At 70.3% G+C, this 55,743-nt stretch carries 52 protein-coding genes and 6 tRNA genes (2 of these 58 running past the window's edge); 35 read left to right on the top strand and 23 right to left on the bottom strand.

Features of this window, described 5'->3' with window-relative positions:
* From LXM50_RS14860 to LXM50_RS14835, 6 genes are all read right to left on the bottom strand, one after another.
* On the bottom strand, window positions 1–770 hold the 5' end (the start) of the coding sequence (locus tag LXM50_RS14860; RefSeq protein ID WP_233312257.1) for an ATP-dependent endonuclease. The gene continues 796 nt to the left of window position 1, outside the view; the window shows 770 of its 1,566 coding nt (coding positions 1–770); the start codon lies at window positions 768–770; its stop codon lies beyond the left edge, outside the window.
* A 134-nt stretch (window positions 771–904) separates the two neighbouring features.
* Window positions 905–2,386 (bottom strand): SIR2 family protein, encoded by a 1,482-nt coding sequence (locus LXM50_RS14855; protein ID WP_233312256.1) that lies wholly within the window; start codon window positions 2,384–2,386, stop codon window positions 905–907.
* A 251-nt stretch (window positions 2,387–2,637) separates the two neighbouring features.
* Window positions 2,638–3,303 (bottom strand): hypothetical protein, encoded by a 666-nt coding sequence (locus LXM50_RS14850; RefSeq protein WP_233312255.1) that lies wholly within the window; start codon window positions 3,301–3,303, stop codon window positions 2,638–2,640.
* 228 nt (window positions 3,304–3,531) lie between these two features.
* A tRNA-Phe gene (locus tag LXM50_RS14845) sits at window positions 3,532–3,604 on the bottom strand.
* A 78-nt stretch (window positions 3,605–3,682) separates the two neighbouring features.
* Window positions 3,683–3,756 (bottom strand) — tRNA-Asp (locus LXM50_RS14840).
* 27 nt (window positions 3,757–3,783) lie between these two features.
* Window positions 3,784–3,856: transfer RNA gene (locus LXM50_RS14835), tRNA-Glu, on the bottom strand.
* Between the two features lie 254 nt (window positions 3,857–4,110).
* Between LXM50_RS14835 and LXM50_RS14830 the strand changes: the two genes are divergently transcribed.
* Window positions 4,111–5,496 carry a M23 family metallopeptidase gene (locus LXM50_RS14830; protein ID WP_233312254.1) on the top strand — a complete coding sequence of 462 codons (1,386 nt, stop codon included), beginning with the start codon at window positions 4,111–4,113 and terminating at the stop codon, window positions 5,494–5,496.
* A gap of 106 nt (window positions 5,497–5,602) precedes the next feature.
* Here LXM50_RS14830 and ppa read toward each other — a convergent pair whose 3' ends face one another.
* Window positions 5,603–6,094: an inorganic diphosphatase gene (ppa, locus tag LXM50_RS14825; protein ID WP_233312253.1), complete on the bottom strand. Its 492-nt coding sequence runs from the start codon at window positions 6,092–6,094 to the stop codon at window positions 5,603–5,605.
* 153 nt (window positions 6,095–6,247) lie between these two features.
* Here ppa and tilS point away from each other — a divergent pair, with 153 nt between their 5' ends.
* Entirely contained in the window at window positions 6,248–7,237 is a 990-nt protein-coding gene (gene tilS / locus LXM50_RS14820; RefSeq protein WP_233312252.1) for a tRNA lysidine(34) synthetase TilS, read from the top strand.
* Window positions 7,238–7,318: 81 nt separating this feature from the next.
* Here the strand turns inward: tilS and LXM50_RS14815 are convergent, their stop codons facing one another.
* Window positions 7,319–7,924 (bottom strand): DUF937 domain-containing protein, encoded by a 606-nt coding sequence (locus LXM50_RS14815; protein ID WP_233312251.1) that lies wholly within the window; start codon window positions 7,922–7,924, stop codon window positions 7,319–7,321.
* Window positions 7,925–8,044: 120 nt separating this feature from the next.
* Here LXM50_RS14815 and hpt point away from each other — a divergent pair, with 120 nt between their 5' ends.
* The 11 genes from hpt to lysS all read left to right on the top strand — a co-directional run bounded on the left by hpt (window position 8,045) and on the right by lysS (window position 18,860).
* Complete coding sequence (gene hpt / locus LXM50_RS14810; protein WP_233312250.1) at window positions 8,045–8,596, top strand: hypoxanthine phosphoribosyltransferase; 552 nt, start codon at window positions 8,045–8,047, stop codon at window positions 8,594–8,596.
* A gap of 154 nt (window positions 8,597–8,750) precedes the next feature.
* Window positions 8,751–10,754, top strand: coding sequence for an ATP-dependent zinc metalloprotease FtsH (gene ftsH / locus LXM50_RS14805; RefSeq protein ID WP_233312249.1), 2,004 nt, complete (start codon window positions 8,751–8,753; stop codon window positions 10,752–10,754).
* Between the two features lie 3 nt (window positions 10,755–10,757).
* Window positions 10,758–11,351, top strand: coding sequence for a GTP cyclohydrolase I (gene folE / locus LXM50_RS14800; protein ID WP_233312248.1), 594 nt, complete (start codon window positions 10,758–10,760; stop codon window positions 11,349–11,351).
* A complete protein-coding gene (gene folP / locus LXM50_RS14795) occupies window positions 11,348–12,139 on the top strand; it encodes a dihydropteroate synthase (protein ID WP_233312247.1) in 792 nt (263 codons plus the stop codon). The genes folE and folP overlap by 4 nt, the downstream gene beginning before the upstream one ends.
* A 26-nt stretch (window positions 12,140–12,165) precedes the next feature.
* On the top strand, window positions 12,166–12,558 hold the full coding sequence (gene folB / locus LXM50_RS14790; RefSeq protein WP_233312246.1) for a dihydroneopterin aldolase: 393 nt from the start codon (window positions 12,166–12,168) through the stop codon (window positions 12,556–12,558).
* Window positions 12,555–13,109: a 2-amino-4-hydroxy-6-hydroxymethyldihydropteridine diphosphokinase gene (gene folK / locus LXM50_RS14785; RefSeq protein ID WP_233312245.1), complete on the top strand. Its 555-nt coding sequence runs from the start codon at window positions 12,555–12,557 to the stop codon at window positions 13,107–13,109. Before folB ends, folK begins: the two co-directional genes overlap by 4 nt.
* The gene (locus tag LXM50_RS14780) at window positions 13,106–13,621 is read left to right on the top strand and encodes a DUF3180 domain-containing protein (protein ID WP_233312244.1); all 516 of its coding nucleotides are present in this window, start codon (window positions 13,106–13,108) and stop codon (window positions 13,619–13,621) included. The genes folK and LXM50_RS14780 overlap by 4 nt, the downstream gene beginning before the upstream one ends.
* A 274-nt stretch (window positions 13,622–13,895) precedes the next feature.
* Window positions 13,896–14,366 (top strand): PH domain-containing protein, encoded by a 471-nt coding sequence (locus LXM50_RS18820; RefSeq protein WP_374107839.1) that lies wholly within the window; start codon window positions 13,896–13,898, stop codon window positions 14,364–14,366.
* Window positions 14,363–16,375 (top strand): PH domain-containing protein, encoded by a 2,013-nt coding sequence (locus LXM50_RS14770; protein WP_233312243.1) that lies wholly within the window; start codon window positions 14,363–14,365, stop codon window positions 16,373–16,375. The genes LXM50_RS18820 and LXM50_RS14770 overlap by 4 nt, the downstream gene beginning before the upstream one ends.
* Window positions 16,372–17,079 (top strand): DUF2520 domain-containing protein, encoded by a 708-nt coding sequence (locus LXM50_RS14765; RefSeq protein WP_233312242.1) that lies wholly within the window; start codon window positions 16,372–16,374, stop codon window positions 17,077–17,079. The genes LXM50_RS14770 and LXM50_RS14765 overlap by 4 nt, the downstream gene beginning before the upstream one ends.
* 254 nt (window positions 17,080–17,333) lie before the next feature.
* Window positions 17,334–18,860: a lysine--tRNA ligase gene (gene lysS / locus LXM50_RS14760; RefSeq protein WP_233312241.1), complete on the top strand. Its 1,527-nt coding sequence runs from the start codon at window positions 17,334–17,336 to the stop codon at window positions 18,858–18,860.
* A gap of 27 nt (window positions 18,861–18,887) precedes the next feature.
* Here lysS and LXM50_RS14755 read toward each other — a convergent pair whose 3' ends face one another.
* Window positions 18,888–20,123 (bottom strand): DUF4192 family protein, encoded by a 1,236-nt coding sequence (locus LXM50_RS14755; RefSeq protein ID WP_233312240.1) that lies wholly within the window; start codon window positions 20,121–20,123, stop codon window positions 18,888–18,890.
* Window positions 20,124–20,285: 162 nt separating this feature from the next.
* Here LXM50_RS14755 and LXM50_RS14750 point away from each other — a divergent pair, with 162 nt between their 5' ends.
* From LXM50_RS14750 to LXM50_RS14740, 3 genes are all read left to right on the top strand, one after another.
* Entirely contained in the window at window positions 20,286–20,462 is a 177-nt protein-coding gene (locus tag LXM50_RS14750) for a hypothetical protein (RefSeq protein WP_233312239.1), read from the top strand.
* Window positions 20,463–20,632: 170 nt separating this feature from the next.
* Window positions 20,633–22,093, top strand: coding sequence for a cardiolipin synthase (gene cls, locus LXM50_RS14745; RefSeq protein WP_233312238.1), 1,461 nt, complete (start codon window positions 20,633–20,635; stop codon window positions 22,091–22,093).
* 81 nt (window positions 22,094–22,174) lie between these two features.
* Window positions 22,175–22,894 (top strand): hypothetical protein, encoded by a 720-nt coding sequence (locus LXM50_RS14740; protein ID WP_233312237.1) that lies wholly within the window; start codon window positions 22,175–22,177, stop codon window positions 22,892–22,894.
* Between the two features lie 7 nt (window positions 22,895–22,901).
* On the opposite strand, the gene LXM50_RS14735 is transcribed toward LXM50_RS14740, so the two are convergent.
* A complete protein-coding gene (locus LXM50_RS14735; RefSeq protein ID WP_233312236.1) occupies window positions 22,902–23,897 on the bottom strand; it encodes a diacylglycerol kinase family protein in 996 nt (331 codons plus the stop codon).
* A 181-nt stretch (window positions 23,898–24,078) separates the two neighbouring features.
* Here LXM50_RS14735 and serS point away from each other — a divergent pair, with 181 nt between their 5' ends.
* The 8 genes from serS (at window position 24,079) to LXM50_RS14695 (ending at window position 29,931) form a co-directional block, all read left to right on the top strand.
* Window positions 24,079–25,395: a serine--tRNA ligase gene (serS, locus tag LXM50_RS14730; RefSeq protein WP_233312235.1), complete on the top strand. Its 1,317-nt coding sequence runs from the start codon at window positions 24,079–24,081 to the stop codon at window positions 25,393–25,395.
* Window positions 25,392–26,258, top strand: coding sequence for an HAD family hydrolase (locus tag LXM50_RS14725; protein ID WP_233312234.1), 867 nt, complete (start codon window positions 25,392–25,394; stop codon window positions 26,256–26,258). The genes serS and LXM50_RS14725 overlap by 4 nt, the downstream gene beginning before the upstream one ends.
* 215 nt (window positions 26,259–26,473) lie before the next feature.
* A tRNA-Ser gene (locus tag LXM50_RS14720) sits at window positions 26,474–26,558 on the top strand.
* 59 nt (window positions 26,559–26,617) lie between these two features.
* Window positions 26,618–27,874 carry an LCP family protein gene (locus tag LXM50_RS14715; protein ID WP_308192533.1) on the top strand — a complete coding sequence of 419 codons (1,257 nt, stop codon included), beginning with the start codon at window positions 26,618–26,620 and terminating at the stop codon, window positions 27,872–27,874.
* A 342-nt stretch (window positions 27,875–28,216) separates the two neighbouring features.
* Window positions 28,217–28,308: transfer RNA gene (locus LXM50_RS14710), tRNA-Ser, on the top strand.
* A gap of 68 nt (window positions 28,309–28,376) precedes the next feature.
* Window positions 28,377–28,586: a DUF1653 domain-containing protein gene (locus tag LXM50_RS14705; RefSeq protein WP_233312232.1), complete on the top strand. Its 210-nt coding sequence runs from the start codon at window positions 28,377–28,379 to the stop codon at window positions 28,584–28,586.
* Window positions 28,587–28,645: 59 nt separating this feature from the next.
* Window positions 28,646–29,059 (top strand): DUF1801 domain-containing protein, encoded by a 414-nt coding sequence (locus LXM50_RS14700; protein WP_233312231.1) that lies wholly within the window; start codon window positions 28,646–28,648, stop codon window positions 29,057–29,059.
* Window positions 29,060–29,118: 59 nt separating this feature from the next.
* Window positions 29,119–29,931, top strand: a complete 813-nt coding sequence (locus LXM50_RS14695) for an isocitrate lyase/phosphoenolpyruvate mutase family protein (RefSeq protein ID WP_233312230.1) — start codon at window positions 29,119–29,121, stop codon at window positions 29,929–29,931.
* A gap of 16 nt (window positions 29,932–29,947) precedes the next feature.
* On the opposite strand, the gene LXM50_RS14690 is transcribed toward LXM50_RS14695, so the two are convergent.
* The 8 genes from LXM50_RS14690 to LXM50_RS14655 form a co-directional block, all read right to left on the bottom strand.
* Window positions 29,948–30,916 (bottom strand): aldo/keto reductase, encoded by a 969-nt coding sequence (locus LXM50_RS14690; RefSeq protein ID WP_233312229.1) that lies wholly within the window; start codon window positions 30,914–30,916, stop codon window positions 29,948–29,950.
* The gene (locus tag LXM50_RS14685) at window positions 30,913–31,290 is read right to left on the bottom strand and encodes a MerR family transcriptional regulator (RefSeq protein WP_233312228.1); all 378 of its coding nucleotides are present in this window, start codon (window positions 31,288–31,290) and stop codon (window positions 30,913–30,915) included. Before LXM50_RS14685 ends, LXM50_RS14690 begins: the two co-directional genes overlap by 4 nt.
* Window positions 31,291–31,341: 51 nt before the next feature.
* A complete protein-coding gene (locus tag LXM50_RS14680; protein ID WP_233312227.1) occupies window positions 31,342–31,737 on the bottom strand; it encodes a VOC family protein in 396 nt (131 codons plus the stop codon).
* A gap of 88 nt (window positions 31,738–31,825) precedes the next feature.
* Complete coding sequence (locus LXM50_RS14675) at window positions 31,826–32,542, bottom strand: YesL family protein (RefSeq protein ID WP_233312226.1); 717 nt, start codon at window positions 32,540–32,542, stop codon at window positions 31,826–31,828.
* Complete coding sequence (locus LXM50_RS14670) at window positions 32,539–33,333, bottom strand: carbohydrate ABC transporter permease (protein WP_374107838.1); 795 nt, start codon at window positions 33,331–33,333, stop codon at window positions 32,539–32,541. The genes LXM50_RS14675 and LXM50_RS14670 overlap by 4 nt, the downstream gene beginning before the upstream one ends.
* A gap of 113 nt (window positions 33,334–33,446) precedes the next feature.
* Entirely contained in the window at window positions 33,447–34,373 is a 927-nt protein-coding gene (locus LXM50_RS14665) for a carbohydrate ABC transporter permease (protein ID WP_233312224.1), read from the bottom strand.
* Window positions 34,374–34,502: 129 nt separating this feature from the next.
* Window positions 34,503–35,777: an ABC transporter substrate-binding protein gene (locus LXM50_RS14660; RefSeq protein WP_233312223.1), complete on the bottom strand. Its 1,275-nt coding sequence runs from the start codon at window positions 35,775–35,777 to the stop codon at window positions 34,503–34,505.
* 62 nt (window positions 35,778–35,839) lie between these two features.
* Window positions 35,840–36,859, bottom strand: a complete 1,020-nt coding sequence (locus LXM50_RS14655) for a hydroxyacid dehydrogenase (RefSeq protein ID WP_233312217.1) — start codon at window positions 36,857–36,859, stop codon at window positions 35,840–35,842.
* Window positions 36,860–37,001: 142 nt separating this feature from the next.
* On the opposite strand from LXM50_RS14655, the gene LXM50_RS14650 reads away from it, so the two are divergent.
* From LXM50_RS14650 to LXM50_RS14640, 3 genes are read left to right on the top strand one after another with little or no spacing between them, the layout of a single operon-like run.
* On the top strand, window positions 37,002–39,023 hold the full coding sequence (locus LXM50_RS14650) for a heparinase II/III family protein (RefSeq protein ID WP_233312210.1): 2,022 nt from the start codon (window positions 37,002–37,004) through the stop codon (window positions 39,021–39,023).
* Window positions 39,020–40,210 carry a substrate-binding domain-containing protein gene (locus LXM50_RS14645; protein ID WP_233312208.1) on the top strand — a complete coding sequence of 397 codons (1,191 nt, stop codon included), beginning with the start codon at window positions 39,020–39,022 and terminating at the stop codon, window positions 40,208–40,210. Before LXM50_RS14650 ends, LXM50_RS14645 begins: the two co-directional genes overlap by 4 nt.
* Window positions 40,207–42,192, top strand: a complete 1,986-nt coding sequence (locus tag LXM50_RS14640) for a DUF2264 domain-containing protein (RefSeq protein WP_233312206.1) — start codon at window positions 40,207–40,209, stop codon at window positions 42,190–42,192. Before LXM50_RS14645 ends, LXM50_RS14640 begins: the two co-directional genes overlap by 4 nt.
* Window positions 42,193–42,316: 124 nt before the next feature.
* On the opposite strand, the gene LXM50_RS14635 is transcribed toward LXM50_RS14640, so the two are convergent.
* The 3 genes from LXM50_RS14635 to LXM50_RS14625 all read right to left on the bottom strand — a co-directional run bounded on the left by LXM50_RS14635 (window position 42,317) and on the right by LXM50_RS14625 (window position 45,395).
* Window positions 42,317–43,192, bottom strand: coding sequence for a VOC family protein (locus LXM50_RS14635; protein ID WP_233312204.1), 876 nt, complete (start codon window positions 43,190–43,192; stop codon window positions 42,317–42,319).
* Between the two features lie 101 nt (window positions 43,193–43,293).
* Entirely contained in the window at window positions 43,294–44,571 is a 1,278-nt protein-coding gene (locus LXM50_RS14630; RefSeq protein WP_233312196.1) for an alpha/beta fold hydrolase, read from the bottom strand.
* A 101-nt stretch (window positions 44,572–44,672) separates the two neighbouring features.
* Window positions 44,673–45,395: a FadR/GntR family transcriptional regulator gene (locus LXM50_RS14625; RefSeq protein ID WP_233312194.1), complete on the bottom strand. Its 723-nt coding sequence runs from the start codon at window positions 45,393–45,395 to the stop codon at window positions 44,673–44,675.
* A 143-nt stretch (window positions 45,396–45,538) separates the two neighbouring features.
* On the opposite strand from LXM50_RS14625, the gene LXM50_RS14620 reads away from it, so the two are divergent.
* The 3 genes from LXM50_RS14620 (at window position 45,539) to LXM50_RS14610 (ending at window position 48,422) form a co-directional block, all read left to right on the top strand.
* Window positions 45,539–46,996 (top strand): GntP family permease, encoded by a 1,458-nt coding sequence (locus tag LXM50_RS14620; RefSeq protein ID WP_233312193.1) that lies wholly within the window; start codon window positions 45,539–45,541, stop codon window positions 46,994–46,996.
* A gap of 16 nt (window positions 46,997–47,012) precedes the next feature.
* Complete coding sequence (locus LXM50_RS14615; protein ID WP_233312192.1) at window positions 47,013–47,546, top strand: gluconokinase; 534 nt, start codon at window positions 47,013–47,015, stop codon at window positions 47,544–47,546.
* Between the two features lie 87 nt (window positions 47,547–47,633).
* Window positions 47,634–48,422, top strand: a complete 789-nt coding sequence (locus LXM50_RS14610) for a GntR family transcriptional regulator (protein WP_233312191.1) — start codon at window positions 47,634–47,636, stop codon at window positions 48,420–48,422.
* 5 nt (window positions 48,423–48,427) lie between these two features.
* On the opposite strand, the gene LXM50_RS14605 is transcribed toward LXM50_RS14610, so the two are convergent.
* Window positions 48,428–49,279, bottom strand: coding sequence for an SDR family oxidoreductase (locus LXM50_RS14605; RefSeq protein WP_233312190.1), 852 nt, complete (start codon window positions 49,277–49,279; stop codon window positions 48,428–48,430).
* 135 nt (window positions 49,280–49,414) lie between these two features.
* Here LXM50_RS14605 and LXM50_RS14600 point away from each other — a divergent pair, with 135 nt between their 5' ends.
* A complete protein-coding gene (locus LXM50_RS14600) occupies window positions 49,415–50,056 on the top strand; it encodes an asparagine synthase (protein WP_233312189.1) in 642 nt (213 codons plus the stop codon).
* A 114-nt stretch (window positions 50,057–50,170) separates the two neighbouring features.
* Window positions 50,171–50,243, top strand: a tRNA-Arg gene (locus LXM50_RS14595).
* Between the two features lie 92 nt (window positions 50,244–50,335).
* Here LXM50_RS14595 and LXM50_RS14590 read toward each other — a convergent pair.
* Entirely contained in the window at window positions 50,336–51,214 is an 879-nt protein-coding gene (locus LXM50_RS14590; RefSeq protein ID WP_233312188.1) for a LysR substrate-binding domain-containing protein, read from the bottom strand.
* Window positions 51,215–51,316: 102 nt separating this feature from the next.
* Between LXM50_RS14590 and LXM50_RS14585 the strand changes: the two genes are divergently transcribed.
* The 3 genes from LXM50_RS14585 to LXM50_RS14575 all read left to right on the top strand — a co-directional run.
* On the top strand, window positions 51,317–52,597 hold the full coding sequence (locus tag LXM50_RS14585; RefSeq protein ID WP_233312187.1) for an MFS transporter: 1,281 nt from the start codon (window positions 51,317–51,319) through the stop codon (window positions 52,595–52,597).
* Between the two features lie 73 nt (window positions 52,598–52,670).
* The gene (locus LXM50_RS14580) at window positions 52,671–53,948 is read left to right on the top strand and encodes a bifunctional glycosyltransferase family 2/GtrA family protein (RefSeq protein WP_233312186.1); all 1,278 of its coding nucleotides are present in this window, start codon (window positions 52,671–52,673) and stop codon (window positions 53,946–53,948) included.
* Window positions 53,945–55,743: the 5' portion of a glycosyltransferase family 39 protein gene (locus LXM50_RS14575; protein WP_233312185.1), read on the top strand. Its footprint extends 277 nt past the window's final position; 1,799 of the gene's 2,076 nt are visible here — the first part of the coding sequence; it begins with the start codon at window positions 53,945–53,947; the stop codon falls past the right edge of the window. Before LXM50_RS14580 ends, LXM50_RS14575 begins: the two co-directional genes overlap by 4 nt.

The raw sequence follows: 55,743 nt of genomic DNA, 5'->3' as shown, positions 1-55,743 counted from the left end.
AAATACTCGACGAGTCGTTGCGTAGCAATCGGGTGAAGTCCGTTTTCGACCTCTTCAATGAGCACAAGTGCCCCGTCATCGACCGCCTCAATCTCCCCAACGATTCGGATGATGCTGGCCTCGCCCGCACCGAAGTGAAACTCAGAGTATGCAGGGTCGCTACCGATTTCGGGGCGGCGCACCAAGATTGAATACTTGCCGCCGAGGTCGGCGGAAACCTCGAGATAGTGTGTCGCAGTCTTGCCTAGGATTCTCTCGACCGCTGTCACAACTTCTTCGGTGAATGCTGTCTCGGCAGCTCCGACAAAATCGCCCTTTGCGAATTTGTACACATCCGATCGCTCCGATACGGGAAGCGTACGGTTCACACCGATCACCTTGACCGGTCGCTGAACTGCCTTTCTGTTCCACTTGCTTCGTCTGACATCATCGACGCGATCTGTGTAGGACGCACTGCGCGTAGTCGTTGTGTTGTCGGCTGTAACGCTGTATTCGACACGCCAGCCACTCATCGACCGATCGTAGAGACCGCCCCGCGCGAAGAAGCGTCTTGGTTGGACCGCGTCATATAGAAGGCCTGCCGCGCCGAGTACGGTGGTCTTCCCTGCGCCATTGGGTCCAACGAGTGCGGTGACGGGAAAGTCGAAGCGAATAACGGCATCCTCGAACGATCGGATCTTCTTGAGTTCCATTTCGTAGAGGTAGTGCTTGTAGCCGCGTCTCCGCACTCGCTCCTGAAGGCCTTGGATTTCGGATGGGCTGATAGACATTGAATTCTCCTGGCGAGTGCGGCTCCGTTGAGCGGAACGACCATGTGTTGGACGTAGTCGATAGGTGGGTGCTCACTGGCCATCGACTACGGTCTGGCGCACCGGCAATTCCAGCGGGCGTGTAACTCTCGTGATCAGTGCGCCTGTCCCGGGGATGTGGGCGTAGCAAAGAGGTCGGGAAGATTTCGTGTGTGTTCGAAAACCATGTCGGGGCCAAGATTTGCCACGATGGATCGCGCAAGCGCGCGTTGCCGTGGCGCTCTCCTGCGGCTTGCCTCTAGTGCCGCCTGGAATTCGTCGGGTCCGTCCATCTCAAGATCTATTCCTGGCAGGTAGAAGTGAGGAAAAGACTCGTAGCAGTCGTCGTACGGGTCGAAGTCGTCCCCGTCGGTGGCCTCGTCGTCGTCAGTGCCGTCCTGCCCGGATAACGGATCAGCCCCGCCATCGGCAGCCGGCTCACCGTCGTTGTCTGCGGCGTTCACGCTCATCCACGGGCTGAGAAGTGCCACCATAACGTTGAAGTAGCCTTCCAGGTATGAGGCGTCGCCATAGTTTCCACGTTTGAAGGCTCGCTGTGCGGCAGCTGCGTAGCTATGAGCGAGCGCCTGAACGTGATGAGCGTCCGAGTACTCACCTGAGCCGCGACGGTGGAGCACCCTGAAACAAGCGTCAAGCACCGCGTCGCTGTAGAACCAGGTGTATACGACCGATGGATACTCTTTGTGGTCTACCTCTTTCGCGATTCGGTCCGCACGCTCTGCGCGACTCTGAATCCTCGCTATGAGATCGTAGGTCTCGTCCGGCAAAATGCAATGCCCTTGGAGCGATCTCTTGATCTCTTTGACGAACTTCATCCCGCTGGTACGCAGATGAGTTAGCCCGAGGGCGCTTGCTTCAGGTGCTTCAAACGGGCTTACCACGTACGCACGCGGCGCGAACTTCCCTAGATCCGCACGGAGCGATTCGTACAAACGACGGAAGTTCCAGTCCGTTAGGGAATATCCAACGAAAACCACAGTCTTTGTGGCCAACAACTGACGTAGATGCGCTCCGAGTGCGTTAGACCCCAACCTGGCTAGTGACTCCACGTAGTCGTCGCTCGTGGCGACTAGGGTCGCGAGGTTGCTTATTGATCCGTGAATTTTGAATACGCGCCGCTCATATTCGTCGTGGTAGGCGATGTCCTCACCGATCATGAAAGGCGTGGCGAGACACGCTTCTTCGAAGTATGTATCCCAGTTCGTGGTGATGATATCTCGAATCCCAGGAAGCGTTGCGAGCTCTTCGTGGAACTGTCGAGCCGCTCGGCGGGCCGTCGGAAAAGAGTCGGCATAGGTGAATCGCGCCCGAATTTCCTTCACAAGAGCGGCGCGCCCGAACTTCTCTTGGAAGGCTTGCATGACCTCGGGGAAAGTGTCAGCGTCGGAACCCGCGCGTTTCCGGGCTCGCTCGAAGAGCGTCTCCGAGAGGACAGTTGGGACTTCTGTACTGATGCCAGCGCCTGCAAAGATGACAAGCTTTCCTGCTGTGTACGCTTCAACCAAGTCCTGAGGCAGGTCAAAATCTAGATCGAGTGCGCACCACTTGCACTCTCCGTCGTGTACATGATTGGGCACAGGCTCATGTTAGCCGGGCGTCGCCGAGGACCGGACGCACCGCAGGCGGTGCAGCAGGCCGCTAGGCCGGCCTTGATTGAGTAAAGAAAGTTCTCACGGCTCGATCGCCGGCGGTGCGGGGCCGACCGTACGGCATCGGAGTCCCGGAGAGGTTCGAGGGCCAGCGGGGCCTCACGCGGGTACGGCCCTGCAGCAGTCTGAGCAGTTCGCGCATCGCCGCGTCGCAGGTTATGAGGAGTCGTGAGCAAGGCTCAGTCGACGTACTGCGTTCCGTCGAAGACGTACTGGTGCCGCTTCCTATTAGCGGTGCAGACCCACCACGTCTCGTTGTCGAAGTGCTGCAGAGTCATGATGCCTCGGGATGAACCAGCGGGGCACTGTGGGCACTTGAGCCGGGCATCGATCCATTCGAGTCGATGATTGTCTTCACGCTTCCGAACGACGCCGAGCACGAGCGATCCCAGTCGAACGACTGTCCAGCCGTTCATTCGGGCGGTGAGCAGCGGCACCGCAATCAGCGCGGCGCCCACGGTGAGAGCCGCAACAATCCCGACGACGATCAGCTTGCCGTCACCGTTCGGTGCGATCAGGATGCCCCCGAACGTCACTGCGAGGCCAATCACAGTGGCGAGGTTCGCCGCAACCTCCAGTCCGCGGCTGACGAAGCGCGTGCCGTGCTTTTCATGGTTTGCAGTCGGCCGGTTGTCCCACCCCCTGCCCTGGGTGATGTGAATGTCGCGCGTCTTCACAGCGATGGCGATGCCTTGCGCGGTCGATGCAACCGCCTGTGCCTGTGGTGTGAACTGCGCGGTGCCGCAGTGGTTGCAGTGCGCGAACGCGGCATCTATTGGCCGTTCGCACCCAGCGCATGGTCTCGTTGACTCGTACACGTCAGCCCCCTCGTTGTCGTCCTGCATTTAGACGGTAGGGAGGGGAGCCGACATTGCTAGCCGGCACAAGCCTCGGGAGTGGAGCGATTCGTCTCGCTCCGCTCGCTCAACGACCGGGGCTTCACTCGCATGACAGCGAGGCCAGATCGACCCAGGGGAGCGGCACGGAAACCTGGCCTCACCGGGAAAAGACGAAACCCCCGCGATGTAGAAGCTACGCGAGGGTTCCTGGGGTGATTGTAACGATCACCCGTGTGGCTCCGACCGGCATCGATCCGGTGACCTTTCGATTTTCAGTCGAACGCTCTACCAACTGAGCTACAGAGCCGCACAGATCGGAAGGTGGAAGCTTCTGACCTGCGTCCTAGACGACAGGCCTTTCCGAAGAAAGGCCTGTCGCATGGAGCGACCCTGACGGGACTTGAACCCGCGACCTCCGCCGTGACAGGGCGGCACGCTAACCAACTGCGCTACAGGGCCAGAACTATGAAATTGTATCGGAAAGAGTGACCCCAACGGGATTCGAACCCGTGCTACCGCCGTGAAAGGGCGGCGTCCTAGGCCACTAAACGATGGGGCCGGGGTGAGCCGCAGGGCTCACTTGCCGACGCTCAAGCATAAGGGGTTCCTGAGCGAAAACACCAATCGAGAGCGCGTCGCTCTGGATCCCGGGCGTGTCCGGGCGCAGAATGGAAGTTGGTCCCGTCCCGTCCCCGAACGCTCGACCAGCACCTGACGATTCGAAGAATTCCCGATCCTGAGCCGGATCCGAGGGTTGCGATTGAGGCTGATGTTGTTAGTGTGACATGAGTGAAACCGGCGAAAGGGAGCCGCGTGAACCATCTGAACATCGAAGACGCCCGCCGACCCGGACAGGCGTCGCTGGTTCGGCGTGCCCGCGCGGCGCGCCTCGGACGTCGCCGTGGCGGCGTCGCTCTCAGCATCGCCACCGTCGGTGCGCTGATCCTGGGCCTCCTTATGGGCGCTCCTGCTGCCTACGCCGACGACTACCCCAGCTGGGATGACGTGCAGGCGGCGAAGGCGAACGAGGCCACCGCCGCCGCCGAGGTCTCGCGCATCCAGGGGCTCATCGCCACCCTCACGCAGAACGTCGCCGACACCAAGGCCGCGGCCGAGGCAGCCGGTAACGAGTACTTCGCGGCGCAGCAGGCGCTCGATGCGCAGGCGCGCCGCCTCTCGGATCTGCAGACGCAGGCCGATGCGCAGAAGAAGGTCGCCGATGATTCGGCCAGCAAGGCCGGGCAGATCGCCGCGCAGCTCTCCCGCGACGGCGGCGACACCACCGCGCTTCAGCTGTTCTTCTCCAACTCCACGGCGAACAAGGACGAGCTGCTCCAGCGGCTCGGCCAGATGGACCGTGTGCTCTCCGGCACCCAGGCGATCTACGACAAGGCCCTCGAAGCGAAGAACACCGCGCAGGCGCTGACGGATCAGGCGAGTGCGGCGAAGACCGAGCGTGATCGGCTCGCCAAGATCGCCGAAGACAAGATGCAGAAGGCGCAGGCCGCTGCGGATGCCGCTGCGGCCGCACTCGCCAACCAGCAGGCCAATCTCGGCCAGCTTCAGGCGCAGCTCGCCGCGCTGCAGGACACCACGGCCAAGACGGTGGCCGGCTATCAGGCCGGTGAGGCGGCCAGGGCTGCGGCCGAGGCCGCACGTCAGGCCCAGCTCGCCGCCGAGCGCCAGGCCGCGATCGACGCCGCGGCCAACAACGGCGGCGGTGGCGGTGGCGGTGGTGGCTCCACCGGTGGTGGCACCGGCGGCGGCACCGGAGGCTGGGTGCGCCCGTTCGGCGGCTACCAGTCCTCGGGCTACGGATATCGCGTGCCCGACTGCGACTACTGGGGTTGCTCTTCCAGCTTCCACGCGGGCGTCGACCTCGCCGACGGCAGCTGCGGTTCGCCGATCTACGCCGGACACTCGGGAACGGTCGTGTACGCGGGCTGGAACGGCGGCTACGGCAACTACATCAAGATCGACAACGGCGACGGCAGCGGTCTCGCCACCGGCTACGGGCACATCCTCAACGGCGGCTTCAACGTCGGTTACGGGCAGTGGGTCAATGCGGGCGACGTAATCGCCTTCGCGGGCAACACCGGCGGATCCTTCGGCTGCCACCTGCACTACGAGGTCTATCAGTGGGGCAGCACGATCAACCCGATCAGCTTCATGGAGAGCCAGGGCGTCTACATGGGCTGATCCTCGGATCCTCACGGAGAAGACCCCCGGGCCGCTGAGCGGCACCGGGGGTCTTCTGTGTATCAGGCGTTTCGGGCCCCTTCGAGAATGTCGGGGCCCGAACGGGTCAGTGGCCTTCGTTGGCGAAGCGCTCGATGGCCTCGTCGAGGATCCGCTGCGCCTCGGCGGCGTCGCCCCAGGCGTCGACCTTGACCCACTTGTTGGGCTCGAGGTCCTTGTAGTGCTCGAAGAAGTGCGAGATCTCCTTCTTCGTGTACTCGGCCAGGTCGTCGACGTCCTGGATGTGCGACCAGCGCGGGTCCTTGCTCAGCACGGCGACGAGCTTGTCGTCACCACCGGCCTCGTCGCTCATCTTCAGCACGGCCACGGGACGCACGTTCACGACGACGCCGGGGAAGATGGCCTGGTCGAGAAGCACCAGCACGTCCAGCGGGTCGCCGTCCTCGCCGAGGGTGTTGTCGAAGTAGCCGTAGTCGGCCGGGTAGCCGAAGGTCGTGTAGAGCACGCGGTCGAGGTGCACTCGTCCGGTCTCGTGGTCGACCTCGTACTTCACGCGGCTGCCGCGCGGGATCTCGATGACGGCGTCGTGTGCGCCCATGCGTGTGCTCCTCAGAAAAGACGGTTGGATGCCGCGGACAAGCCTACTTCGCGCGCAGCCTCACGCGTGGGCCCGTGCTCGCCAGCATCGGAGCACGCGCCCGCCGGCGATGACGGACGGGCGGCGTCCAACCCGCCCGGGTAGCGTGAGAGCGTGCCCTCCCTCTCTCCCGCCGTCGCTGAGATCCGCCGTGCCGTGCGTGCCGCACTGGCGGCGCTGCCCGAACGACCGAGCGCCGTGATCGTGGCGCTCTCCGGGGGCGCCGACTCCCTGGCGCTCGCCGCGGCGACCGCCTTCGAGGCGCGCGCCGCGGGGATCCGCGTGCGGAGCCTGACGGTCGATCATGGGTTGCAGAGCGGATCCGACCGCGTCGCGGCCGAGGCGGCGGCGAAGGCCTCGGCGCTCGGCATCGAGGCGCTCGTGGAACGGGTCGTCGTGGCCGAGTCCGGGGAGGGGCCGGAGGCCGACGCCCGAGCGGCCCGTTACGCGGCGCTGCGCCTGGTCGCTCAGCGCGAGCAGGCCCCCGTGCTGCTCGGGCACACGCTCGACGACCAGGCGGAGACGGTGCTGCTGGGCCTGGCGAGGGGATCGGGCGCCGGCAGCCTGCAGGGCATGGCTCCCGTGCGCATCGACGAAGACGACACCACCTGGATCCGCCCGCTGCTCGCCGTGCGCCGTGAGACGACGCGCGCCGCCTGCACCGCTGAGGGGCTCGAGCCCTGGAACGATCCGCACAACACCGACCCCCGCTACCTGCGGGTGCGGGCACGCGAGCGCGTGCTGCCGGTGCTCGAGGCCGAGCTGGGGCCGGGCATCGCCGAGGCCCTCGCTCGCACGGCGGAGCAGCTGCGCGAGGACGCGGAGGCGTTCGACGAGATGATCCACGAGACCATCGAGGACATCGTGGAGCACGCCGAGGCGGGGATCTCCGTCAGTGCTGCGGCCCTCGCCGCCAACCCGGCCGCGCTGCGCAATCGCGTGATCCGCCTCGTCGTGCAGAGCGAGTTCGGGGTCGGCCTGACCCGGACTCAGACCGTCGAGGTGGCGCGTCTGGTGACCGACTGGTCGGGCCAGGGCCCGCTCGACCTGCCGGGCTGCACGGCTGCGCGGGTGGGCGGCCGCATCGTGTTCGCCGCGCGCTAGACGCGGAGACACGCTAGACGCGGAGACTCCGGAACGCGGCCCCCCATGGAGCCGCGTTCCGGAATCGCCGTGAGTCGGCTCCTACTTCTTGCCGCCGAGCAGGCCGCCGATCAGGCCACCGATGTCGATGCCGCCGCCGGCCGTGGAACCCTGCTGCTGGCCGCCGCCGAACAGGCCGCCGAGGCCGCCCAGGATGTCACCCAGGCCACCGCCGCCCGTCGACGAGCCCTGCTGCTGGCCGCCACCGCCGAGCAGGCCGCCCAGGATGTCGCCGAGGCCACCGCCACCGCCTGCCGACGAGCCCTTCTGGCCGTTCGCGATGAGACCCATAACGATCGGGGCGAGGATCGGGAGCAGCTTGCCGAAGTCGATGCCGGCCGTCTTCTGGTCGCTCGTCAGCGTCTGCGCGACCTGGTCTGCGTTGTCGCCGAACACGTGCGAGACGATCTTCTGGCCATCGGCCTCATCGACGTCGTCGACCGACGCCGCGCCCGAGAAGCCGTCGTGCTTGGCGAGAGCGGCCTCGATCGCGGAGGAGCCCTCCGGCGTCTCGGCGTTCTTCGCGAGGCCGCCGAGCAGGGCGGCCCCGCCCTCCTGCACCGCCTGCCGCGCGACGTCCTCGCTGACGCCGAGCTTCTGGGCGATGTCGCCGATCGGCACCTGGTTGAGGATCTCGTCGATGTCCATGGGACTCCTTCCGTCCGCGACGGGGGCTCGGTTCCCCCAAGCGCCACCCCGCCTCTCCGCTCACAGTAGCGGGCGCGGCACGCCTGCGGGAGAACGGATCCGGTCGCGTAAAATCGATCCATGCGCGCTGCGGACATCCCCGACGACCTGACCGAGATCCTCGTCACCGAGGAGGAGATCCGCGCGAAGCTCGATGAGCTCGCCGTGCGGGTGGCCGAAGACTATGCGGGCAAGGACCTGCTCCTGATCGGGGTGCTCAAGGGCGCCGTCATGGTCATGGCCGACTTCGCGCGGGCGCTGCCGTTCTCGGCGCCGATGGACTGGATGGCCGTGTCGAGCTACGGTGCGTCGACGAAGTCGAGCGGCGTCGTGCAGATCCGCAAGGACCTCGACACCGACCTGCACGGCAAGCACGTGCTCATCGTCGAGGACGTCATCGACTCGGGCCTCACCCTGAGCTGGCTCCTGGAGAACTTCGCCTCGCGCGGCGCCGAGTCGATCGAGGTGCTCGCACTGCTGCGCAAGCCCGAGGCGGCGAAGGTCGAGATCGACTGCAAGTACGTCGGCTTCGACATCCCGCCGGAGTTCGTCGTCGGCTACGGCCTCGACTACGCCGAGCGCTACCGCAACCTGCGCGACGTCGCCGTGCTGGCGCCGCACGTGTACGCCTGACGCCCTTCGGCTCGCCTGCGGGCTCGGCTCGCTCAGGAGCCGGCTGGGGCCTGCGACTCGCTCAGGAACCGGGTCCTCCCGGAGCCAACGCACGGTACGCCGTGGGCGAATCCCCAGGAGGGCCCCAAGTCTCTCGCGCTACGCTGATCGGATCATGGATGTCAAGAAGATCACGCGCAGTTGGCTGACCTATGTGGTGCTGATCGGCCTGTTCCTGGTCGGCGGCTTTCTGCTGATCAGCAACCTCGGATCCTCCTCGCAGGTCTCCACCGAAGAGGGGCTCGACCTGCTGAAGAAGGGGAGCGTCACGAAGGTCGTCAACACCGACGGCGACCAGCGCGTGGACATGACGCTGTCCGAGGAGTACAAGGGCTCCAAGACGGTGCAGTTCTACTACGTGCAGGCCCGCGCGGCCGATGTGGTGAAGGCGATCGACTCCGCCGCACCCAAGGACGGTTTCAACGACGCCGTGCCGAAGGCGAGCTGGTTCGACGGCTTCCTCTCGATCCTGATCCCCATGGTGCTGCTCGGCCTGCTGTTCTGGTGGCTGCTCTCCAGCGCACAGGGCGGCAACAGCAAGATCATGCAGTTCGGGAAGTCCCGAGCGAAGCTCGTGAACAAGGAGAACCCGACCGTCACGTTCGCTGATGTCGCGGGTGCCGACGAGGCCATCGAGGAGCTCCACGAGATCAAGGAGTTCCTGCAGGATCCGGGCAAGTTCCAGGCGATCGGCGCGCGGATCCCCAAGGGCGTGCTGCTGTACGGCCCTCCCGGAACCGGAAAGACCCTGCTCGCACGTGCCGTCGCCGGCGAGGCGGGCGCCCCGTTCTACTCGATCTCCGGATCCGACTTCGTCGAGATGTTCGTCGGCGTCGGCGCCTCTCGCGTGCGCGACCTGTTCACGCAGGCCAAGGAGAACGCCCCCGCGATCATCTTCATCGACGAGATCGACGCCGTCGGCCGGCACCGCGGTGCGGGCCTCGGCGGCGGAAACGACGAGCGCGAGCAGACGCTGAACCAGATGCTCGTCGAGATGGACGGCTTCGACCCGAACGCGAACGTCATCGTGATCGCAGCGACGAACCGCCCCGACATCCTCGACCCGGCGCTGCTGCGCCCCGGCCGCTTCGACCGGCAGATCGGCGTGGATGCGCCGGACCTCAAGGGTCGCCAGCACATCCTCGAGGTGCACGCGAAGGGCAAGCCGCTCGCGAACGGCGTCGACCTCGAGGTCGTCGCCCGCAAGACCCCGGGCTTCACCGGCGCCGACCTGGCCAACGTGCTCAACGAGGCCGCTCTGCTGACGGCGCGCTCGAATGCGCAGCTCATCGACAACCGCGCTCTCGACGAGGCGATCGACCGCGTCATCGCCGGTCCGCAGCGCCGCACCCGCGTGATGAAGGACAAGGAGAAGCTCATCACGGCGTACCACGAGGGCGGTCACGCGCTCGCGGCGGCGGCGATGAACTACACCGACCCCGTCACCAAGATCACGATCCTGCCGCGCGGCAAGGCCCTCGGCTACACGATGGTGCTGCCGCTGGACGACAAGTACTCGGTGACCCGCAACGAGCTGCAGGACCAGCTCACCTACGCGATGGGCGGCCGCGTGGCCGAGGAGATCGTGTTCCACGACCCCACCACGGGAGCCTCGAACGACATCGAGAAGGCGACCTCCATCGCCCGCAAGATGGTGCTGGAGTACGGCATGACGACCGAGCTCGGCCCGGTCAAGCTCGGCACCGAGGGCGGCGAGCCGTTCGCGGGCCGCGACATGGGCCGTGGCCGCGAGTACTCCGAGACCATCGCCGAGCGGGTGGACACGCAGGTGCGCGCGCTCATCGAGCAGGCGCACAACGAGGCGTACGAGGTGCTCAGCGCCAACCGCGACATCCTCGACAAGCTCGCGCGCGAGCTCCTCGAGAAGGAGACGCTGGACCACAACCAGATCGCGGAGATCTTCACCGAGATCCGCAAGCTCCCCGAGCGTCCGCAGTGGCTCTCGAGCGAGGACCGTCCGGTGTCGCTGCTGCCCCCGATCGAGATGCCGCAGCGCGGCGTCGAGGTCGGCACCGCGGCGACCGAGGCGGCGCAGCCGTCGACGGAGCGTCGGCCGGGCGCCGCGGGTGGCGGGAAGCCGCGCCCCGCGACGGCCTGAGCGATGGCCGTCGATCGGGACCGCGTCGCGAGCCTGACCCGTGAGCTGCTGCTCGCGATCGGCGAGGATCCGGAGCGTCCGGGGCTGAAGCAGACCCCGGCGCGCATGGCGGACCTGTACGCGGAGTTCTTCGCCGGCCTCGGCGAGGATCCCGCAGCTCCCCTCGCGCACACGATCAGCGTCTCGCACGGGCCCGCCCCCGACACGTTGCCCTCGGGTGCGGTGCTGCTGCGCGGCATCCGGTTCCGCTCGGTGTGCGAGCACCACCTGCTCCCGTTCGCCGGGCACGCGCACATCGCGTACCTGCCGGGGGAGCGCGTGGTGGGCCTCGGCGCGCTGGTGAAGGTGGTCGAGATCCTCGCGTCCCGTCCGCAGGTGCAGGAGCGACTCGGCGAGCAGGTGGCGGATGCCATCGCATCCCACCTCGACGCGCAGGGCGTGCTCGTGGTGATGGACGCGGTGCACGGCTGCGTCACCATGCGCGGGGGTCGCCAGACCGAGGCATCGACGCTCACGATCGCGGCCAGGGGCGTGTACACGGATCCGGTCGCGCGCGCCGAGCTGATCGCGCTGATCGGCTCGGGATCCGGCGCATGACCGCGATCTGGGGGATCGTCAACGCCACCCCCGACTCGTTCAGCGACGGCGGCCGCTACGCCGACCCCGACCGAGCCGTCGCGCACGGCGTGCTGCTGCGCGCTCAGGGCGCCGACGTGCTCGACATCGGCGGGGAGTCCACCCGCCCCGGTGCCGAGCGGGTCACCGCGGCAGAGGAGCAGCGCCGGGTGCTGCCGGTGATCGAGCGCCTCGCCGCGGAGGGCATCCCGGTGAGCGTGGATACCCTGAACGCCGCAACGGCGGCCGCCGCCGTCCGGGCGGGAGCGCGCATCGTCAACGACGTCTCGGGCGGCCTCGCGGATCCGGAGATGCTCGCGGCCGTGGCCGAGTCGGGCGCCGACATCGCGCTCGGGCACTGGCGGGGCCCGTCGTCGGACATGTACGCGCGCGCCGAGTACGCCCGGGTGGGCCGCGAGGTGGCCGCCGAGCTGCGTGAGCGCGTGGCCGCCGCGGCCGCTGCGGGGATCGCTCCGTCCCGCATCATCGTGGATCCGGGGGTGGGCTTCGCGAAGGCCGCGGGCCAGAACTGGGATCTGCTGCGCGAGCTCGCCGACGTCGTCGCGCTCGGACCGCGCGTGCTCGTGGGCACCTCGCGCAAGCGCTTCCTCGCCGACGCGCTGGGCGCGGACGCCGATGAGCGACGCAAGGATCTGGCGACCGCCGTGACGAGCGTGCTCGCGGCGCGCGCCGGGGCGTGGGCCGTGCGGGTGCACGACGTCGCCGCCACGCGCGACGCGCTCGCCGTGCTCGGCGCCTGGGACCGCTGACCGCCTCCCGCCGTAGGCTGGGGGACATGGACTTCCTCGACGCGATCACGCTGACCGGCCTGACGGTGTTCGGGCGGCACGGCGTGTTCGACCATGAGCGCGAGAACGGCCAGGACTTCATCGTCGATCTGCGGCTGCATCTGTCGGTGCGTCAGGCGGCGATCAGCGACGACGTCGCCGACACCGTGCACTACGGCGAACTCGCGGAACGGGTCGCCGCGGTCGTCGCCGGGGAACCGGTCAACCTGCTGGAGACGCTCGCCACCCGCATCGCGGACGTGGTGATGGAGGACGAGCGGATCCACGGCGTCGAGGTCACCGTGCACAAGCCGCACGCGCCGATCCCGCTGACCTTCGCCGACGTGTCGGTGACGGTTCAGCGCGTGAGCCAGGTGCAGCGCGAGTGGAGCGGGGCATGACGCCGGCGCGCCCGATCCCCCCGGTCCCGCGCAGCCGGAGGCTCCCGGCCATCGATCCGCGCCCCGAGGAGGAGCCGGTCGAGGCCGTCGTCGCCCTCGGGTCCAACCTCGGCGACACCGCCTCGACCATCGACGAGGCGGTACGGGCGATCAGGCGGCTGCCCCTCGTGGATGACGTGCGCGTCTCGAAGATCTTCCGCACGGTCGCGGTGCGGCTGGACGGGCCGGATCCGGATGCTCCGGAGTTCGCCAACGCCGTCGCGATCGTCACCACCCGCCTCGCCCCGCAGGTGCTGCTGGGCATGCTGCACGCGATCGAGGAGGAGCACGGCCGCATCCGCGCCGAGCGCTGGGGCGACCGCACCCTCGACCTCGATCTGATCGCGTACGACGACGTCCGCAGCGACGACGAGCACCTGCTGCTGCCGCACCCCCGAGCAGCCGAGCGCACGTTCGTGCTGGGGCCCTGGCTCGACGTGGATCCGGATGCCGTGCTGCCGGGACGCGGACGGGTCGCCGACCTGCTGGCCGCGCTCGAGGACGACTCATGAGACGGATCTCGCCTGTGGTGCTGTTCGTGCTGGCGCTCGCCGGCGCCGCGGCCGGGTTCCTGCTCGACCATGCGCTGACCACCGCGGGCAGGGCCACGTTCACCCCGTCGATCCTGCTGCCGATCTTCCTCGTGCTGCTGGCGATGGCGGTGCTCGCACTGGCATGGCCGATCCGGCGCAGCACCCGGTCGGCATCGCTGCCTCGTGTCAACCCGTTCCGCGCCGTGCGGATCGCGATGCTCGCGCGGGCCTCGAGCCTGGTCGGCGCGGGGATCACCGGCTTCGCGGTCGGCCTGGGGGCTTATCTGCTCTCGCGGCCGATCACCCCGCCGATAGGCTCGATCATCGCGACCGCGGTCGCCGCACTCGTGCTCACGATCGCCGCGGTGATCGCCGAGAGCTTCTGCCTGCTGCCCGGAAACGGGCCCCACGACCCCGACGGCCACGACGGGCCGCGCCTGGAGGACGACGATGACGACCATCCCCGAACCGCCGCAGAACCCGGGCACTGAGCCCGTCGTACCGCCGACACGCGCGCAGGCCCGCGCTCAGGCCGCGAACGGCGCTCAGCCCGCGCACGCCGCGGCGCCGGGCCAGCCGGTTCCCGTGCCCCAGACGCAGCACGGATCCGCTCCCGCCGCGGCCGAGATCCCCGTGCCTGCGGCACCCGCCGTCGCTCCGGCCGAGAGCCCGGTGCCTGTTCACGCGGCACCGGCCCTCGCTCCGGTCCTCGACGAGGGCACGTACCCCGCGCTTCGCACGCCGACGGCACGCGGTGCGCTCGCGCTGGACGGCACGTGGCACCAGATCTCTCCGAAGTTCGTGATCGCCGAGGTGATCCTGCGGGTGATCCTGCTCGTGGTGATCGCCGTCGGCGCGTACGCCGCCACGACCCTCCTCGCCCAGCCCTGGCCGTGGGCCTGGACGGTCGCGGGCGTGATCGCGCTCGGCATTCTGTTCGAACTCGTGATCCTGCCGCGACAGGCCAGGGCGATCGGCTACATGCTGCGCGCCGACGACATCGTCTTCCGGCGCGGGATCCTGTGGCAGCGCATGATCGCGGTGCCCTACGGCCGCATGCAGCTCGTCGACATCACCCGCGGGCCGGTCGACCGGGCGTTCGGGATCGCCAAGCTCAAGCTCGTCACCGCTGCCGCGACCACCGGTGTCGAGATCCCCGGCATGACCGAAGACGCTGCGGAGTCGCTGCGCGACACCCTGATCGACGTCGCCGAGATGCGCCGGACGGGCCTGTGAGCACGCCCGAGCAGTTGCCCTACGGCTCGCCGTCCGCACCGGAGCAGGGAGCCCCGTTCGGGACCGTGCCTGCCCGTCCGCTGGGAACGCCCTCGCTCGCCGACGGCGAGTGGCATCGGATGCACCCGCTCACGCCGCTCATGAAGGGCGGCCTGGTCCTGGTGATCGTGATCGGCTATCTGATCGCGAACCTGCGCGAGAAGATCGTGTACTGGCTCATCTCGCTGTTCACTCCGGCGCGCGTGCCGGAGTTCGGGGGCGATCCCGTCGACTGGGTCCTAAACAACAACCTCGTGCTCGTGGTGCTGCTGGGCGTGCTCGCCGTGGCGGTGCTGCTCGTGGCGATGTTCTGGCTGATGTGGCGCTTCCATGATTTCCGCATCACCGAGGCGCACGTCGAGGTGCGCAAGGGCGTGATCTTCCGTTCGCACCGTCGCGCTCCGCTCGACCGGGTGCAGGGCGTGAACCTCACCCGCCCGTTCCCCGCGCGCCTGATCGGGCTGGCGAAGCTCGAGGTCGACGGCGCGGGCAACGACGCCAACGTGCCGCTGGAGTACCTATCCACGGCGAAGGCCGAGTCGGTGCGCGCCGACATCCTGCGCCTCGCCTCCGGGGCGCGGCACGCCCGTGAGGCGACGCGCGGCGGCGATCCGGGAGCCGCGCGCACGATGCGCGCGCAGCTCGCGGCCTCGATGGATGCCGGTGTCACCGGGCTGATCGCCGGGGTGGATCTGGACGACATCGCCCCCGAGCACGTGCTGCGGATCCCCACGGGGCGCCTCGTCGGGTCGCACGTGCTGTCCGGGCTCACCTGGCTCGCGCTGTTCGCCGTGATCTTCGTGGGGGGCATGATCGGCACGCTGCCTGCTGTGCTCGCCGATGCCGGGCCGGCCGGAGGCGCGGTCGCGATCGGCATCGCCCTCGCGATGGGCATCCCGCTGCTGCTCGCGGCGATCGCGGTCACCTGGGGCCGGATCGCGCGTGCGCTGCGCTACTCGATCGCGCCGACCCCTGACGGGGTGCGAATCACGTTCGGGCTCTTCACGACCGTGACGGAGACGATTCCACCCGGGCGCATCTTCGCCGTCGAGGTCATGCAGCCGCTGCTGTGGCGGCCGTTCGGCTGGTGGTCCGTGCGGATCAACCGGATGAGCGGCAAGGCCGCGTCCCAGCAGCAGTCCAGCCAGGCACAGCAGTTCAACATCGTGCTGCCTGTGGGCGCTCGGGCAGACGTGGAGCGCGTGCTGGGGCTGATCCTGCCCGACGTCCCCGCCGACGTGCTGCCCCTGATCTGGGAGCAGGGCGTGCTCGGCCCGGTCGCCGACGACCCGTACACGACGATCCCGCCGCGGGCGTGGTGGCGGCGCCCGCTGTCGTGGCGCCGCCACGGCGCCGCGCTCACCGACTTCGCGCTCCTGCTGCGGCGCGGCCGGATCTGGCGGCAGCTGGCGGTGTTCCCACTCGCGCGTCTGCAGGGCTTCTCCCTGCACCAGGGGCCGATCGACCGGGCGCAGGGCGTCGCCAAGGCGCAGGCGCACTCCGCCGTCGGCCCGGTGCGGGGCGAGGTCTCGGGGCTGGACAGCCAGGTGCTGCTCGGCATGCTGAACACGCTGTCGGTGTCGGCCGCGCGCGCGGCCGCCGCGGATCGTGCGCATCGCTGGGCCGAGGACCATGACCCGGCGCCCGCAACTCCCGGCTTCCGCGCGGGTGACGATCTCCCCGCTGGGCACGGCGTCCCCGCCGGGCTGGGCGGACCTGCGGGGCATGGTCTTCCCGCCGGGATGGGCGGATCCACCGGGTTGGGCCTACCTGCCGGGCTGGGCGGACCCGCCGGTGGCGGCCACCCTGCCGGGCCGGGCGGACCTGCCGGGCTGGGCGGACCTGCCGGGCTGGGCGGATCCGCCGGGCTGGGCGGATCCGCCGGGCTGGGCGGATCCGCCGGTGGCGGCCTCCCTGCGGGTCACGGTCTCCCCGCCGGACTGGGCGGACCTGCGGACGGTGCCGCGTGAGCCGAGCGGGGCGTCTGAACGTCGGCATCATCGGCGCGGGCCATGTGGGGCCGGTGATCGGCGCGGCGCTCGGCGGAGCGGGTCACGCCCTCGTCGGCATCACCGCGGGATCCGACCCGGACCGGGCGGCTGCGGTGCTGCCGGGCGTGACCGTGATGGGCGCGCCAGAACTCGTGCGCGCTTCGCAGCTCGTCGTGATCGCGGTGCCGCACGACCAGCTGCCCGGACTGGTCGCGGGCCTCGCCGAGGTGGGAGCCTGGCAGCCGGGTCAACTCGTGCTGCACACCGATCCCGCCTACGGCACGGATGTGCTCGAGCCGGCGGTCCGCGGCGGCGCGATCCCCCTCGCGGTGCATCCGGCGATCTCGTTCACCGGCACCACGCTCGACCTGCGCCAGCTGCACGCGTCGTACGCCGCGGTGACCGCACCCGCGATGGTGCTGCCGATCGCCCAGGCGCTCGCGGTCGAGCTCGGGTGCGAGCCGGTCGTCATCGAGGAGGCGGATCGTCCCGCCTATGCGGAGGCCATCTCGACGGCCTCGGAGTTCGCTCGCTCGATCGTCGGCCAGGCGACCGGGATCCTGCGCGGGATCGGCGTGGAGAACCCCGGCGGATACCTGTCCGCGCTGGTCTCGTCGACCTTCGACCGGGCGCTGCGCGAGGCGTCCCCGCCGGATCCGCTCTCGCCCTCCGGAGTCTTCTGACCGCTCCGTCCTGACCGCTCCGGTTCTGACGACTCCGTCCTGACCGCTCCGGTGCCGTTCGACCGCGAGACCGAACCTGCCTCCCGAGACCGACGTTCTCATCGGCGGTTTCGAGACGCAAGTTCGGTCTCACGGTCAGGATCGGGTCCTCCAGCCTCCGGCGGGGTCGCACGGGGCGCGCCCCCGACCCGTGCCCGGCGGGCGCGAAGGTGCGCGCCGGTAGACTTGACGGCGACTTCCGAGGAGCCCTGCACATGACCGACGCGCCCGTCACCGCGCCCACCGACGACACCGCCGAGGCGGACGACACCTTCGAGCAGCGCGAGGTGCGCCTCGCCAAGCGCGAGCGGCTGATCGCCGATCGTGCGGACGCGTCGGGCGGGGCCTTCCCGGTGGCCGTGCCGGTCTCGCACACCATCCCGCAGCTGCGCGCCGAATACGGCGAGCTCGAGCCGGGCGCCGAGACCGGGGTGCTCGTCGGCGTCGCCGGGCGTGTGGTGTTCAGCCGCAACACCGGCAAGCTCTGCTTCGCCACGCTGCAGGCCGGCGACGGGTCCCGGATCCAGGCGATGATCTCGCTCGCCAACGTGGGGGAGGAGTCCCTCGCGCAGTGGAAGGAACTCGTCGACCTCGGCGACCACGTGTTCGTGCACGGCGAGGTGATCTCCAGCCGCCGCGGTGAGCTGTCGATCATGGCCGACAGCTGGACGATCGCATCCAAGGCGATCCTGCCGCTGCCCAACGCCTATGGCGAGCTCAGCGAAGAGGGCCGCGTGCGCAGCCGCTTCCTCGACCTGATCCTGCGCGACCAGGCCCGCAGCACTGTGCGCGCCCGCGCAGCGGTCAACGCCAGCCTGCGCCAGACCTTCACGAGCCACGACTTCCTCGAGGTCGAGACCCCGATGCTGCAGGTGCAGCACGGCGGCGCCTCGGCCCGCCCGTTCATCACGCACTCGAACGCGTTCGACACCGAGCTCTACCTGCGCATCGCGCCGGAGCTGTACCTGAAGCGTGCCGTCGTCGGCGGCATCGAGCGGGTGTACGAGATCAACCGGAACTTCCGCAACGAGGGGGCCGACTCCACGCACAGCCCGGAGTTCGCCATGCTCGAGGCGTACCAGGCGTACTCCGACTACAACGGCATCGCCGACCTCACGCAGGAGCTGATCCAGAACGCCGCGATCGCAGTCGCCGGATCCACCCTCGTGACCTGGGCCGACGGCACCGAGTACGACCTCGGCGGGCAGTGGGCGCGCATCTCGATGTACGACTCCCTGTCCGAGGCGGCGGGGCGCACCTTCACCCCGTCCGACCCGGTGTCCGAGCTCATCGCGTTCGCCGAGGCGAACGGCGTCGACATCCCGCCGCACGCGACCCACGGCAAACTCATCGAGGAGCTGTGGGAGCACTTCGTCAAGGGCGGACTCGAGCGGCCGACCTTCGTCATGGACTTCCCCGTCGACACCTCCCCGCTCGTGCGCGAGCACCGCTCGATCCCGGGCGTCGTGGAGAAGTGGGACCTGTACGTGCGCGGTTTCGAGCTCGCCACGGGCTATTCCGAGCTCGTCGACCCCGTCATCCAGCGCGAGCGGTTCGTCGAACAGGCGAAGCTCGCCGCGGGCGGCGACCTCGAGGCGATGCGCGTGGACGACGAGTTCCTGCGCGCGCTCGAGCACGGCATGCCGCCGACCGGTGGAATGGGCATGGGCATCGACCGCCTGCTCATGGCCGTGACGGGCCTGGGCATCCGCGAGACGATCCTGTTCCCGTTGGTGAAGTAGTCGTCCACAGCCCGATTCCCGCCGGCGTCACGCCGCGGCGGCGCGAAAGGACCACTCCGGCAGCATGCCGGCGTCGACCACGGCGCGCAGCAGCTGCACGAAGGTGAGCCCGGGGTCGATCTCCTGCGCCTGATCGAGGAACCGCGCGGCATGCGTCGAGCGCCCGACCGCCCACGACAGCCACGCGGCGGCCGCGAGCGGTCCACTCCGCGCCTGGCGCGGCGCGAGCGTGATCGTGCGGCGGACGAGGGTCAGCGCCACGCCCAGGCGATCGCGGTCCGGGCGCGGGCCGTGCCCGATCAGGATGCCGCCGATGTCCGGAGGAACCGCGGATCCGCTCAGGCTGTGGCCCAGCTGCGCGACGAGCGCCCGATCGCCGCGGTCGATGCTGCTCGCCCACTGCACGAGTGCGACGTCGCGCAGCGCCGGACGGTTCAGGATCCACACGAGTGCGGCCGTCGCGAACGGTGACAGCGCCTCGGGCGAATCCAGCACCTCCTCCAGGAACGAGGGCAGATCGTCCAGCAGCAGCGCGGTCTCCTGCGCCCTCGGATCCGTCCGCACCTCCGCGGCGGGAGGTGTGCGCCCGGCCGAGGCGGGGCCGAGCACGCGTTCGACGGCGAGGAGCGCACGGCCGACCGATTCCGCGGCGAACAGTCCGGGCGAGGGCAGCTCGGTGCCGCTGAACTGATCCGGCGCGGGCCCTGCGAAGCCCGGGACGGAGGGCGGGGGCGGCACCTCCTCGAGCGGACGCGGCGGGGCCTGCGGATCCCGGTAGTCGGCCCAGGATCCGGCTCCGACGAACAGCGCCTCGACGACGTGCAGGCCGCACGCCTCGGCACGACGGATCAGCGCCTCGACCAGTGACGCCGCGGGAAGCCCCGCGTGGGGCGGCCGCCCGGGCGTCGCGGACCGCGCCGTGCCGGCGTCGGGCGTCACCGCGGAAACACCGCCGTCTGCATACACCGCGATCGCGAGCGCATCCGTGTCCGGGACGCGGCAGGCCAGCCCGATCGCCGTCGCGGCGAACTCCTCGGCGGTGGGGGCGGCGGACTCGCGAAGAGGGGAGGGCGGCGGCGGTGCGTCCGGCGGCGCGGATGCGACGGAGACGGATCCCGGAGGAAGGTCGAAGCGGAGCGCCCCGGCGGTGCGCGATCCGCGGAACGGCAGCAGCACCACGGAGTCGCGCGGAGTGAAGCCGGTGAGCACGGGGATGGCGGCGAGCAGCTCTGCGGCTCCCGCGGCGTGAACGATGGTGGTCATGGACCCACGATCGTGAGCGCGCCGGATCGCCTTCCCCGTCAGGAACGGAACGGTGCGGAGGAATCTTGCGGATCCCGGATGTGCGGATCGATTGCGCCCGAGGCCCGGCACGGTTCCGGGCGCTCCCAGCGGGCGCACCGGAGCCCCGGGTAGGATCGGAGCATGGACGAATTCTGGGTGGCCGCCGCGTGGTCGGTGATCCCCACGATCGTCGTCTGCGTCGTGTTCTGGTTCGTGCTCCGCGGGATCCTGCGCTTCGATCGCACCGAACGGCAGACGCACGCGCGCATCGAGGCCGAAGAGCGCGCAGCCCGCGGCATGCCGCCCCGCTCGTCCTGACGCACGGGTCCTCGTCACGCGAGGCTCGTCCTGACATGAGGCTCGTCGTGGCCTGAGGCGGGGCCGCCTCATCGCATCGCCCAAGGTCGCCTCCGGGCGTTGTCCGCTCCAGCCGCTACTGTGGGACGAAGTCGCCGATCGGGCGACCCTTCCCGGATCAGGAGTGGCGCATGGACCCCAGTGTGTGGTCCCTGATCATCGCGGTGGCGGCTGTTCTGATCGACCTCACGATCCGCATCATCGCGATCATCGTCGTGCCGAGAAACCGCCGCCCCACGGCCGCGACCGCGTGGCTGCTGGCGATCTACTTCATCCCATACATCGGGGTGCTGCTGTTCCTGCTGATCGGGAACCCGCGGCTGCCCCGTGCGCGGCGCAAGAAGCAGGATCTCATCAACGAGACGATCGCCGAGGTCACGAAGGACCTGCATCTGGGCAGTTCCGGCACGGAGATGCCGGAGAGCCTCGCCTCACTCGTGCGCATGAACCAGCGGCTCGGGGCCCTGCCGCTGTTCGGCGACAACGGCGCGCACCTGATCTCCGACTACCAGGCCTCGCTCGACGCGATGGCGGACGCGATCCGGAACGCCACGGAGTTCGTGCACGTCGAGTTCTACATCCTGCAGTCCGACGCCGCGACCGACAACTTCTTCCGCGCGATGGAGGAGACGGCCGCCCGCGGCGTGCCCGTGCGCGTGCTGCTGGACCACTGGGCGAACCGGTGGAAGCCGCGGTACCGGCAGACCATCGCCCGGCTGGACGCTATGGGCGCCGACTGGCACCTGATGCTGCCGGTGCAGCCGCTCAAGGGGCGCACCCAGCGCCCCGATCTGCGCAACCACCGCAAGCTGCTCGTGGTCGACAACGAAGTGGCGTTCCTCGGATCCCAGAACGTCACCGACTCGACCTACAACCTGCCGAAGAACATCAAGCGGGGCCTGCACTGGGTCGACCTGATGGTGCGCGTCGACGGCCCGGTGGTCGGGAGCGTGAACGCGGTCTTCCTGTCCGACTGGTACAGCGAGACCGACGACGTGCCCGACTCCGTCGCCTTCGCACCGACGGAGAGCGGCAGCGGCGACCTGGACTGCCAGATCGTGCCGTCCGGGCCGGGTTTCGAGGCGGAGAACAACCTCCGGCTCTTCCTCGGCCTGTTGTACGCGGCCGAGCGCAAGATCATGATCGTGAGCCCCTATTTCGTGCCCGATGAGGCCCTGCTGCTCGCCGTCTCCACGGCCTGCGATCGCGGGGTCCAGGTCGAGCTGTTCGTCTCGGAGGAGGGCGATCAGGCGATCGTCTACCACGCGCAGCGCAGCTACTACGAGGCGCTGTTGAAGGCCGGCGTGCGGATCTGGATGTACCGAAAGCCCTACATCCTGCACACCAAGAGCCTCACGATCGACGACGACGTCGCGGTCATCGGATCCAGCAACATGGACATGCGCTCCTTCGGTCTGAACCTCGAGATCTCGATGTTCGTGCGCGGGGAGGAGTTCGTCCGGGAACTGCGCGAGGTCGAAGACCGCTACCGCTCGCTCAGCCGGGAGCTGACGCTCGAGGAGTGGATGCAGCAGCCGCTTCGCTCCACCGTGCTGGACAACCTCGCCCGGCTCACCTCGTCGCTGCAGTAGCGCGGCGCCGGACGGTGCCCCGGTCGCCGGACCGCCCCGCGGGCATGGTGGCCGGGCGCTCGCGCTGGATAGCATGAGCGCATGAGGATCCGGACCGCTCTGGCCATCGCGGCGCTCGCCGCGTCCGCAACGATCGCCCTGGCGGGCTGCGCCCAGCTGGAACCGGTGAGCGCGCCCATTCCGACGGCCGAGTCGACCGCATCCCCGGAGCCGTCCACGGATCCGGCGGCGGCCTGGCTGGACGGCGGGCGCGGGATCGGACTCGTCACCTACGGATCCTCCTCGCTCGCCTGCACCCCGGTCGCGGAGGACGTGAAGGCCGACGGGCAGACGATCACCGTGACGCTCGCCGAACCGGATCCGAAGGCCGTGTGCACGGCCGACTTCGCGCCCCGGGCGACCCTCATCGGCGTGCCGGAGGGCATCGACGCGACCAAGGACGTGACGGTGTCCTTCCAGGGCGGCGGTTTCCAGGGGCGGCTGCCTCTCTCGGGCAACAGCTCGCTCAGCGCCGGCGGCAGCAGCGACGGCAAGCCCAGCGCGGGATGGTTCTCGGAGAACGGGATCCTGCTTCTGACCTGGGGATCCTCGACGTGCCGGCCGGTCGTGACCGATCTGACCGAGAACCAGGACAAGACCGGCGCGACGGTGACGTTCCAGACCGACGCCACCCAGGCCTGCACCATGGACTTCGTCCCCCGGATCACGATGCTCGGCGTGAATGCGCCTGCCGATCCGGCCGGCTACACGCTGACGCTCAAGGGGGACAAGCTGGACGGCACCGTCGCCGTCATCGGCTGAGGTCTGCTCAGGCCGGGCTGATCACATGCCCGGCCGGTACGGCCACGAGCAGCGCGCCCGGGTCGATCCTGCAGTGGATCCGCACGGCCTCGCCGAACTCGTCGCCGTCCAGCTCGACCGGGGCCGGCTCCGTGGTGGCGGCGTCCGCGTCGCTGCCGCTGAGGTAGCGGATCGAGCCGCCGGATCCCGTGAGCTCGATCATGCGCCGGCCGGCCTTGCTGCGGCGCAGCACCGAGTTCTGCCACCACACCGTGCGCCACACCGCCAGCCAGCCGAACGGACCGCGTGCCTGGATGACCGCGACGTCGAGGGTGCCGTCGGTGATCGAGGCGTCGGGGATGAGGGCGATGCCCGCGGGCAGCGCGCCGCAGTTCGCGAACAGCATGCTGTGCACCTTGACCGAGTGCAGCTTGAGATCGTCGACGGCGTACATGATGCGGAACGGCTTCGCGCCGGGCAGGGAGCGCGCGGCGCCGTCGACATAGGCGACCCAGCCCACGGACTTCTTCAGACCGGGACGGGTGTTCGCGATCATGTGGGCGTCCAGTCCGATGCCGGCGAGGACGACGAAACCGTGTCTCTGCACGGCGCCGTCCGCGCGCGTCAGCTCGGCCCAGCCGATGTCGACCGGATGCCGGTCGCCGTGGAACACGGCGTCGATCACGGCCGACGGCATGTCCAGCGCGAGGCCCAGATTGCGGGCGAGCAGGTTGCCCGTGCCGCTGGGAACGATCGCCAGCGGAACGCCGGTTCCCGCCATCGTCTCGGACACCGCGCGGACGGTGCCGTCGCCGCCGGCGACCAGCACGGCGGCGACTCCGTCGGCGAGTGCGACGCGGGTGGCCTCCTGGCCCGGATCCTGCACGGAGGTCTCGATGATGAGCGGGGCGTCCCAGCCCGCTTCCGCCGACCGCGCGCGCAGCAGCTCGACGAGCTTCGGCGCATCGGCCTTGACCGGGTTGACGACGAGTGCGGCGCGCGGGCGTCCGGCATCGTCAGTCATGCGCTCAGCCTATTCCGGCGTCGACGGAATCGGATCCGCGACCGGGTGACACGGGCATGCACCGCGTCGGGGAGGCGGTGCCGGCGAAGCCGTCCTCGGCTGTCGACAGGGCCGTGGTGCGCCTGGGTTGCCCTCGCGGAGCCCGGAGAACCGCGGGGTGACGCCTGGATAGACTTGACCGGTGATCGATCTCGCCCTTCTCCGCGACCAGCCCGAGCTCGTCCGTCAGTCCCAGGCCGCGCGCGGCAACGCGCCGGAGACCGTCGATGCGGCGATCGAGGCCGACCGATCGCGCCGTTCGGCCCTCTCCGCATTCGAGGAGCTGCGCGCCGAGCAGAACGCGTTCGGCAAGCAGGTCGCGAAAGCGCCGAAGGACGAGAAGGCCGCGCTGGTGGCGCAGGCGAAGGATCTCGCCGAGCGCGTGAAGCAGGCGCAGGCGGCGTCGAACGAGGCGGCGGAGGTCGCCGCTGACGCGCTCTCCGCGATCGAGAACGTCGTCATCGACGGGGTGCCCGCGGGCGGCGAGGACGACTTCGTCGAGCTGCGCCGGGTCGGGGAGACTCCGACTTTCGATTTCGAGGCGCGCGACCACCTCGCCATCGGCGAGCTTCTCGGCGCGATCGACATGGAGCGCGGCGCGAAGGTCTCCGGCGCGCGGTTCTACTTCCTCACCGGCATCGGCGCCCGGCTCGAGATCGCGCTCATGAACCTCGCGCTCGAGCGGGCGCTCGCCGCCGGGTTCACCCCGATGATCGTGCCCACCCTGGTGCGCCCGGAGATCATGCAGGGCACCGGCTTCCTCGGCAAGCACGCCGACGAGGTCTACCACCTCGACAAGGACGACGACCTCTACCTGGTCGGCACGAGCGAGGTGGCCCTGGCCGGCTATCACTCCGGCGAGATCGTCGATCTGTCCCGCGGTGCTCTGCGCTACGCCGGCTGGTCGACCTGCTACCGCCGCGAGGCCGGTTCCTACGGCAAGGACACCCGCGGCATCATCCGCGTGCACCAGTTCAACAAGCTGGAGATGTTCGTCTACACGACGCCCGAGGAGGCCGAGGCCGAGCACCTCCGCCTCGTCGCGCTGCAGGAGGAGATGCTCACCGCCCTCGGCCTCTCCTACCGAGTCATCGACGTGGCGGCCGGGGATCTCGGATCCAGTGCCGCGCGCAAGTACGACATCGAGGCGTGGGTGCCTACCCAGGGTGCGTTCCGCGAGCTCACCTCGACCTCGAACTGCACCACGTACCAGGCGCGGCGCCTCGACATCCGCCACCGCCCGGAGGCGGCCGAGGGCGCGGCGAAGACACAGCACGTGGCGACCCTGAACGGCACGCTCGCCACGACGCGCTGGATCGTCGCGATCCTCGAGACGCATCAGCAGGAGGACGGATCCGTGCGGGTGCCGGAAGTCCTGCGCCCGTATCTCGGCGGGCTCGAGGTGCTGAGGCCGCTGGCCGCCACCGACACCGTGGGAACCGAGGGCGCGGACGCATGACGAACGCCTGGTTCATCGCCCTCGACATCGACGGCACCATCCTGCTGCAGGACGAGACGATGAGCCCGGGCGTTCTCGACGCCGTGGGCCGCGCCCGCGACGCCGGCCATGAGGTCATGCTCGCGACCGGCCGCAGCTGGATGGGCACGCACCGCTTCCTCGACCAGCTCGAGATCCGGCCGGAGTTCGTGGTGTGCTCGAACGGCGCCGTCACGATGCGCCGCATCGGGGAGGCTGCGGACGCCGCGGCCTCGGAACGGCCCGCAGCGGACGAGTACGAGCGCTGGAACGTGGAGACCTTCGACCCCTCCGCCGTGCTCGCGCTGCTGCACGATCGTCTGCCCGATGCGCGGTACATGGTGGAGCTCGGCTCCGGCCAGCGCCTGTACACCGCGGAGCTGGACGACTGGACGCTCGACGGTGGGCGCCAGGTCTCCTTCGCCGAGTTGGGCGCCCAGGAGGTGTCGCGTGTGGTCGTGGTCTCTCCGGGCCACGACGAGGACGACTTCCACCGGCTCGTGCAGGACGCCGGGCTCAACGAGGTGTCGTATGCGATCGGCTGGACCGCGTGGCTCGACATCGCTCCGCGCGGCGTGGACAAGGGCACAGCGCTGGCCCGCGTGCGGGAGGCGCTCGGCGGGGAGGGCGACCGCGTGCTGGTCGCCGGAGACGGCCGCAACGACCTCGGCATGTTCGCCTGGGCGCGCGGGTTCGGCGGCCGCGCGGTGGCGATGGGGCAGGCGCCCGACGAGGTCAAGGCCGCGGCCGGCGAGGTCACCGGCGACGTCGAGGACGGCGGGCTCGCCGCCGCGATCGAGCGGATCGTGCTGGCCGCTCCCGTCGCCCCCACCCGGGGTCGTTGAGCGAGGACGCCGAAGGCGACCGAGGCGAAACGTCTGCGATCGGCCGACGGTTCCTGAGCGGCGCCGCGAGACGGAGGGGCGCCTTCTCAGGCCTGACCTGGGCCTTCACTCAGCACCCGTCCAGCCGCTGGCGGGCACAATGGAGGAGCGCTCGCAGGGCGCTACCCGGTTCTCCGTTAGACTCGACCCCTGTTCGGCGTGTGCATGCACGCCGAGGAGAGTTGTCCGAGCGGCCGAAGGACCTGGTCTTGAAAACCAGTGGGCAGCAATGTCCCGTGGGTTCGAATCCCACACTCTCCGCTGAGTGAGCGCAGGGTGGCGCGGGTCACCCGCCGAATCGTGAAAGGCACCGTGTGAGCGTGACGTCCCGATCCCGACGCCCCGTCGCCGGACACGGCCAGCTGCGCCGTCCGAGCGCCTGGAGCCAGCTGATGAAGATCGTCGGCATCGCCATGGCCGTGGTGCTCGTCTCCGGCGTCTCCGTCGCGGCGTACGTCGCCTACGATCTGGGCCACACCTTCAGCGCGAACGCCGTCGCCCTGGACGGCGAGAAGTCGGTGCCGCCGGACATCGGCGCGATCAAGGGCGGCGTGAACATGCTGCTCGTGGGTAGCGACATCTGCGAGGCGAAGTTCTCCGCGGAGTTCGGCGACCGCTGCTCGGATCCGGGCAACGAGGGCGAGCGCAACGACACGAACCTGCTGCTGCACATCTCCGACGCCCCTCGCCGCGTCACCGTCATCACTTTCCCGCGCGACCTCATGGTCCCGATCCCGTCGTGCACCGATGCGCAGGGCAACGCGACCAGCGAGATGTCCAAGCAGCCGATCAACGTCACGCTCGAGACGGGCGGGCTGAACTGCGTCGCTCGCACCATTCACGAGGTCTCCGGGCTCGATATCCAGTTCGCCGCCAAGGTCACCTGGGGCGGCGTGATCGAGATCACGAACGCGATCGGCGGCGTGGACGTCTGCATCGCGAACGGCATCACGGATCCCGACACCGCCCTCAACCTCACGCCGGGCACGCACACCCTGCAGGGCTACGAGGCGCTCCAGTTCCTGCGCACCCGGCACGGCGTCGGCGACGGCAGCGACCTCGGACGCGGAAGCAACCAGCAGGTGTACATGGCGTCATTGGCGCGCAAGATGGTGTCCGCCCAGGTGCTGGGCAACCCCGCCACGCTGCTCAAGCTCGCCAACACGGTGATGTCGAACGTCACCCCCAGCACCACCCTGACCAGCCCGACGCTGCTCGTGCAGATCGCCCTGGCGATGAAGGACGTTCCGCTGGACCAGATCAACTTCGTGAACTACCCGGTGCTCACCGACCCCGACAACCCGAACAAGGTCGTGCCCGACACCGACAGCGCCGACCAGCTCTGGTCCGCCCTCGCCGCGAACCAGCCGATCCAGGTCGCCGGCCAGCGCGACGATGCGGTCGTCTCCGCGACGCCGACACCGACCGACCCGGCGACGACCGATCCCGCGACGACGGATCCCTCCGCGACGCCGACGCCCGGCGCGACCGGCGGTCCCGTCGAGCTCCCGAAGAACGTCTCCGGCCAGTCCGCCGCGCAGCAGACCTGCTCGAACGGCAACGGCTTCAGCGGCTGACGCGAGTCCACGCCCGGCCGCGGCGCTGGCTCTGCTCGCAGTGGCACCCGGCGGCGGTGCCCGGCCGCACGCGGCGGTGGGTGGTCGGGTGGCCCTGCCCGCGGTCGCGCGGCGTGCGGCTGGTCGGGTGGCCTGCCCCGGTCCCGCGGGGTGACGATCGGCACACCATGTCACGATCGGCACACCACTTGGCGTGGATCCGTGTGCTGATCGTGACACCCTGTGCTGATCGTCGCACTCCGCGCGTGTCGCCCCAGACGCGGGCGCTCGAGATCCGGTCGGTTCGCGGCACCCCGCGGCGTCCGTTAGGATGGTCCCTGGTGTTCGGCGTGCCGGACATCTGGAGACGTCGCATAGTCAGGCCTAGTGCACCACCCTGCTAAGGTGGAGTCCTCGCAAGGGGACCGAGGGTTCAAATCCCTCCGTCTCCGCCACAATCCCTGATCGGATCCTCTTCTCTGAGGATGTCGGATCCTGCATGCGTGACGGTGAGGAGTCGGTGATGTCCGTGACTCCCGGCATATATCGGCACTTCAAGGGCGCCCGCTACGAGGTGATCGCGGTCGGTCGGCACAGCGAGACCGAGGAACAGCTGGTCTTCTACCGCAAGCTCTACGACGACTACGGCTACTGGGCCCGGCCGCTGGCGATGTTCGAGGAGCACGTCGAGCGCGACGGGTACAGCGGGCCGCGCTTCGCCCGCATCGTCTGAGCCACGTGGAACCGTGCCGTCCCCGTGGCGGTGTCCGTGCCGTGCGCGATGATGGCAGCATGGCCGAGATCAAGACCCAGCCCACGACGGCGGACGTCCATGCGTTCCTCGAGGCCGCGACGCCCGAGCGCCGCCGGCTCGACGGGATCGCGCTCGCCGAGCTCTTCGGCGAGGTGACGGGCGCCGCACCCGTGCTGTGGGGACCGACGATGGTCGGCTACGGCAGCTACAGTTATCGTGGCGCGAGCAGCGAGGGCGACTGGCCCAAGGTCGCGTTCTCGCCCCGCAAGGCGCAGCTGTCGCTCTACGGTCTGAAGGACCTCCCCGCAGGTGCCGAGCTGCTGCCGAGCCTCGGAAAGTTCACCGAGGGGCGCGGCTGCGTCTACGTCCGCAAGCTCGACGACATCGACCTCGGCGTGCTGCGTCGCCTCATCGAGATCGCGTGGAACCGCTCCGACGACCCGGAGCGGTGATGCGCCGTTGACGGACGCCATCGCGGCGGCGTAGTCCGGAACCAGCATCCAGGAGGACCATGTCGAACGATCGTGCCACCGCTTTCCTCGCGCTGCACCACGGCGGGGGCTTCGTGCTGCCGAACGCGTGGGATCCGGGATCCGCGCGAATACTCGCCCAGCTCGGTTTCCCCGCGATCGCGACGACGAGCGCCGGGATCGCGTGGTCGCTCGGCGTGCCGGACGGCGGCGCGCTCGACCTCGACACCATGCTCGAGAAGGTCGCGGCGATCGTCGCCGCGGTCGACGTGCCGGTGACCGCGGACCTCGAGGCGGGGTACGGCGATGATGCTCAGGACGTCGCGCGCACGGTGCTGCGCGCGACCGAGATCGGCGCGGTCGGCGGCAACCTCGAGGACACCGCGGACGGCGTGCTGTTCGGCATCGACGAGGCGGCCGAGCGGATCGCGGCCGCACGCGGGGTCGCGCCGCGCGGCACGTTCGTGTTGAACGCCCGCACCGACGCCTACTTCTTCGGCGGGACCACGGATCCGTTCGGCGAGACGGTGGCGCGGGCGCAGCGCTATGTCGAGGCCGGGGCGGACTGCGTCTTCGTGCCCGGGGTGAATGACGAGGAGACGATCCGGCGCCTCGCCGCGGAGATCCCGGCCCCGCTGAACATCGTGGCCGGGCTCGCCGCGCACGTCATCCCTGCGCCGGAGCTCTTCGCGCTCGGGGTGAAGCGGGTGAGCCTCGGCGGCAGCCTCGCCCGCGCCGCGCTCACCGCACTCGAACGCGCCGGGCGTGAACTGCTCGACACGGGCACGCTCGGGTTTATGGACGGAGCCCTCCCGTATGCAGAGGTGCAGCGCCGGTTCGCCGACGGGGGCTGAACCGGCGCCGCCCTCCTCAGCGGCCGATGCTCGACATGTCGGCGTAGCGGTCGCCCGCGGCCGACGGCAGCGCCCCGAGCGCGGCGAGCTGCTCCTCCGAGAGCACGAGCGCGTCGGCGGCGACGTTCTCCTCGAGGCGGGACACCCGCTTCGTCCCGGGGATCGGCGCGACGTCGTCGCCCTGCGCGAGCACCCACGCCAGGGCGACCTGGGCGGGCGTCGCTCCCAGGTCGGCGGCGACCTCCTCGACAGCGTCGACGATGCGCAGGTTGGCATCGAGGTTCTCGCCGACGAAGCGCGGGTTGCTCCGCCGGAAGTCGCCGGCGTCGAGGGATTCGGCGGAGCGGATCGCTCCGGTGAGGAAGCCCCGGCCGAGCGGCGAGTACGGCACGAGACCGATGCCCAGCTCGCGCAGCACCGGCAGCAGCTGCTCGGCGGGCTCCTGGGTCCACAGCGAGTACTCGGTCTCCAGCGCGGTCACGGGGTGTACTGCATGCGCGCGGCGCAGCGTCTCCTCGCCGGCCTCCGAGAGCCCGTAGTGCAGGATCTTCCCCTCGGCGACCAGTTCGGCGAGGGTGCCGACGGTGTCCTCGATGGGAGTCCGGGGATCCATCCGGTGCTGGTAGTAGAGATCGATCCTGTCGGTGCCGAGGCGCTGCAGCGATCCCTCGACCGAGCGGCGCACGTTCTCCGGGGTCCCGTCGAGCCGTCGTCCGCCGTCCGCCCCTGCGTGGATGCCGAACTTCGTCGCGATCACGACGCCGTCGCGTCGTCCCGCGAGCGCCCGGCCGACCAGCTCCTCATTCGTGTGCGGACCGTACATCTCGGCGGTGTCGAGCATGGTCACGCCGAGATCGAGCGCGCGGTGGATCGTGCGGATGGACTCGGTCTCGTCCGTGTTCGCACCGGAGTAGAAGGCCGACATGCCCATGCAGCCGAGGCCGAGCCGGCCGACGGAGAGGGTGCCGAGGGTTGCGTGCTTCATGAGAGCCTTTCGGAGTAGAGAGCGATCTTGATGTCGATGGCGCCGAGGGCGTCGTCCAGCTCCGCCCGCCGGGCCAGCACCGTCTCGCGGTGCTCGCGCAGCAGGGCGAGACGGTCCGCGCTCGTGCCGTCGCCGGCGCGGGCGAGTTCGACGTAGCGTCGAAGGGTCGCGATCGGCATGGCGGTGGAGCGGAGTTTGCGCAGGAAACCGAGCCAGGCGATGTCCCCGTCGGTGTACCGGCGACGGTCGGACGACTCCCGATCGACGGGCGCCAGCAGCAGCCCCTCCCGCTCGTAGTAGCGCAGGGTGTGCGCGGTCAGCCCGAGCTCGTGCGCCGCCTCGGAGATCGAGCGCGTCGTGGTGGTTTCCGGCATGCGCCCCACGCTACGACTTCGAGTGCACTCGAAGTCAAGAAGGGGACTCGATCAGCCTGCGGCGAGCACCGACAGCACGTTGCCGGCCGGGTCGGTGAACCAGGCGATGTCCGGACCGCGGCCCGGTCCGCCGTGCGCGATGCCCTTCGCGTCGGTGCCGAAGTCCGGGTCCGTGTAGATCTTGGTGACGACTCCGCGCGCGTTGAGGTCGTCGACCGCCGCCTCGACGTCGTCGACGGGGAAGTTCAGGATGGTGAAGCTCGCCGGGGTGTGGTTCGGCTTGGCGTACACGAGGATGGATCCGCCCTGCGGCAGCCGGATGTCGAGGAAGCCCATCGGGTTCGTGGACACCTCGAGACCGAGGGTCTCGCCGTAGAAGGTGCGGGCGGCGTCGATGTCGTCGACGCTGAAGCCGCTGAACGCGTGCGTGGTCTGGAAGCCGGTCATGGCTCCAGCATGCGCTCGGAAGGCGCACGCGTCCAGGGTCGATCGGTTTCGCTGCGGCGCGGGTGGGACTCCCGATCACGGCCAGAGGTCAGCCTGCGACGGACTCCGCCTCCACCGCACGGCGGAAAGCGAACTCGGAGTTGGCGAACACGACGTAGAGCAGGAGCCCCGGGACGAGGGCGCCGAGCACGGGCTGCACGATGACCGCGGCTGCCGAGATCCCGAGCAGAGCGAGCGCGAACACGCTGAAGTACCAGCGCCGCACCGACAGGTAGACCGCGGCCTTCACGATCGCCCGCACCGACGCCTGCGGATACAGCACGATGCCGGCCAGCGTCGAGGTGCAGGTCGCCAGAGCCCAGGCCGCGACCACGGCGAGCGTCGGCGCGAGCAGCGGCGCCCAGATGGTGCCGGTCAGGATCGCGCCGTCGTACAGGACGAATCCGATCACGAGCGCTGTGATGAGGCCGAGCAGAGCGGCTGGCGCGCCGTGGGCGCGGTACCCGTGCCAGAACGCGGCGAACGGCCGCGGGGGCTCGTCGCCGCGCAGGCGGCGGAACACCTCGAACGCGCCGGCCAGCGAGGGGGCGAGCGTGAGCGAGAGCAGCAGCACGGTCGGCCACGCCTGCAGCGCGTCGCGCGAGACGAACAGGAGCACCGCGAGCGGCAGGTTCGCGAGCACGAGCAGCAGATCGACCATCAGGATCGCGTACGCATACCCGAACATCGATTCCATGGTCTCCTGCCGCAGGCGCGGGAGGCCCCGCCGCCGCGATCCGCTGCGTTCGCCGGTCACGACGCTCACCCCTTCATCCCGCTCGTCGCGATGCCGGCGATGAAATAGCGCTGCCCGGCGAGGAAGATGACCAGGATCGGGACGATCGAGATCACGGATCCGGTCATGATCAGGGCGTACTGCGCCGAATACTGGCCGATGAACGACTTGAGCCCGATCTGCACGGTCCACAGCTCGTTGCTGGAGAGGTAAATGAACGGACCCATGTAGTCGTTCCAGGTGTTCACGAACGTGAGCAGGGCCAGCGAGGCGAGCGCGGGCTTCGAGAGCGGCAGGATGATCCGCGCCCAGATGCCGTAGTCGCTGAGCCCGTCGATCCGCGCGGCCTCGTTGAGCTCGTCGGGGATCGTCATGTAGTACTGGCGCATCAGGAAGACGCCGAACGCGCCGAACGCCTGCAGCAGGATGAGCGCCGTGAACGTGTTCGTCAGGCCCGCCTTCTGCATCATCACGTACTGCGGGATCATGTACGCCTGCCACGGCACCGCGATCGTCGCGATGTACGCCAGGAACAGGGCGTCCCGGCCGGGGAAGCGCACCTTGGAGAAACCGTAGGCGGCGAAGCTGCCGGTGAGCACCTGCAGGATCGTGATGACGATCGCGAGGAACGCGGAGTTCGCGAGGTAACCGGCCATCGGGATCTGGGTCCAGATCGCCGCATAGTTGCTCCACACGAACGTGGTCGGCAGCCACTGGACGGGCACCGTGAGCACCTCGTCGTCGTGCTTGAACGACGAGGACAGCATCCACAGGAACGGCAGCAGCACGACGGCCAGCAGGACGACGAGCAGCAGGTACATCGCAATGCGGCCGATCCGGGCGCGGACCTGTCGCCTGCCGTGCCGGGCACGGGCCGGGGCGACGGTGTGCCCGCCGTCGAGCTCCTGGGCGAGGTCGGAAATGAGGGTGGACATCAGCGCTCCCGCCTCTGCTGGATCCGGAACTGGAAGACGGTGACGACGAGGACGATGAGGAACAGCACGAGCGAGATCGCCGAGGAGTACCCGAACTGGCCGTTCAGGATGCCGTCCTGGTAGATGAGCTGCGACAGCACGAGCGTCGCTCGGCCCGGACCGCCGCCGGTCATCACGAAGATGAGGTCGAAGACCTTGAAACTCGACACGCTGAGCAGCACGAGCACGAGGAACGTCGTGGGCCGCAGGGACGGCAGCGTGATGTTCCAGAAGGTGCGCCAGCGTCCCGCGCCGTCCATCGCCGCCGCCTCGTAGTACTCGTGCGGGATCGCCTGGAGGCCGGCGAGGAAGAGCACCATGTAGTAGCCCATGTCGCGCCACACGCTGGTGATGATCACCGCGGGCAGCGCCCAGCCGGTGCTCGAGGTCCACCCCGGCGGATTCGCGACGCCGAGCAGATGCAGGAACTGGTTGATCGGTCCGTTCACCGGATCGAAGAGCATGTTCCACACGATCGCGATGGCGACGAGCGAGGTGATGTAGGGGAAGAAGATCGCGACCCGGAAGAACGCGATGCCGCGCAGCTTCTGGTTGAGCAGGATCGCGAGGCCGAGCGAGCACACGAGTGTGAGCGGCACGTGACCGATCGCGTAGAGCAGGGTGTTGCCGAGGGCGACGTGGAAGTTCTGGTCGGCGAACAGGCGCGTGAAGTTCTTGATCCCGGCGAACGTGGGCGGGTTGTAGGCATCCCAGTTCATGAACGCCAGCACGAAGGCGGCGAGCACGGGCACCAGAGTGAACAGCGCGAAACCGAGGAAGTTCGGCAGGATGAAGCTCCAGCCGACGAGGATGCTGCGCCGGCGCATCCGGCGGCTCGCCACGGAACGCGCCGGGGCCGCGGACGGCTGGTCGGTGAGGGTGGTCATGATGTCTCTGCTCCGGATCGGGGGAGGGGAGGTTCGGGGTCGTTGGGCGACGCTCGGCTCGGTTGCCACCTGCGTGGCGGCGTCTCGTCTCGGTCGCCTTCGGCGTCCTCGCTCAACGACCCCGGGTCGTCACTGGTTCAGCACCTCGGACTTGACGCGGCTCCCCATCTCGGCGATGCCGTCGTCCACCGACTTGCTGCCGGTCATGATGAGCTGGTGCTCCTGATCGAGCACGCCCTGCAGCTGCGCGGCGAGGGTGCCGGTCGCGCCGTCGGGGCGGATCGTGTCGGGCGTGAAGGCCTTCTTCGAGGTCGCGTCCTGCGGCATGCCCTTCAGGCCGAAGTACTGCTTCGTGATCTCGTCGCTGTGGTAAGCGGGCACGATGCCGATCGACGCGACGGCCTTGGCGCCGTCCGCTCCCGCCGCGAACGACAGGAACTTCTTCGCCGCATCCTGGTTCTTCGAATTCTTGTTGATGCCGAAACCGGTCGGGCCGCCCATCGTGGTGATCTTGGATCCGCTCTTGATCTGCGGGATCGGCGCGATGCCCCAGTCCACGGACGTGGTGCCGGCAGCGGCGTCGGCGAGCAGCGGCGAGATGAGCCAGGTGCCCATCGGCACCATCGCGGCCTTGCCGGTCTCGAAGACCGTCTTGTACTGGGCCTGCTGGCTCTTGGCGGTGCCCCAGTCCAGGATCGTGCCGTCCTTCTGCATGCCGAGAGTGAGGTCGTACTGGTCCTTCATCCACGAGTAGTCGGGCTTGTCGAAGGTCTTGTCCTGCTGGGCGGAGGCGTAGCCCTGCACCATCGAGTTCCAGGTGTGGATGTAGGCGCCATAGACCTTGTCCGCGCCGTCGCCCTTCGTGAGCTTCTTCGCGTCGGCGGCGAACTCTTCCCAGGTGAGGGCGGAGGGGTCGGCGACACCGGCGTCCTTGAACATCTGCTTGTTGTAGAACAGCACGCTGAAGTCCTGGCGGTAGGGGACCGCGTAGTAGGTGCCATCGGCCTTGTACTCGCTGAGCGCGGGGATCTTGTCGGCGGGCAGCGCCTTCACGAGGTCGTTCACCCCGACGAACTGCTTCTTCTGGGCGTAGCCGCCGAAGTCGGTGAGGTTCTTGACGGTGATGATGTCGGTGGAGTCGCCGCCGGCGAGCATCGTGGTGACCTTGTCCTCGTAGTTCGCGGCGAGGATGTCGACCGGTTCGATCGTGATGTCGGGGTTGGCGGTGTGGAACGCGTCGAAGAGCGCCTTGAACTCGGGCGTCTGTGCGTAGTTCCACACCGAGATGCGCAGGGTCGTCTTCCCACCCGAGGCGGTGGCGGCCGGGGCGGACGTGCCGGCGCAGCCGGCGAGGGCGAGCGCCGCCGCGGCGACGGTGCCGACGGCGATGAGGGATCGCTTCATGCGAGGTTCTCCTTTGAAGGTGGATGCGGTGGTGCGGGTGAAGAGAAGGGGAGCGCGTGGGGTCAGGCGCTGAGCTGGAGCGCGTCGACGGTGACCTCTTCGAGCAGGGGTTGACCGGCGACGAAGCGCTCCAGCTCGTCCAGTGCAGCGTCGGTCATGCGGTACAGCTCGGAGCCGAGCGAGCCCGCCAGGTGCGGTGTGATCATGACATTCGGCAGCCGGTACAGCGGCGAGTCCGCGGGGAGCGGCTCGGGGTCGGTCACGTCGAGCATCGCGTTCAGGCGGCCGCTCGCACACTCGCGTTCGAGGGCGGCGGTGTCGATCACGCTGCCGCGGGCGGTGTTGATCACGGTCACGTGATCCTGCAGCGCCGCGAGTTGCGTCGCGCCGATCATGTGCCGGGTCGACGGCAGCTCCGGCGCGTGCAGCGACAGCACGTCAACGCGCGGGAGCAGGTCTTCGAGGGTGGTGTGCACGCCGCCGGCTGCGGCGATCTCGGCGGGGTCCGCGTACGGGTCCGCGACGAGCACCGTGACGTCCTCGAGCTGCTGCACGATGTCGACGACACGGCGGCCGACGCGGCTGAACCCGACGACGCCGATCGTGAGCCCGAGGTTGCCGAGCGCGCCGAAGCGCTCGGCGCGCAGCCCGTTCTGCCGGCGCGTCTCGGGGTCGGCGGCGATGAACGGCGCCTTCTTGCCGGCGAAGATGATCGCGGCGAGGGTGAACTCCGCCACGGGCGCCGCATTGACCTCGGCGACCGAGGCGGCACGGATGCCGCGCCGCCAGAACTCGTCGCTCACCTGCGGGCGGATGGATCCGGCGCAGTGCAGCATGGCGCGCAGGTTCGGCATCCGATCGAGTCGGGCGGCATCGAGGCGCGGGGCGCCCCAGCCGGTGAGGAGCACCTCGACCTCGGCCAGTCGTCCGATGAGGGCCGGGTCGTCGAGGTCGTCCGTGAAGACCGGCTCGGGCACGGTCGCGAGACGGCGCAGCCGTGCGATGCGCGCGGCGTCGAACTGGCGCTCGAACACCTCGCGCGACATCACGACGAGAGCGTTGGGGGTGGTCGTTGCGGTCATTCCCGGGGGTTCCCGTCCTTCGTCAGATCCCGACGAAGCAGGGCATTGCGTCGTCGCTGAACTCAGTAGATACTCGGACTCGTTCGAGACGAAACCAAACATTCAGAGTCGAACAGATACAAGCACAAGCGAAGGTTGAACGATGTCGCGGAACCTCGATGCTGATGCCCTCTCCCGGGTCAGCGCGCACGCCGTGCCGCCGCACGGCACGGACGTGAGATCCGCGGAATTCCGCGGTCCGCTGTTCACGGAGTGGCGCCAGGCGATGCGCGGGGAGGCGCTCCGGACGACTGTCGGCGGCGCCACCCCTGAAGCGCTGCGCGAACGGGTCGGGATCCCCTCGATCGCGCAGCGCGAGGTGTGGGAGCAGGCGGATCCGATCACGATCGAACGGATCCGCGCGGCCGCGGCGGAGTCCCTCGGCCACCCCTGGGCCGACGCTCTCGGCTCGTTGTTCGCCCGATACGTGCGCGACGGCGATCGCGCGACGTACGAGCGCGCCGTGTCGGACCGGCAGGAGCGACTCACCGGGGCCGTTGCCGCCGCGGCCGTGACCGACGAGCAGACGTGGATCGACGAGGCCGCCGACGGGGCCGTGGTGCTGTGCGAGCAGAGCACCTGGTCGCTCCCGGCGCACGACGACGCGCACGCCCGCCGCGGCTTCGTGCTGCCCGATGTGGCCTCCCCCTATCTGGACCTCGTCGCGGGTGAGATCGTGGCGCAGCTCGCGGTCGCGGACCGCCTGCTCGGCCCGCGGTGGGACGAGAGCTGGCCAGGGCTGCGCGAGCGCATCCGGCACGAGGCCGAGACGCGCGTCTTCACACCGTTCGAGACCCGTGACGACCTGTGGTGGCTCGGCTACTGGCGCGAGGTCAACAACTGGAACCCGTGGATCCTGGGCAACGTGCTGCTGGCCGCCGTGCTGCTGCTCGACGACTCGGAGCGTGTGGCGCGCATCCTCGCGCGGGCGTTGGACAGCCTCGACCGCTACGTCGCGGAACTGCCCGCCGACGGGGCCATCGATGAGGGCGTCGCGTACTGGTGGAACGGCGCGGGGCGCATGCTCGAGATGCTCGACATCGTGGCCGCGATCACCGACGGCGGGCTCGACGCCACCGGGATCCCCGTGGTCGCGGAGACGCTGCGGTTCCCGATGCGCATGCACCTCGGCGGGGACTGGTACGTGAACGTGGCCGATGGCTGGGCGCGTTCACGCGGGCACGAGCCCTGGCAGCTCCCGTTCCGCTGGGGCACGCTCACCGGTGACGCGAGGGTGACGGCCTGGGCGCGCGCCGCCCGCCGGCCCGAGGCTCCGGTGGCGCATGTCGCGGGCGGGCTGCCGCGCCTGGTCCGCGCGCTCGCCGACACGGCGTGGCGGGACGCCGTGCCGGCCGCCGCCCCGCTTCCCGCTGCCGTCTGGCTGCCGTCGGTGCAGGTGCTGGTGCGCCGCTCCGGGGACGGTACGGCCGCCGGGCTGGCGCTCGCCGCGAAGGGCGGCACGAACGATGAGAACCACAACCACAAGGACCTCGGATCCTTCCTCGTCGCGGCCGGCGGTCGGCAGCTTCTCGTCGACGTGGGCAAGCCCACCTACACCGCGCAGACGTTCAGCGCCGAGCGGTATCGGATCCGTGCGATGCAGAGCGGCTGGCACAACGCCCCCGCGCCGTTCGGGCTCGAGCAGGGCGAGGGGCCGGTGTTCGCCGCACAGGTGATCGCCGCGCCGCGCGGCGAACCGGGGCCGGCGCCGCTCGCCGCCGATCCCGCCGTGCTCGAACTGGAGCTGGCGGGCGCCTACCCGCTCCCGGCGGGAGACTCCTGGCGGCGGACGTTCCGCTTCGACGGCACAGGATCCCCGAGCGGGACGGAGCGCATCGAGGTCGCCGACCGCTGGCGGCTGAGCGAGGACGGCGCGCACCGGCTGCATCTCATCGCCGCGGGGAAGGTCACGCCGTCCGCCGGCGGGGTCGAGGTCGCCGCCGACGGACACCGGATCCGCATCGCCGCGACGGCAGGGAGCACTCCCATCGTCCCCGCGCTCGAGGAGTGGGAATTGGACGATCCCGAGCTCATCGCGGTGTGGGGTCCGCGGCTGACCCGCCTCGTCTACAGCGTCGGCGGACGCGCCGGCACGTTCACGACCGTGATCGAGGAGATCTCGTGAGCGGGCGGGATCCGCTGTTCGCGCTGCAACGCCGGGAGCGGATCATGGACGAGATCCGCGAGCACGGCTCGGTGAGCGTCTCCACGATCGCGGCACGCCTGGGTGTGAGCGAGCTCACCATCCGACGCGACATCAACGCCCTCGCCCAGCAGGGGCTCGTCACGCGCGTGCATGGCGGAGCGACCCTGCGCAGCAGCCTCGAACCCGGCCTCAGCCCCGCGCTCGCGGGCCACGACCCCGCCGTCACCCGCTACACGATCGGCATGGTCGTGCCCTCGCTCGACTACTACTGGCCGCCCATCGTGCACGGCGCGAGAGCCCAGGCCGCGCAGCTGCGCGCCCGGCTGCTGCTGCGCGCCTCGACCTACGACCTGCGCGACAACCGCCGCCAGGTCGAGGCGCTGCTGAACACCCCGGGGCTGCACGGGCTCATCGTCGCCCCCGACACCTTCGGCGAGAACGCGATCGAGATGCTGGAGTGGCTCGATGCGCTCCCGGTGCCCGTCGTGCTGGCCGAGCGCCGGGTGCGCTCCGCGGCTGCGGCACCGCATCTGGACTCGGTCGTGTCGGACCACACCGCGGGCGCCGCGCTCGCCGTGCGGCACCTGCACGAGCAGGGCCACGAGCGGATCGGGCTGATCACCGAGACCGAGCGGCCCACCGGGCGCTACGTACGGCGCGGATGGGAGAGCACACTGCGCTCGCTCGGGCTGCCGACCGACGCCGCGTGCATCAACGGCGTGCGCTTCGACACCGCGGGGCGGGAGCGCGCCATGGACGACGCGCTGCAGGTGATCAGCGACACGGAGACGACGGCGGTGATCGTGCTGCCGGATCCGCAGGCCCTCGCGCTCGAGCAGCACGCGCTGGATCGCGGCATCAGGGTGCCGCACGATCTGGCGATCGTCGCGTACGACGACGACGTCGCCCGATTCGGCGACCCCGCGATCACCGCGGTCCGTCCGCCCAAGCAGCACGTCGGACGCGAGGCCGTGAACCTGCTGATCGCCCGGCTCGAGGCCGGGAGCGGCCGCCCCGCGTTCCGGGTGAAGCTCGGTCCCGAGCTGCACGTGCGCGAATCCTCCCTGCGGCCGAGCATCCCGGCGCCGATCGCCGTGGCGCCGGCCGCCATCCCCACCGCCATCATCCCGACCCCAGAGGACCCGCTCGTGAAGGAGACCCCGTGACCGCGTTCGACCCCGCTCGCCTGATCCTGCCGCCCGAGGATCGCGCGCTCTCGCCGCGCACCGGGTGGACGCGCGCTCACTGGGCCGCCGTCGCCGACCACCTGCTGCTGTCGCTGCGGCCGTACTTCACGCCAACGCGCAGCCAGGTGCGCCTGCCCGGTCAGACCAGCAGCAGCGGGGCGGACAGTGACGGCCTGGAGGGCTTCGCGCGCTCGTTCATGCTCTTCGCCTTCCGCCTCACCGGGGAGCGCGGGGCGGACCCGCACGGCTTCCTGGACTGGTACCGCGACGGGCTCGTCGCCGGCACCGATCCGGCGAATCCGGAGCGGTGGATCCTGCCCGCCGCGCAGCCGCAGGCCCAGGTCGAGGCCGCGTCGATCGCACTCGGCCTGCAGCTCACCCGGCCATGGCTGTGGGACACGCTCGACGCGGTCGCGCAGCAGCGCATCGTGGACTGGCTCGCGTTGAATCCCGTAGGCCGGTACCCGGACAACAACTGGCTGTGGTTCCGGATCACCGTCGAGACCTTCCTGGCCTCGGTCGGTGGACCGCACGATCCCGCACGGATCGCGGCCGACCTCGCCCGCATCGAGGACTACTACCAGGCCGACGGGTGGTGGGCCGACGGCACCTGGCGCGCCTACGACTACTACTGCGGCTGGGCGATGCATCTGTATCCGCTGCTGTGGGCCGGTTCCGAAGGGGCGGACGGGTACGGATCCGGCGCGCTCGCGCCCGTCTTCCGCGCCCGGCTCACCGAATTCCTCGACGACTACGCGGCGCTCATCGGCGCGGACGGCATGCCCGTGCTGCAGGGGCGCAGCCTCATCTACCGGTTCGCCACGGCCGCGCCGCTGTGGATGGGCGCCGTCTCGGGCGCCACGCGGCTGCCGCTCGGAACGCTGCGCCGTGCCGCCTCGGGCGAGCTGCGCGCGTTCGTGGAGCGCGGGGCGATGGACGAGCGCGGCCTGCTCACGATGGGGCTGTTCGGCGAGTGGCCGGCGATGGCGCAGACGTACTCGGGTGCGGGCTCGCCGTACTGGGCGTCGAAGGGCTTCCTCGGACTCGTGCTCCCGGCGGACCATGAGGTCTGGACAGCGGTGGAGGAGCCGCTGCCGATCGAGCAGGGCGACGTGCGCCGCGTGATCCGGCCCGCCGGCTGGCTGGTCAGCGGCACCGCCGCGGACGGCATCGTGCGCGTGATCAACCACGGCGCGGACCATGCCTTCGAGGGCGACCGCATCGGGGACTCGGCACTCTACGCCCGGTTCGGCTACTCCAGCGCGACACTGCCGCCGCTCACCGGTGCCACGATCGACGATCCCGCCGACAACATGGTGGGCGCGGTCGACGCCGCGGGGCGCTCCACGCACCGCACGGGGTTCGCCCGCGGTGCGATCGGCGACGACGGCATCGCGGCGTTCGCGACGTCCGTGGCCGACGCGCACTGGGTGGATTCGAGCACCGACGGTCCCGGATACGACCACGGATCCGGGCGCGCGGGGATCGTCACCGACGGACCGCTGCTCGCGACGGCGAGCGTGGTCCGCGGCTCGTGGGAGGTGCGCGCGACCCGGCGCCTGGCGCGTGAGGGCGTCGCCGCGTCGCCGCTCCCCATCCGCGTGAGCGGCTGGCCGCTGACCGGTCCCGCCGAGGCGGTCGTGGTCAGCGTCGATGACGCCGTGTCGCTGGAGCTGGACGGGGTGCGCTCCGAGCTGCAGGCGCTGTCGGGGATCGGCGCCGGCGCGCTCGCCGCCTCGGTGCGCACGGAGACGGGGACATCGCCGATCGGGGCGATCACGACGATCCCACGGCTGGAGTTCGCCGCCGTCGCCGAGGGCGACGTGGTCGTCGCGGCGGTGCGGCTGGGGCGCGGTGCCGAGGCGGGGCCGTCGTCACGGGTCGTCACCACGCGCGAGGGCGACGCGATCCTCGAGGTGACCTGGCCCGACGGCGCCGTGAGCGCCGTGCGGATCGGCTGAGGACGCCCGACCGATCGTCGTCGCGCCGACGGCGGCGGTCGGGCGACCCCGCGGTCGGCGGGCTCACCCCGCGGTCGGCGGGTTCAGCCCGCGGTCGCCCCGTGCTGGGCGGCGGTCGTGAGGCTCAGCCGGCGGTCGTGAGCCGGATCGCGTTCGCCCAGGGATCCTCGAAGGCGAGCGTGCGGCCGTCGTCGCGCACGTCCACGCCGAAGTGCGTCATGCGCTCGGCGACGGCCCCGAGCTCGTCGTCGGTGGGCAGCACGATGTCGACGCGGCCGAGGCCGAGTGCCGGGGAGCGCCGGCCGGCACCGGCACTGTTCCACGTGTTCATGGCCACGTGGTGGTGGTAGCCGCCGGCGCTCACGAACAGCGCGGATCCGCCGAGCTCCGCGGTCGTCTCGAATCCCAGCCGCTGCACGTAGAACTCGCGTGCCGAGGCCACGTCGCCGACCGAGAGGTGCACATGGCCGACGCTCGCGCCGCCGATCACCGGGTCATCGGCGGCCGTCTCGGTGAGGTGCTCGCCCAGGAAGGCGTTCGGATCCAGGTACAGCGTGTCCATCTCGATCTGCCCGTGCGCCCAGCTCCACTGCGTGCGATCGCGATCCCAGTACAGCTCGACGCCGTTGCCCTCCGGGTCTGTGAAGTAGAAGGCCTGGCTGACCAGATGGTCCGCGCTGCCGGTGAAGGTTCCAGGGGCGCGCCGCGCGACGGAGTACAGCGCGGCGGCGAGGGCCGCCTGGGTCTCGAAGAGGATCGCGGTGTGGAACAGTCCGGCGGCGCGCGGCGCCGCATGGGCGAGGCCGGGGCTGTGCAGCAGGATCACCACCGGGGTCGTGCCGCGGCCGAGCACCACGCGGTCGCCCTCGGCCGAAAGCACCCGCAGCGTGACGGCGTCGCGGTAGTACGCGGTCATGGCGTCGAGGTCGGCGACGAGCAGGGTCACGGCGCCCATCGCCGTGTCGGCGGCAAGGAGATCGGAGCGGGAGGCGGTCACCATCTCTGCAACGGAATGGGTCGAGGATCCATTCCGGGACGGGCCTGCGCCGCCGGCAGGGCATTCCGGCGGGCGCGGCGCGGTCTCACGACCGGAGCGCGGTCTCACGACCGGAGCGCCGCCTCCCAGCGGGTGCCCGCGGTGAGCAGCCGGGGCAGACCGGCCACGAGTCCGCGGCGCGGGAGCGCGCTCATCATCGCGCTCTCGGCGGGGAGGCGCTGCTGCTCGCCGCTGCTCAGTCGCTGCAGCGCGTGCAGCAGCGCGAGCGGGTGCGATTCGAGGGCACTGTGCCCGTTCTCGATCTCGACGAGCACCGTGTCCGGAGCAGCCGCGGCCACGCGCTCTGCCACGGCGGCCGGCGTGCGCAGGTCGCGGGAGCCGGTCAGCAGCACGGTGGGCCAGTCGAAGCCCGCCGCCGCGGCGGTCAGGTCGAAGGGCTCGCCGGCGAACCGCGGGAACCGGTCGGCGATCGGCGCGTAGGTGAGCGAGGGGTCGAGGGCGGATCCGTCCGGATCCGGTCCGAACCCCAGCTCGCGGAACGCGATCGCCCCGACGAGGTCGAACTCGTAGAACCCCGGCACGTGCGCCTCGGATTCGCCCTTGTCGACGTAGGCCTCCAGCGCCGACCACACCGATCCTCGCCCGTGCGAGCCGCCGGGCCGGCCGTCGCGCACGGCACGGTGCGCGCCGTGCAGGCGCTGGCGCAGCAGCGGCTCGAGCAGTCCCGCTCCGCCCAGCTCGTATGCCGCGCGCAGCACTCCGAGGAGGATCCGCGGATCCGATCCGTCGTCCAGCAGCTCGCGCACCGACGCGGCGATCCTGGTGTCCCCGTCGACGAAGAGCTCGCGGATCATCGCCCGCTCGGCATCGCGATCCGCGACCGACTGCAGGGCGGAGTCCAGCAGCATCCCGGCCACCCGCTCGGGATGGCGCGCGCCGAATCCCGCCGCGACGTAGCTGCCGTACGAGGAGCCCGAGATGTAGGCACGGCGCACGCCCTCCGCCTCCAGCACGGCGGCGAGGTCGTCGATCACGTCGACCATGCGCATCGCCGACAGCGGCAGACTGCGTCCGTTCAGATCGGCACGGGACAGCCCGACGCCGCGGTGCTCCATCATGATGACGTCGAGGCCGAGGGCCGCGGCGCGGCGCCGGAAGCGGCGATAGGGGAGCACGGATCCGAGCCCGGGGCCGCCGGGGATCACCACGATCGGAACGGCCGAGCGCGGGCCGGTGCGCACGTACGCCAGGTCGAAGGCGGGCCCGGTCGACGTGGCGGGGCGCCGCACGCGCCGCACGCCCCGGACGGAGGCGGCGAGCAGCCCGGGAAGCAGGCTGGGCGCCCTCGTGCCCCGACCGGTCCCGCTGTCCGCCTTCGTCATGCCTCGATTATGCGCGCCGGCCGTTGGCGGGCGCTGTCCGGCGGCTATCAGCGGGATGAAGACCGCCGCCGGTCGCTCGCGCGCTCAGGGCCCTGAGGCGCTCAGGGCTCGGGTTGCGACATGGCCTCCACGGCTTCGTCGGCCTCGGACACGATCGCCGCCATCGCGGTGGCCGCGGCCTCGGGGTCGCGGGACGTGATCGCGGCGGCCACGTCCTGGTGGAGTCGCAACGCGGTCTCATCCGCGCGGTGCGGCATGAGCGCGTGCGCGGTGCGGCCGTGCAGCAGCTCGGCGACCACGTCGGCGAGCCCGGCGAGGTAGGGGTTGCCCGATCCGCGCAGCACGGCCGCATGGAAGTCGATGTCGTGCTGCAGGTAAGCGGGCTCATCCGCCCGCTCGCCGTTCTCGACCATCCCGAGCACCGCCTTCACGAGCGCCGCACGGTGCTCCGGAGGGGCCTGCACTGCGGCGAGACGCGCGGCGAGCGGCTCGATCGCTGAGCGCAGCTGGCTGAGTTCGTGCAGGGTGCGGAGCCGGTCGGATCCGTCCAGCCGCCAGCGGATCACCTCGGGGGCGTACGGGCTCCATCGGTCCGCGGACAGGATCTCCACCCCGGCCCGGCGGCGCACCTCGACCATGCCCATGGTCTCAAGAACGCGCACCACCTCGCGCATCGCGGACCGGGACGCGCCGAACTCGGCGGCGACCTCGGCGGTCAGCAGCCGGGCACCGGGCGCCAGCTCGCCCTCCACGATGCGCATGCCGATCGTGTCGAGCAGCCGATGGTGCTGCGCGGAGGCCGCCTCGCGGATCCCTTCTGCCATGAAGCCCATTATGGCGATAGCCCGGCAAGAAGGCGCCTGAGTGAACTGTAGGAGGGCGTATTGCGAGAAGGTGCTTGATTAAGTCCTACTTATCGCTTACGCTGAGGCGAAATCTCTCCGCCAGACCAAGGAAGCTCATGGCCATGTCCTCGATCCTTCTCGCCGCCGTTCCCGGAACCCTCCTCGCGGCGGCCGATCCCGTTCCTCCCACGACGACAGCCCCGGAGTGGGTGCTGATCCTCGCTGCCCTCATCGGCATCGCCACCATCGTGGTGCTCATCACCTGGGTCAAGCTGCATCCGTTCCTCGCCCTCGTGATCGGCGCGCTCGTCACCGGTCTCGTCGCCGGGATGTCCGCCACGCAGACCGTCACGAGCTTCTCCAACGGCTTCGGATCCACCGCCGGCGGCGTCGGCGTGCTGATCGCGCTCGGCGCGATCTACGGAAAGCTGCTCGCCGATTCGGGCGGCGCGGACCGGATCGTCGACACCCTGGTCTCGAAGGCCAGTGCCGCGGCGCTGCCGTGGGTCATGGGCCTGGTCGGCGCGCTGATCGGCCTGCCGATGTTCTTCGAGGTCGGTCTGGTGCTGCTCGTGCCGGTGATCATCCTGGTCGCCCGCCGCTCCGGGGTCTCCCTGATGAAGATCGCGATCCCGACGCTCGCGGGGCTCTCCGCGATGCACGGCCTGGTGCCGCCGCACCCCGGCCCGCTCGCCGCGATCAGCCTGATCGGTGCGAACCTCGGCCTCACCCTCGCTTTCGGCGTCCTCGTCGCGATCCCCACCGTCATCATCGCCGGCCCCCTGTTCGGCCGCCTCGCCGCCCGCTGGGTCGACGTGCCCGTGCCGGCGCTGTTCGAGACGGCGCAGGACTCCGCCCAGCCCGGTGAGACCGCGGCGGTCCAAGCGCGCAAGCGCCCCGGATTCGGCACCACCCTGTTCAGCATCCTGCTGCCGGTCGTGCTGATGCTGCTCTCCGCCATCGTCGACATCGTCGCCCCGAACGACACCTCGGCGCTCAAGGGCATCGTCGACTTCCTCGGCAAGCCGGTCATCGCGCTGCTCATCGCGGTGCTCGTCGGCATGGTCGTGCTGGGTCGCGGTGGCGGCATGAGCTCCAAGGAGGTCGGCGCCTCGGTGTCGTCCTCGCTGCCGGCGATCGCCGGCATCCTGCTCATCGTGGGTGCGGGCGGGGGCTTCAAGCAGGTGCTCGTCGACTCCACCATCGGCACGGTGATCGCCCACGCGATCTCCGGCATCGGCGGCGCGCTGCCCGTGGTGCTGTTCTTCGCCTGGCTCGTCGCGGTCCTGATCCGCGTCGCCACCGGATCCGCCACCGTCGCCACGATCACGGCCGCCGGCATCCTGCAGCCGCTCGTGCACGACCTCGGCCTGTCGCCGGCCGGATCCGCCCTGCTGGTGCTCGCGATCGGCGCCGGATCCGTCTTCCTCTCGCACGTGAACGATGCGGGGTTCTGGCTGATCAAGGAGTACTTCGGCCTGAGCATCCCGCAGACGCTGAAGTCGTGGTCGATCATGGAGTGCCTGATCTCGGTCACAGGTCTCGCCGGCGTCATGATCATCGGCGTCTTCGTCGGCTGACGGGAACGGAGCGATGATGACGACGCACGCGGCGCCTCCGACGGTCCTCGTGGTGATGGGGGTCTCCGGATCCGGCAAGAGCACGCTGGCCGGAGTGCTGGCCGGGCGCCTGGGATGGGCGCTGCAGGAGGGGGACGACCTGCATCCCGCGGCGAACGTCGCGAAGATGGAGGCCGGCATCCCGCTCACCGACGAGGACCGCCGCCCCTGGCTCGAGCTGATCCGGGAGTGGATCGTCACGAAGCAGGAGGCGGGGGAGCCCGGCATCGTGACGTGCTCCGCGCTGCGACGCAGCTATCGCGAGATCCTCGCCCGCCCGGGCGTCGAGTTCGTGCACCTGAAGGGCACCAAGCACGACCTCGCGGAACGCCTCGGGCGCCGCCTCGGGCACTTCATGCCGGCGTCGCTGCTGGATTCGCAGCTGGACACCCTCGAGCCGCTCGCGCCCGGCGAGGCGGGCTTCGTCGTGGATGCGGCGCTGCCGGTGCAGGACGCCGCCCAGCAGGTCCTCGACTGGCTCGAGGAGCACGGGACGCCGACGCGGTCCTGACGACGACGGCGATCCCTCCTGTCGGCCCTGGTTGATGGACTCGGTCCGACAAGGTTCACCCGCACTCGACGGTGCCACAATGGGCCCATGGGGAACGCGGGCAGCGTGGAGCTCGAGTCGGCCAGGGTGGTCCGGCTCCTGCGCGACTCGATCCTGTCCGGACAGCGGCGATCCGGCGACCGGCTCATCGAGCGGGACATCGCCGAAGAGCTCGCCGTGAGCCGGCTGCCGGTGCGCGAGGCGATCCGGCAGCTGCTCGCCGAGGGAATGCTCACCGCGCGTCCCCGCTCCTGGGCCGTGGTCCGTCAGTTCACCGAGGACGACGTGCGCGACATCGCGCAGGTGCGCGACGTGCTGGAGGTGCTCGTCTTCGAGATCGCGGCGCTGCGGCACACGTCGGACGGGATCGCGAAGGTCGAGGCGGCGCTCCAGCGCGAGTTCGCGGCGGCCGGGGTCGGCGACACGGCGGCGGCGCACACCGCGGGGGCGGAGTTCCACCTGGTCATGGCCGAGCTCGCCGAGAACGCGACCGTCAACGAGATCCTGGGCATGATGCGCGGGCGCCTGCTCCTGCTGTTCCGCGACCACGACGACCTGATCTCCATGGCGGAGGACCACGCGCGCATCTTCGAGTCGTTCGCGGCGCGGGACACGGCGACCCTGCGGCTGCGCGTGCAGCGTCACCTGAGGGCGGGCACCGAGACGGCCCTGCGCAAGCTCGCCGAGTACAACGCCGAGACGGCCGCGATCCGTGCGCGCGCCGCGGCCGCGCGTGGGGGAGCCGCGGAGGAGCCCGTGCGCGAGGATGCGGCTGCGGCGGCCGACGGCGACGAGGCTCCCGCAGCCCGCCAGGAGGCCTCGGTCGCCGGCGAGTGACGCGCTCAGCGCGGCGACATCGGGGTCGTCGTGTCGATCGCCTCGCGCAGTGGGCGCCGCATCGGTCCCCAGTAGTGCACCGGCGCGAGTCGGACCAGCGCGTCCACGAGGCGGGTCTCCCGCCCGATCAGAGTGCGCGCCCGGCGCTGCAACGTGGCGCGCACGATGCGTTCCGCCGCGGCGGCGGGCTCCATGTGGTACATCGCGGCCTGGGCGGCGGCGGCCCGTCCGGCGACGCCGGGGTCGATCGACGAGGCGTAGCGCCCGTGCAGGATGATCCCCGTGCGCACACCGGCGGGATAGATCGCGCCGACCGTGACCGTCGACCCCTCGAGCTCGTGCATGAGCGCCTCGGAGAACGCGCGCACGGCGAACTTCGTCATGGCGTAGGGGATCCGCCCGCCCGGCGAGGCGATCGCGTAGATGCTGGCGATATGGGTGATGTGCGCGGCGGGAGCGCGGCGCAGGGCGGGCAGCAGCGCCTTCGTGATCGACACCGTGCCCCAGAGGTTCACGTCCATCAGCCAGCGCATCTCCTCCATGGAGAGCTGATCGAGGGAACCGAGCATCGAGGATCCGGCGCAGGTGATGAGCGTCTGCAGTTCGGGGTGCGCGGCGGCGACGTCCTCGCCGGCCGCGACGACCGCGTCGTCATCGCGCAGGTCGACCGGATGCACCGTCACGGTGGCGCCGGTGGCGCGCAGTTCGTCGGCGATGCGGGTCAGACCCGCCCGGTCGCGGTCGATGAGCGCGAGGTTCGCACCGCGGCGCGCGAGCGCTCTGGCGGTGTCGGCGCCGATGCCGTTGGCGGCCCCGGTGATGGCACTGCTGCGCCCTGATGCGTCGAGAACAGGCAACGCTCCTCCTACCGCTGCGCCCTCGCACGCTTCGTCGCACGCGTCGGGTGGGCGCAGACGCTGGTCCCATCCTGCCGCATCGCCCTGCTCTTGCGGAACGGGAACCGGTACGCTCGATGTCAGGAGGAGGTCGGAGTGGGAAAGAGCGCGGACGCCATTGCCGAGGGCGTGGCGATCGCCACGTCTGCCGCCCGTCTGACCGTCAAGAACCACATCCTCGTGGGCACGATCGCGCAGGGCGGATCCTTCGACGTCGCCAAGTACATGAACGACGCGCACGAGGCACTGATCGCGCTCGCCGCGGAGTCCGAGGAGGCGGCGGAGCTGGCCAACAGGCTGCGCAAGCGCGCCCACGGCCGGTACTCCGATCCGCACGGCACGCACGACTACCGCGACCGCGATGTGCGCAACCTCAAGCGGCGGGCCAAGCAGTCCTCGGCGGTGGCCGACCGGCTGCGGGAGATGGCCGACGATCCCGAGACGCTGCGGTTCCTGGTGGAGGCGGCGCGCGCCGCCGCGTGGGGCGACGTCGCCGGAAACCTGCAGAGCCGGCTTTCCGTCGAAGCCATGCGCCCGGACGAGGATCCGGACTACGCCACGATGCGTGAGGCCCGCATGCAGGCGCTGCGGCTCGTCGACCTGCAGGCGCTCGCCTCGGATCAGCGCGCGCGGCGCAAGAACCGCGAGAAGGTCGACAAGGCGGCGGAGAAGGCCGACAAGGCGGCCGCGAAGGCGGCGGAGCGCGAGGAGAAGCGCGCCGCACGGCAGGTGCGCTGATATCCGCCACGCCCGACCGGTGCGCTCGCCGCGCTCTCGATTCGCGTTCCGCCCCGCCTCTGGGGTATTGTTGACGAGGCCCGCGAGAGCGGGCGGTCTTGTGAAAGACCGGATGCGCCTGTAGCTCAATGGATAGAGCATCTGACTACGGATCAGAAGGTTGGGGGTTCGAGTCCCTCCAGGCGCACACTGTGTTGAGACAGTAAGAAACGGCCCGCTTCGGCGGGCCGTTTCGCTTTTGTCGCGCGGCGTCCGCGGTCTGGCCGCGGCCGATCCCCGTCAGCTCTCCGAAGCGCCGGGGAGCTGGCGCGCCTCACGGGTGTGCGAGTCGATGATCGCCGCGCTCAGCGCCTCGATCGGCGCGCGGGGAGCCGCGGGATCGTCGATGAGTGCGAAGTCCAGTGTGTCGAGGTGCGGCAGGCCCAGTGCGGCGTCGGCGCGCACGAGATCCGGGGGCATCATCCCGCCGGGGAAGACGGCGACACCCAGGCCCGCCCGGACGCCGGCGAGGATCCCGGTGATGTCGCGCACCGTGCACCTCGCCTTCCAGCGTCGCCCCGCCGTCTCGAGCGCGGTGACCGCGGCGGCGCGGGAGTGGCTCGGTCGGGGATAGGTGACGAGCGGGACCACGTCGCCCGGATCGAGTCGCAATGAAGGGTGCGCGCCCCAGATCAGCTGCTCGCGCCGGACGACCCTGCCCTCCGCGATGCCCGGCTCCTGTCGCACGTAGACGAGGTCGAGCGCGCCGGCGCGCAGGCGTCGGGCGACGGCTGCGGACTGGCCGACGGTGATCTCGACGTCGATGTGCGGGTTCTTCCGGCGGAAGTCGCGGAGGATCCCGGGCAGGTGGGTGAGGGCGAGGTCGTCCGCCGTGCCGAAGCGGACCGTCGCCCGTTCGGCAGGGCCGGAGAAGTAGGCCTGCGCCTCATCGAGCACGGCGAGCGTGCGACGCGCGAAGGCCAGCATCGACTCGCCGCCGTCGGTGAGGCCGACGCTGTGGGTGTCCCGGGCGATCAGCGAGCGGCCGGCCTGCTCCTCGAGTCGCCTGACCCGCTGACTGACCGTCGGCTGACTGATCCCGAGCTGCCGCCCGGCCTCCGAGAAGCTGCGATTCTCCGCCACGGCGACGAAGCACCGCAGCAGATCCGGCTCGAACACGTGCGCTCCCGTCCCGCAGGATCCTGCTCATTCACAGATCCAATAACAGTTATGTCTCTCATTATCGTGAGTGATCGCGTGATCCTCCGTACCGTTGAGGTCATGTCTTCTCTGTCGGGCGTGGATCATCCGATCACCGAGCCGCTGCCGGTGCTCGCGACCCGACCGACCTTCCGCGCGACCTTCGCGGCGCTGAGTGAGGCGAACTTCCGGCTCTACTTCGCTGGCCTCGCGGCGACCTCCGCCGCCGGATGGCTGGCGCGGCTGGCCACGGACTCGCTGATGATCGAGCTCACCGGCGATGTCGGCCTCGTCGCCCTGGTCGTCGCCTCGCAGCTGCTGCCCTCCATCGTGCTCGGGCCGTGGGGAGGCGTCCTCAGCGACCGCTTCGCGCCCCGCCAGACGGTCGTGCTGACCCAGCTTCTCGTCGTGCTGTCGGCGCTCTGCCTGGGTGTGCCGGCGATCCTCGGCACCGCGGGCGTGCCGCTGATCGTCGCCTCCTCGCTCCTGCTCGGCGTCGCCGCGGCGTTCGAGGCGCCGGCCCGGGCCGTGCTGCTCGTGCAGGTGGTCGGTACCCGCGCACTGCCCAACGCGATGAGCCTGAACGCCGCCGTGCAGCAGCTCGCCGGGATCCTCGGCGCACTGCTCACCGCCGGCCTGGTCGCGATCATCGGATCCGGATGGGCGCTCGTGGCGGCACCCCTCGGGCCGCTCGCGGGCATCGTGATGCTGCTCGGGATCCGCCGCTCCGCGCTGCATCCGGCTATCAAGGTCGTCGCTCGGCGAGGGCAGATCCGCGAAGCCATCCGCTACGTGCAGCGCAAGCCGGAGATCCGCACCGCCCTGCTGCTGATCTCGTCGCTCGCGTTCTTCGCCCTCACGGCATCGATCCTGATGGCCTGGGCGGCGAACGAGCGCTACGGCCTCGGCACGCTGGGGTACACCCTGTTCCAGACCGCATCGGCGGTGGGTGCGCTGCTGGGCAGCCTGGTGGCCGCGCGCCGGCGGCAGCTGCGCCTCCGCGACAGTGCGCTGCTGCTCGCCGGCTCGGGCCTGGTCTGGGCGTGCTCGGGCCTCGCGCCCGTCGCCGGACTGTTCGTCGTGGGGCTCGTCGCGTCGATGCTGATGCGGACCGCGTTCATGATCGGGAACGACTCGCTCACCCAGCTCTCCGCCAACGGCGCCATCCGCGGGCGGGTGGTGTCGCTCTACGTCGTGTGCATGACGGGCATGCAGGCGGCAGGGGCGCTCGCCGCGGGCTGGGCCGTGCACGCGCTCGGCGGAGAGATCACGTTCCTGCTCGCGGGCGGTGCGCCCGCTCTCATCGCTCTGGCCGTCGCGCTGACCTCGAGGAGCGGGCGGGCACTGCCGGCTCCGGCGTGAGCGAGGCGGGTCCTTAGCCATCGCATAGCGGTGCCAAAGCGCCCGTCCCGGGGCGCCGCCGAGCATGGATCCCATGACCCAGGATCCGACTCTCGACCTCGACCTCGACGTCGTCGTCCCCGTGCACGACGAGCAGGAGACGCTTGCGCAGAGCATCGCGCTGCTGCACGAGCACCTCAGCGCCGAGGCGCCGGGCTCCTGGCGGATCACGATCGCCGACAACGCCAGCACCGACGGCACCGCGGCGATCGCCGATGAGCTGGCCGCCCGGCTCGACCACGTGGTGGTGGTGCACCTGGCGGAGAAGGGGCGGGGCCGTGCGCTCAAGGCGGCCTGGTCGACGTCGCCGGCCCGGGTGCTCGCCTACCTCGACGAGGACCTGTCCACCGATCTGCGCGCGCTGCAGCCGCTGGTCGCCCCGCTGCTCAGCGGTCATTCCGACCTCGCGATCGGATCCCGCCTGGCGAGCACCTCGCGCATCGTGCGCGGGGGCAAGCGCGAGTTCGTCTCGCGTTCCTACAACGCGCTGCTGCGCGGCACGTTCGGAGTGAGGTTCAGCGACGCGCAGTGCGGGTTCAAGGCGATCCGCGCCGACGTGGCCCGCCGCCTGCTGCCGCATGTCGAGGACACCGGGTGGTTCTTCGACACCGAGCTGCTGATCCTCGCGGAGCGCGCGGGGCTGCGCATCCACGAGGTGCCCGTCGACTGGGTCGACGATCCGCACAGCTCGGTCGACATCGTCGCGACCGCGGCCGCCGATCTGAAGGGCATGGTCCGCGTCGGCACGGGCCTCGCGCGCGGACGGATCCCCGTCGACGACCTTTATCGCGACATCGGGCGCCACCCGTTCGCCCAGCCGCGGACCCCCTTGATCGCGCAGGTCGTGCGCTTCGGCGTCATCGGGGTGCTCTCCACGATCGCGTATGCGCTGGTCTATCTGGTGCTCCAGGTCGTGATGCCGGCGCAGACCGCGAACTTCCTGGCACTGCTCGTCACCGCGGTCGCCAACACGGCCGCCAACCGCCGCTTCACCTTCGGCATCCGCGGCAGAGCGGGCGCCACGACGCATCATCTGCAGGGTCTCGCGGTGTTCGGGATGGCGTGGGCGCTCACGAGCGGATCCCTCGTCCTCCTGCACACGGCGGATCCGCGTCCGGGAGCCCTCGCCGAGGTCGGCGTCCTCACCGTCGCGAACCTCGTCGCGACACTGCTGCGGTTCGCGCTGCTGAAGATCTGGGTGTTCCGCGATGCCGTGCGCGGACGGGGGGAGCCCGCGCCCGCCGAGCCCGTCGAACCGCTGTCCACCCGCCACCATCTCACCACGCTCGCTCAGGAGGCGAACCGATCATGAACGCATCCGTGGCCGTCGCGCCCGCCCTGACCGCCCACCCGCCGGCCGGACCGGATCCGGTCGCCGCGATCTCCACCGCAGACGCGATCCCGCGCGCCCGCTGGGAGGCACCCGCCTTCGCCGGCGCGCTCCTGCTCACAGGGATCCTGTACATCTGGAACCTCGCCGCGAGCGGATGGGCCAACGCGTTCTACTCCGCCGCCGTGCAGGCCGGCACGCAGAACTGGGTCGCGTTCTTCTACGGCTCCAGCGACGCCGGCAACTCCATCACGGTGGACAAGCCGCCGGCGAGCCTGTGGGTGATGGAGCTGTCGGCGAGGATCTTCGGGCTCAGCTCGTGGAGCATCCTCGTGCCGGAGGCGCTCATGGGCGTCGCCACGGCCGCGATCATCCTGTTCACCGTGCGGCGCCGGTTCGGTGCGGCCGCCGCGCTGGTCTCGACGGCAGTGTTCGCGCTGACACCGGTCGCCGCGCTGATGTTCCGGTTCAACAACCCGGATGCGCTGCTGCTCCTGCTGCTGACGGCGTCGGTGGCGCTGACGCTGCGCGCGATCGACCGCGGGCAGTTGCGCTGGCTGCTCCTCGCCGGGGTCGCCGTCGGCTTCGGCTTCCTCACCAAGCAGCTGCAGGCCTTCCTCGTGCTGCCCGTGCTCGCCGGCTTGTACGCCGCCTTCGCGGGGGCTCCGATCCTGAAGCGGCTCTGGCATCTGCTCGCTGCGCTGGGCGCGGTGATCGTCTCGGCCGGCTGGTGGGTCGCCGTGGTCGAGCTCGTGCCGGCGTCTACCCGGCCCTACATCGGCGGCTCGCAGACGAACAGCTTCCTCGAACTCACCTTCGGCTACAACGGCCTGGGCCGGCTCACCGGGAACGAGACCGGCAGCGTCACCGGGGGCGGCGGTGCGGCTGCCGGCGGCGGAGCGGGGATGTGGGGATCCACAGGCCTGTTCCGCCTGTTCGAGAACGAGATCGGGGGTCAGATCTCCTGGCTGATCCCCGCCGCCCTGATCCTCTGCGTCGGCGCGCTCGTACTCATCGGCCGGGCGCCGCGGCGGGATCCTCGCCGTGTTCTGATCGTCGCTCTCGCGAGCTGGCTCATCGTCACGATGCTCGCATTCAGCTTCATGGCGGGGATCTTCCACGCCTACTACACGGTCGCGCTCGCGGCCCCGCTCGCCGGGCTCGTCGGAGCATCCGGTGCTGTCCTGTTCCGGCAGCGGGAGCGGCTGTGGGTGCGCATCCTGCTCGCGGTGTCGGCGGTCGTCACGGCCGGCTGGGCCTGGGTGCTGCTGGACCGGGCGGTCTCCTGGCTGCCGTGGCTCAAGGTCGTGGTGCTGGTCGTCTCGCTCGCCGGCGCCGCGCTCGTGCTCCTTCCGCCGCGGTCGCGGATCCTCACCGCGTCGACGCTGTCCGCCCTGCTCGTGGGCGCGCTCCTTGCGCCCGCCGCGTACACGCTCGAGACGGTCGGTGCGGCGCACTCCGGCTCCATCGTGACGGCGGGGCCGACGGTGCAGGGCGGCATGGGCGGATTCGGCGGGCGCGGTTTCGCCGGCGGGACCCCCGGCCGCAACGGCGGCTTCGGCGGTGGCGCACCCGGGGGAACCGGCGGCTTCCCTGGAGGGCAGACCGGAGGCCAGACCGGCGGGCAGACGGGCGGCACGGGAACCCAGGGTGGCGCGGGCGGCGCGGGGCGTGGCATGGGTGGCGCGGGCGGTCTGCTCGAGGCCTCCACGGTCGGCTCCGCCATGAAGACGCTCCTCACGGCCGACGCGTCGGCCTACACCTGGGCCGCCGCGGC

Origin of the sequence: Microbacterium sp. Au-Mic1, assembly GCF_021341785.1 — a bacterium.
GTDB lineage: Bacteria > Actinomycetota > Actinomycetes > Actinomycetales > Microbacteriaceae > Microbacterium.
The sequence above is the reverse complement of the archived record's forward strand: the minus strand, read 5'-3'. Positions and strand labels throughout refer to the sequence as shown.

Excerpts from the sequence above, each read along its gene's own strand:
- LXM50_RS14850 (WP_233312255.1), bottom strand. The coding sequence starts at position 3,303 with ATGCAGGACGACAACGAGGGGGCTGACGTGTACGAGTCAACGAGACCA.
- ppa (WP_233312253.1), bottom strand. The coding sequence starts at position 6,094 with ATGGGCGCACACGACGCCGTCATCGAGATCCCGCGCGGCAGCCGCGTG.
- LXM50_RS14815 (WP_233312251.1), bottom strand. The coding sequence starts at position 7,924 with ATGGACATCGACGAGATCCTCAACCAGGTGCCGATCGGCGACATCGCC.
- hpt (WP_233312250.1), top strand. The coding sequence starts at position 8,045 with ATGCGCGCTGCGGACATCCCCGACGACCTGACCGAGATCCTCGTCACC.
- ftsH (WP_233312249.1), top strand. The coding sequence starts at position 8,751 with ATGGATGTCAAGAAGATCACGCGCAGTTGGCTGACCTATGTGGTGCTG.
- folE (WP_233312248.1), top strand. The coding sequence starts at position 10,758 with ATGGCCGTCGATCGGGACCGCGTCGCGAGCCTGACCCGTGAGCTGCTG.
- folP (WP_233312247.1), top strand. The coding sequence starts at position 11,348 with ATGACCGCGATCTGGGGGATCGTCAACGCCACCCCCGACTCGTTCAGC.
- folB (WP_233312246.1), top strand. The coding sequence starts at position 12,166 with ATGGACTTCCTCGACGCGATCACGCTGACCGGCCTGACGGTGTTCGGG.
- folK (WP_233312245.1), top strand. The coding sequence starts at position 12,555 with ATGACGCCGGCGCGCCCGATCCCCCCGGTCCCGCGCAGCCGGAGGCTC.
- LXM50_RS14780 (WP_233312244.1), top strand. The coding sequence starts at position 13,106 with ATGAGACGGATCTCGCCTGTGGTGCTGTTCGTGCTGGCGCTCGCCGGC.
- lysS (WP_233312241.1), top strand. The coding sequence starts at position 17,334 with ATGACCGACGCGCCCGTCACCGCGCCCACCGACGACACCGCCGAGGCG.
- LXM50_RS14755 (WP_233312240.1), bottom strand. The coding sequence starts at position 20,123 with ATGACCACCATCGTTCACGCCGCGGGAGCCGCAGAGCTGCTCGCCGCC.
- LXM50_RS14750 (WP_233312239.1), top strand. The coding sequence starts at position 20,286 with ATGGACGAATTCTGGGTGGCCGCCGCGTGGTCGGTGATCCCCACGATC.
- cls (WP_233312238.1), top strand. The coding sequence starts at position 20,633 with ATGGACCCCAGTGTGTGGTCCCTGATCATCGCGGTGGCGGCTGTTCTG.
- LXM50_RS14740 (WP_233312237.1), top strand. The coding sequence starts at position 22,175 with ATGAGGATCCGGACCGCTCTGGCCATCGCGGCGCTCGCCGCGTCCGCA.
- LXM50_RS14735 (WP_233312236.1), bottom strand. The coding sequence starts at position 23,897 with ATGACTGACGATGCCGGACGCCCGCGCGCCGCACTCGTCGTCAACCCG.
- LXM50_RS14725 (WP_233312234.1), top strand. The coding sequence starts at position 25,392 with ATGACGAACGCCTGGTTCATCGCCCTCGACATCGACGGCACCATCCTG.
- LXM50_RS14705 (WP_233312232.1), top strand. The coding sequence starts at position 28,377 with ATGTCCGTGACTCCCGGCATATATCGGCACTTCAAGGGCGCCCGCTAC.
- LXM50_RS14700 (WP_233312231.1), top strand. The coding sequence starts at position 28,646 with ATGGCCGAGATCAAGACCCAGCCCACGACGGCGGACGTCCATGCGTTC.
- LXM50_RS14695 (WP_233312230.1), top strand. The coding sequence starts at position 29,119 with ATGTCGAACGATCGTGCCACCGCTTTCCTCGCGCTGCACCACGGCGGG.
- LXM50_RS14690 (WP_233312229.1), bottom strand. The coding sequence starts at position 30,916 with ATGAAGCACGCAACCCTCGGCACCCTCTCCGTCGGCCGGCTCGGCCTC.
- LXM50_RS14685 (WP_233312228.1), bottom strand. The coding sequence starts at position 31,290 with ATGCCGGAAACCACCACGACGCGCTCGATCTCCGAGGCGGCGCACGAG.
- LXM50_RS14680 (WP_233312227.1), bottom strand. The coding sequence starts at position 31,737 with ATGACCGGCTTCCAGACCACGCACGCGTTCAGCGGCTTCAGCGTCGAC.
- LXM50_RS14670 (WP_374107838.1), bottom strand. The coding sequence starts at position 33,333 with ATGTACCTGCTGCTCGTCGTCCTGCTGGCCGTCGTGCTGCTGCCGTTC.
- LXM50_RS14665 (WP_233312224.1), bottom strand. The coding sequence starts at position 34,373 with ATGACCACCCTCACCGACCAGCCGTCCGCGGCCCCGGCGCGTTCCGTG.
- LXM50_RS14660 (WP_233312223.1), bottom strand. The coding sequence starts at position 35,777 with ATGAAGCGATCCCTCATCGCCGTCGGCACCGTCGCCGCGGCGGCGCTC.
- LXM50_RS14655 (WP_233312217.1), bottom strand. The coding sequence starts at position 36,859 with ATGACCGCAACGACCACCCCCAACGCTCTCGTCGTGATGTCGCGCGAG.
- LXM50_RS14650 (WP_233312210.1), top strand. The coding sequence starts at position 37,002 with ATGTCGCGGAACCTCGATGCTGATGCCCTCTCCCGGGTCAGCGCGCAC.
- LXM50_RS14635 (WP_233312204.1), bottom strand. The coding sequence starts at position 43,192 with ATGGTGACCGCCTCCCGCTCCGATCTCCTTGCCGCCGACACGGCGATG.
- LXM50_RS14630 (WP_233312196.1), bottom strand. The coding sequence starts at position 44,571 with ATGACGAAGGCGGACAGCGGGACCGGTCGGGGCACGAGGGCGCCCAGC.
- LXM50_RS14625 (WP_233312194.1), bottom strand. The coding sequence starts at position 45,395 with ATGGCAGAAGGGATCCGCGAGGCGGCCTCCGCGCAGCACCATCGGCTG.
- LXM50_RS14620 (WP_233312193.1), top strand. The coding sequence starts at position 45,539 with ATGTCCTCGATCCTTCTCGCCGCCGTTCCCGGAACCCTCCTCGCGGCG.
- LXM50_RS14615 (WP_233312192.1), top strand. The coding sequence starts at position 47,013 with ATGACGACGCACGCGGCGCCTCCGACGGTCCTCGTGGTGATGGGGGTC.
- LXM50_RS14610 (WP_233312191.1), top strand. The coding sequence starts at position 47,634 with ATGGGGAACGCGGGCAGCGTGGAGCTCGAGTCGGCCAGGGTGGTCCGG.
- LXM50_RS14585 (WP_233312187.1), top strand. The coding sequence starts at position 51,317 with ATGTCTTCTCTGTCGGGCGTGGATCATCCGATCACCGAGCCGCTGCCG.
- LXM50_RS14580 (WP_233312186.1), top strand. The coding sequence starts at position 52,671 with ATGACCCAGGATCCGACTCTCGACCTCGACCTCGACGTCGTCGTCCCC.